Origin of the sequence: Streptomyces sp. 11-1-2 (assembly GCF_003595545.1) — a bacterium.
GTDB classification, from domain to species: Bacteria; Actinomycetota; Actinomycetes; order Streptomycetales; family Streptomycetaceae; genus Streptomyces; species Streptomyces hygroscopicus_B.
Genome location: NZ_CP022545.1, coordinates 3,448,761 through 3,505,258, shown reverse-complemented (window position 1 = coordinate 3,505,258; position 56,498 = coordinate 3,448,761). Strand labels below are relative to the sequence as shown.

53 protein-coding genes and 2 riboswitches (2 of these 55 cut by a window edge) are annotated in these 56,498 nt (G+C 72.4%); of the genes, 30 read left to right on the top strand and 23 right to left on the bottom strand.

Annotated elements, in window-relative coordinates; all coding sequences use genetic code 11:
* The 3 genes from CGL27_RS14805 to CGL27_RS14795 all read left to right on the top strand — a co-directional run.
* Positions 1–52: the 3' portion of a cytochrome bc complex cytochrome b subunit gene (locus CGL27_RS14805; RefSeq protein ID WP_078640975.1), read on the top strand. The gene continues 1,589 nt to the left of window position 1, outside the view; the window shows 52 of its 1,641 coding nt (coding positions 1,590–1,641); the start codon falls outside the window, past its left edge; its stop codon occupies positions 50–52.
* Between the two features lie 167 nt (positions 53–219).
* Entirely contained in the window at positions 220–1,293 is a 1,074-nt protein-coding gene (gene trpD, locus CGL27_RS14800; protein WP_078640974.1) for an anthranilate phosphoribosyltransferase, read from the top strand.
* 95 nt (positions 1,294–1,388) lie between these two features.
* Positions 1,389–1,507: riboswitch (SAM riboswitch) on the top strand.
* 194 nt (positions 1,508–1,701) lie between these two features.
* A complete protein-coding gene (locus CGL27_RS14795; RefSeq protein WP_119987240.1) occupies positions 1,702–3,102 on the top strand; it encodes an aminotransferase class V-fold PLP-dependent enzyme in 1,401 nt (466 codons plus the stop codon).
* 92 nt (positions 3,103–3,194) lie between these two features.
* Here CGL27_RS14795 and CGL27_RS14790 read toward each other — a convergent pair whose 3' ends face one another.
* Both CGL27_RS14790 and CGL27_RS14785 read right to left on the bottom strand, forming a co-directional pair.
* Positions 3,195–3,476, bottom strand: a complete 282-nt coding sequence (locus tag CGL27_RS14790) for an Lrp/AsnC ligand binding domain-containing protein (RefSeq protein WP_014060065.1) — start codon at positions 3,474–3,476, stop codon at positions 3,195–3,197.
* A 237-nt stretch (positions 3,477–3,713) separates the two neighbouring features.
* Complete coding sequence (locus CGL27_RS14785) at positions 3,714–4,430, bottom strand: rhomboid family intramembrane serine protease (RefSeq protein WP_119987237.1); 717 nt, start codon at positions 4,428–4,430, stop codon at positions 3,714–3,716.
* Positions 4,431–4,583: 153 nt separating this feature from the next.
* On the opposite strand from CGL27_RS14785, the gene CGL27_RS14780 reads away from it, so the two are divergent.
* The 6 genes from CGL27_RS14780 (at position 4,584) to CGL27_RS14755 (ending at position 11,486) form a co-directional block, all read left to right on the top strand.
* Positions 4,584–4,829 carry a hypothetical protein gene (locus CGL27_RS14780; protein ID WP_078640971.1) on the top strand — a complete coding sequence of 82 codons (246 nt, stop codon included), beginning with the start codon at positions 4,584–4,586 and terminating at the stop codon, positions 4,827–4,829.
* 20 nt (positions 4,830–4,849) lie between these two features.
* A complete protein-coding gene (locus tag CGL27_RS14775) occupies positions 4,850–6,208 on the top strand; it encodes an NYN domain-containing protein (RefSeq protein WP_205587919.1) in 1,359 nt (452 codons plus the stop codon).
* A 368-nt stretch (positions 6,209–6,576) separates the two neighbouring features.
* Positions 6,577–7,602 (top strand): C40 family peptidase, encoded by a 1,026-nt coding sequence (locus CGL27_RS14770; protein ID WP_078640969.1) that lies wholly within the window; start codon positions 6,577–6,579, stop codon positions 7,600–7,602.
* Positions 7,603–7,833: 231 nt separating this feature from the next.
* Entirely contained in the window at positions 7,834–8,964 is a 1,131-nt protein-coding gene (locus CGL27_RS14765) for an NlpC/P60 family protein (protein ID WP_119987231.1), read from the top strand.
* Positions 8,965–8,995: 31 nt separating this feature from the next.
* Positions 8,996–10,270: a hypothetical protein gene (locus CGL27_RS14760; RefSeq protein ID WP_240450497.1), complete on the top strand. Its 1,275-nt coding sequence runs from the start codon at positions 8,996–8,998 to the stop codon at positions 10,268–10,270.
* Between the two features lie 73 nt (positions 10,271–10,343).
* Positions 10,344–11,486 carry a glycosyltransferase family 4 protein gene (locus CGL27_RS14755; RefSeq protein ID WP_119987225.1) on the top strand — a complete coding sequence of 381 codons (1,143 nt, stop codon included), beginning with the start codon at positions 10,344–10,346 and terminating at the stop codon, positions 11,484–11,486.
* An 87-nt stretch (positions 11,487–11,573) separates the two neighbouring features.
* On the opposite strand, the gene CGL27_RS14750 is transcribed toward CGL27_RS14755, so the two are convergent.
* Positions 11,574–13,370, bottom strand: a complete 1,797-nt coding sequence (locus CGL27_RS14750; protein ID WP_119987222.1) for an AMP-dependent synthetase/ligase — start codon at positions 13,368–13,370, stop codon at positions 11,574–11,576.
* Positions 13,371–13,622: 252 nt separating this feature from the next.
* Here CGL27_RS14750 and CGL27_RS14745 point away from each other — a divergent pair, with 252 nt between their 5' ends.
* The 6 genes from CGL27_RS14745 (at position 13,623) to CGL27_RS14720 (ending at position 18,829) form a co-directional block, all read left to right on the top strand.
* Positions 13,623–14,384, top strand: coding sequence for a metallophosphoesterase (locus tag CGL27_RS14745; protein ID WP_119987219.1), 762 nt, complete (start codon positions 13,623–13,625; stop codon positions 14,382–14,384).
* Positions 14,385–14,450: 66 nt separating this feature from the next.
* Complete coding sequence (locus tag CGL27_RS14740; protein WP_014060055.1) at positions 14,451–14,891, top strand: SRPBCC family protein; 441 nt, start codon at positions 14,451–14,453, stop codon at positions 14,889–14,891.
* A gap of 129 nt (positions 14,892–15,020) precedes the next feature.
* Positions 15,021–16,328: an ArsA-related P-loop ATPase gene (locus tag CGL27_RS14735; protein WP_119987216.1), complete on the top strand. Its 1,308-nt coding sequence runs from the start codon at positions 15,021–15,023 to the stop codon at positions 16,326–16,328.
* A gap of 165 nt (positions 16,329–16,493) precedes the next feature.
* Complete coding sequence (locus CGL27_RS14730; RefSeq protein ID WP_119987212.1) at positions 16,494–16,967, top strand: DUF5304 family protein; 474 nt, start codon at positions 16,494–16,496, stop codon at positions 16,965–16,967.
* Between the two features lie 57 nt (positions 16,968–17,024).
* A complete protein-coding gene (locus CGL27_RS14725) occupies positions 17,025–17,966 on the top strand; it encodes an ROK family glucokinase (protein WP_078640961.1) in 942 nt (313 codons plus the stop codon).
* Between the two features lie 23 nt (positions 17,967–17,989).
* Positions 17,990–18,829: an endonuclease/exonuclease/phosphatase family protein gene (locus CGL27_RS14720; RefSeq protein WP_119987209.1), complete on the top strand. Its 840-nt coding sequence runs from the start codon at positions 17,990–17,992 to the stop codon at positions 18,827–18,829.
* A gap of 100 nt (positions 18,830–18,929) precedes the next feature.
* On the opposite strand, the gene CGL27_RS14715 is transcribed toward CGL27_RS14720, so the two are convergent.
* Positions 18,930–19,562, bottom strand: a complete 633-nt coding sequence (locus CGL27_RS14715) for a hypothetical protein (protein WP_119987206.1) — start codon at positions 19,560–19,562, stop codon at positions 18,930–18,932.
* Complete coding sequence (locus CGL27_RS14710; protein ID WP_205587694.1) at positions 19,555–20,376, bottom strand: alpha/beta fold hydrolase; 822 nt, start codon at positions 20,374–20,376, stop codon at positions 19,555–19,557. The genes CGL27_RS14715 and CGL27_RS14710 overlap by 8 nt, the downstream gene beginning before the upstream one ends.
* Positions 20,377–20,502: 126 nt before the next feature.
* Here CGL27_RS14710 and CGL27_RS14705 point away from each other — a divergent pair, with 126 nt between their 5' ends.
* From CGL27_RS14705 to CGL27_RS14690, 4 genes are all read left to right on the top strand, one after another.
* Complete coding sequence (locus tag CGL27_RS14705) at positions 20,503–21,228, top strand: lysophospholipid acyltransferase family protein (protein ID WP_119987203.1); 726 nt, start codon at positions 20,503–20,505, stop codon at positions 21,226–21,228.
* 27 nt (positions 21,229–21,255) lie between these two features.
* Entirely contained in the window at positions 21,256–22,542 is a 1,287-nt protein-coding gene (locus tag CGL27_RS14700) for a DUF5931 domain-containing protein (protein WP_276147852.1), read from the top strand.
* The gene (locus tag CGL27_RS14695) at positions 22,539–23,219 is read left to right on the top strand and encodes a response regulator transcription factor (protein ID WP_078640956.1); all 681 of its coding nucleotides are present in this window, start codon (positions 22,539–22,541) and stop codon (positions 23,217–23,219) included. The genes CGL27_RS14700 and CGL27_RS14695 overlap by 4 nt, the downstream gene beginning before the upstream one ends.
* Positions 23,220–23,398: 179 nt before the next feature.
* On the top strand, positions 23,399–24,427 hold the full coding sequence (locus CGL27_RS14690; RefSeq protein ID WP_119987201.1) for a 6-phosphofructokinase: 1,029 nt from the start codon (positions 23,399–23,401) through the stop codon (positions 24,425–24,427).
* A gap of 147 nt (positions 24,428–24,574) precedes the next feature.
* On the opposite strand, the gene CGL27_RS14680 is transcribed toward CGL27_RS14690, so the two are convergent.
* Both CGL27_RS14680 and CGL27_RS14670 read right to left on the bottom strand, forming a co-directional pair.
* On the bottom strand, positions 24,575–26,530 hold the full coding sequence (locus CGL27_RS14680) for an anthranilate synthase family protein (RefSeq protein ID WP_119987198.1): 1,956 nt from the start codon (positions 26,528–26,530) through the stop codon (positions 24,575–24,577).
* A 168-nt stretch (positions 26,531–26,698) separates the two neighbouring features.
* Positions 26,699–27,271, bottom strand: coding sequence for a flagellar hook-length control protein (locus CGL27_RS14670; protein WP_119987196.1), 573 nt, complete (start codon positions 27,269–27,271; stop codon positions 26,699–26,701).
* Positions 27,272–27,533: 262 nt separating this feature from the next.
* On the opposite strand from CGL27_RS14670, the gene CGL27_RS14665 reads away from it, so the two are divergent.
* Positions 27,534–28,883, top strand: coding sequence for a 3-deoxy-7-phosphoheptulonate synthase class II (locus CGL27_RS14665; RefSeq protein ID WP_119994387.1), 1,350 nt, complete (start codon positions 27,534–27,536; stop codon positions 28,881–28,883).
* 138 nt (positions 28,884–29,021) lie between these two features.
* Positions 29,022–29,294 (top strand): (2Fe-2S)-binding protein, encoded by a 273-nt coding sequence (locus CGL27_RS14660; protein ID WP_119987193.1) that lies wholly within the window; start codon positions 29,022–29,024, stop codon positions 29,292–29,294.
* A gap of 43 nt (positions 29,295–29,337) precedes the next feature.
* Here the strand turns inward: CGL27_RS14660 and bfr are convergent, their stop codons facing one another.
* Positions 29,338–29,853: a bacterioferritin gene (gene bfr / locus CGL27_RS14655; protein WP_119987188.1), complete on the bottom strand. Its 516-nt coding sequence runs from the start codon at positions 29,851–29,853 to the stop codon at positions 29,338–29,340.
* Positions 29,854–30,011: 158 nt separating this feature from the next.
* Between bfr and CGL27_RS14650 the strand changes: the two genes are divergently transcribed.
* Positions 30,012–30,635, top strand: a complete 624-nt coding sequence (locus tag CGL27_RS14650; RefSeq protein ID WP_119987185.1) for a sulfite oxidase-like oxidoreductase — start codon at positions 30,012–30,014, stop codon at positions 30,633–30,635.
* Between the two features lie 25 nt (positions 30,636–30,660).
* On the opposite strand, the gene CGL27_RS14645 is transcribed toward CGL27_RS14650, so the two are convergent.
* The 7 genes from CGL27_RS14645 to thiO all read right to left on the bottom strand — a co-directional run bounded on the left by CGL27_RS14645 (position 30,661) and on the right by thiO (position 37,631).
* Positions 30,661–31,170, bottom strand: coding sequence for a DUF4396 domain-containing protein (locus CGL27_RS14645; protein WP_119987181.1), 510 nt, complete (start codon positions 31,168–31,170; stop codon positions 30,661–30,663).
* Positions 31,171–31,252: 82 nt separating this feature from the next.
* Complete coding sequence (locus tag CGL27_RS14640) at positions 31,253–32,131, bottom strand: deoxyribonuclease IV (RefSeq protein ID WP_119987178.1); 879 nt, start codon at positions 32,129–32,131, stop codon at positions 31,253–31,255.
* A gap of 131 nt (positions 32,132–32,262) precedes the next feature.
* A complete protein-coding gene (gene pknB, locus CGL27_RS14635) occupies positions 32,263–34,203 on the bottom strand; it encodes a Stk1 family PASTA domain-containing Ser/Thr kinase (protein ID WP_119987176.1) in 1,941 nt (646 codons plus the stop codon).
* 87 nt (positions 34,204–34,290) lie between these two features.
* Positions 34,291–34,749: an SRPBCC domain-containing protein gene (locus CGL27_RS14630; protein ID WP_078647352.1), complete on the bottom strand. Its 459-nt coding sequence runs from the start codon at positions 34,747–34,749 to the stop codon at positions 34,291–34,293.
* A gap of 611 nt (positions 34,750–35,360) precedes the next feature.
* A complete protein-coding gene (locus CGL27_RS14625) occupies positions 35,361–36,251 on the bottom strand; it encodes a thiazole synthase (RefSeq protein WP_119987173.1) in 891 nt (296 codons plus the stop codon).
* Positions 36,252–36,258: 7 nt separating this feature from the next.
* A complete protein-coding gene (thiS, locus tag CGL27_RS14620) occupies positions 36,259–36,459 on the bottom strand; it encodes a sulfur carrier protein ThiS (RefSeq protein WP_014060033.1) in 201 nt (66 codons plus the stop codon).
* On the bottom strand, positions 36,456–37,631 hold the full coding sequence (thiO, locus tag CGL27_RS14615; RefSeq protein WP_119987170.1) for a glycine oxidase ThiO: 1,176 nt from the start codon (positions 37,629–37,631) through the stop codon (positions 36,456–36,458). The genes thiS and thiO overlap by 4 nt, the downstream gene beginning before the upstream one ends.
* A gap of 57 nt (positions 37,632–37,688) precedes the next feature.
* A riboswitch (TPP riboswitch) is annotated at positions 37,689–37,802 on the bottom strand.
* Positions 37,803–38,009: 207 nt separating this feature from the next.
* On the opposite strand from thiO, the gene CGL27_RS14610 reads away from it, so the two are divergent.
* From CGL27_RS14610 to CGL27_RS14590, 5 genes are all read left to right on the top strand, one after another.
* Positions 38,010–39,191, top strand: a complete 1,182-nt coding sequence (locus CGL27_RS14610) for an FAD-dependent oxidoreductase (RefSeq protein ID WP_237299847.1) — start codon at positions 38,010–38,012, stop codon at positions 39,189–39,191.
* A 102-nt stretch (positions 39,192–39,293) separates the two neighbouring features.
* The gene (locus CGL27_RS14605; RefSeq protein ID WP_119987167.1) at positions 39,294–39,659 is read left to right on the top strand and encodes an Rv2175c family DNA-binding protein; all 366 of its coding nucleotides are present in this window, start codon (positions 39,294–39,296) and stop codon (positions 39,657–39,659) included.
* Positions 39,660–39,870: 211 nt separating this feature from the next.
* On the top strand, positions 39,871–40,524 hold the full coding sequence (gene thiE / locus CGL27_RS14600) for a thiamine phosphate synthase (protein WP_119987164.1): 654 nt from the start codon (positions 39,871–39,873) through the stop codon (positions 40,522–40,524).
* 173 nt (positions 40,525–40,697) lie between these two features.
* Positions 40,698–41,615 (top strand): methylenetetrahydrofolate reductase [NAD(P)H], encoded by a 918-nt coding sequence (metF, locus tag CGL27_RS14595; protein WP_078640943.1) that lies wholly within the window; start codon positions 40,698–40,700, stop codon positions 41,613–41,615.
* A gap of 46 nt (positions 41,616–41,661) precedes the next feature.
* A complete protein-coding gene (locus CGL27_RS14590) occupies positions 41,662–42,666 on the top strand; it encodes a hypothetical protein (RefSeq protein ID WP_119987161.1) in 1,005 nt (334 codons plus the stop codon).
* 87 nt (positions 42,667–42,753) lie between these two features.
* On the opposite strand, the gene CGL27_RS14585 is transcribed toward CGL27_RS14590, so the two are convergent.
* The 4 genes from CGL27_RS14585 to CGL27_RS14570 all read right to left on the bottom strand — a co-directional run bounded on the left by CGL27_RS14585 (position 42,754) and on the right by CGL27_RS14570 (position 48,269).
* Positions 42,754–44,310 carry an NAD(P)/FAD-dependent oxidoreductase gene (locus tag CGL27_RS14585; RefSeq protein WP_119987158.1) on the bottom strand — a complete coding sequence of 519 codons (1,557 nt, stop codon included), beginning with the start codon at positions 44,308–44,310 and terminating at the stop codon, positions 42,754–42,756.
* 413 nt (positions 44,311–44,723) lie between these two features.
* On the bottom strand, positions 44,724–45,344 hold the full coding sequence (locus CGL27_RS14580; protein WP_078640940.1) for a TetR/AcrR family transcriptional regulator: 621 nt from the start codon (positions 45,342–45,344) through the stop codon (positions 44,724–44,726).
* A 35-nt stretch (positions 45,345–45,379) separates the two neighbouring features.
* The gene (locus CGL27_RS14575; protein WP_119987155.1) at positions 45,380–47,464 is read right to left on the bottom strand and encodes a YhgE/Pip domain-containing protein; all 2,085 of its coding nucleotides are present in this window, start codon (positions 47,462–47,464) and stop codon (positions 45,380–45,382) included.
* Positions 47,436–48,269, bottom strand: coding sequence for an ATP-binding cassette domain-containing protein (locus CGL27_RS14570; RefSeq protein WP_119987152.1), 834 nt, complete (start codon positions 48,267–48,269; stop codon positions 47,436–47,438). Before CGL27_RS14570 ends, CGL27_RS14575 begins: the two co-directional genes overlap by 29 nt.
* 191 nt (positions 48,270–48,460) lie before the next feature.
* On the opposite strand from CGL27_RS14570, the gene CGL27_RS14565 reads away from it, so the two are divergent.
* From CGL27_RS14565 to CGL27_RS14555, 3 genes are all read left to right on the top strand, one after another.
* Positions 48,461–48,994, top strand: coding sequence for an SAV_6107 family HEPN domain-containing protein (locus CGL27_RS14565; protein ID WP_119987149.1), 534 nt, complete (start codon positions 48,461–48,463; stop codon positions 48,992–48,994).
* Positions 48,995–49,274: 280 nt separating this feature from the next.
* Positions 49,275–50,057, top strand: a complete 783-nt coding sequence (locus CGL27_RS14560) for a methyltransferase (protein WP_119987146.1) — start codon at positions 49,275–49,277, stop codon at positions 50,055–50,057.
* Positions 50,058–50,328: 271 nt separating this feature from the next.
* Positions 50,329–50,721, top strand: a complete 393-nt coding sequence (locus tag CGL27_RS14555) for a DUF3040 domain-containing protein (RefSeq protein WP_078640935.1) — start codon at positions 50,329–50,331, stop codon at positions 50,719–50,721.
* Positions 50,722–51,028: 307 nt separating this feature from the next.
* On the opposite strand, the gene CGL27_RS14550 is transcribed toward CGL27_RS14555, so the two are convergent.
* From CGL27_RS14550 to CGL27_RS14535, 4 genes are all read right to left on the bottom strand, one after another.
* Positions 51,029–53,458 carry a DUF3488 and transglutaminase-like domain-containing protein gene (locus tag CGL27_RS14550; protein WP_119987144.1) on the bottom strand — a complete coding sequence of 810 codons (2,430 nt, stop codon included), beginning with the start codon at positions 53,456–53,458 and terminating at the stop codon, positions 51,029–51,031.
* Positions 53,455–54,843 (bottom strand): DUF58 domain-containing protein, encoded by a 1,389-nt coding sequence (locus CGL27_RS14545; protein WP_205587693.1) that lies wholly within the window; start codon positions 54,841–54,843, stop codon positions 53,455–53,457. Before CGL27_RS14545 ends, CGL27_RS14550 begins: the two co-directional genes overlap by 4 nt.
* The gene (locus tag CGL27_RS14540) at positions 54,843–55,898 is read right to left on the bottom strand and encodes a MoxR family ATPase (protein ID WP_119987138.1); all 1,056 of its coding nucleotides are present in this window, start codon (positions 55,896–55,898) and stop codon (positions 54,843–54,845) included. Before CGL27_RS14540 ends, CGL27_RS14545 begins: the two co-directional genes overlap by 1 nt.
* 220 nt (positions 55,899–56,118) lie before the next feature.
* A protein-coding gene (locus CGL27_RS14535; protein WP_078640931.1) for a carbonic anhydrase crosses the window boundary here: on the bottom strand, positions 56,119–56,498 show its 3' portion. 175 nt of this gene lie beyond the right edge of the window; only the last 380 of its 555 coding nucleotides appear in the window; its start codon lies off the right edge, out of view — the gene reads right to left on this strand; the stop codon is at positions 56,119–56,121.

Here is a 56,498-nt window from a genome sequence, read left to right as displayed (position 1 = left end):
GCCGACCCGCGAGGAGTACCACGAGATCACCAGCGGCCACGGCCACCACTGATCTCCGCCGTACCGCTCTCGCACGTCAGCTGACGCCACAGACCAGGGCCCCGGCCCGGACCACACGGTCCGGCCGGGGCCCTGGTCGTGCTGCCGATAGGCTGGCGGCGGGCCTGCTGACGTGCGCGGCCCCTTCCCTGCCCACCCCCACGGATCCAGGAGCGGACCATGGACGTTGTGACCCCCGCCGGAGGCGACAGCACCGCGACGGCCCGCACCTGGCCGGACGTACTGAGCTCGCTGATCGCCGGCCGGGACCTCGATGCCGACGACACCGCCTGGGCCATGGACCGGATCATGCGGGGCGAGGCCACCGACGCCCAGATCGCCGGTTTCGCGATCGCGCTGCGCGCCAAGGGCGAGACGGTCTCCGAGGTGGCCGGGCTGGTGCGGGCCATGTACGAACACGCCAAGGTGATCGAGGTGCCCGGGGCGACCGTGGACATCGTCGGCACCGGCGGCGACCGCGCCAGGACCGTCAATATCTCCACCATGTCCGCGCTGGTCGTCGCCGGTACCGGCGCGCGGGTCGTCAAGCACGGCAACCGCGCCTCGTCCTCCGCCAGCGGCGCCTCCGACGTGCTGGAGAAGCTCGGCGTCAACCTGGACATCACCCCGGAGCGGGTGGTCGAGGTCGCGGAGGAGGCGGGGATCACCTTCTGCTTCGCGGTGAAGTTCCACCCGTCGCTGCGGCATGTCGCCTCGGCCCGCCGCGAGCTGGGCGTCGCCACCCCGTTCAACCTGCTCGGCCCGCTGACCAATCCGGCGCGGGTGAAGTGCCAGGCGACCGGGGTCGCGGACGCCCGGATGGCGCCCATCATCGCCGGGGTGCTGGCCGAGCGGGGCTCCTCCGCGCTGGTCGTCCGCGGCGACGACGGGCTGGACGAGCTCACCGTGACCACGACCTCCCAGGTGTGGGAGGTCCGGGGCGGCGCCGTGCGCCAGGAGACCCTCGACCCGCGGGACGTGGGCATCGAGCGGGCCCCCATGGAGGCCCTGCGCGGTGCGGACGCCTCGTACAACGCCGATGTGGCCCGCCGGCTGCTGGCGGGCGAGCGGGGCCCGGTTCGGGACGCGGTGCTGCTGAACTCGGCGTCGGCGCTGGTGGCGCTCGAGCCGGAGCCGGGGGACAAGCCCCTGGCGGAGCGGATCGCGGCGGGTGTCGCGCGGGCCGCCGAGTCCATCGACTCGGGCGCGGCGCGCGACGCCCTGGAGCGGTGGGTACGGGCCACCCACGCTTAGGCGTTGCCCTTACGGCGCCCATGTTCTGTCCGTGCCCTGTCCGGGATGCGGACAGGGTATGGGCGCCGTCGTACGGCATGGCATACTCCTGACCAGGTCACGAGTGACAGCGACTACGGCCCCGGCCCGCTGTCCGGCAACCCTCCGTCCGTGGCGGGGTGCCCCGGGTGATGACCAGGCCGCCAGGCAGCGAGGCCGGCGGCAAGCGCGGACCCCTCGCACTAGGGGTCCTGGTGGTCGAGGGAGTTCTTCCGTGATGCAGCGAATGCGCTAGGGCCGAGCGGCCCGTTTCTCCTCCTGTGCTCCGCGCGGTGTGGCCGTGCGTCGAGCGACTTTCCGCGCCCTGACGGCCCGCCTACCGCCGTCTTTGTGCGCGTCACGCCTTCGACCCTCCCGGGAGACTTCGCCATGTCCGCGCGCCCTGCTGCCACCGCTTCCGCTTCCGCCGCCTCCGCCGATTCCTCCGTCGCCGCCTGTGAGCCGCTGCCCGTGCTGGGCAGCGATGTCCTGGTGCCCCTGGTCACCGGGGGCGAGGTGACCTACGCGGCGCTCGACTACGCCGCCAGCGCCCCCGCGCTGCGGCGGGTCTGGGACGACATCGCCGCCTACGCGCCCTACTACGGCAGCGTGCACCGCGGGGCGGGCTACCTCTCGCAGCTCTCCACAGACCTCTTCGAGAACAGCCGTAAGGACGTCGCCGCCTTCCTCGGCTGCCGCGAGGACGACCAGGTCGTCTTCACCCGCTCCACCACCGATTCGCTCAACCTTCTGGCCGCCGTGGCGCCGCGGGGCACCGAGGTCTTCGTCTTCGAGACCGAGCACCACGCCTCGCTGCTGCCGTGGGAGCAGCGGGACGACGTCACCGTCCGCTACCTCAGCGCCCCGCGCTCCCCGCGGCAGGCGGTGGAGACGCTGGAGCAGGCGCTCGCGGGGCGCGCCGAGGGCCCGGCGCTGGTCTGCGTGACCGGCGCGTCCAATGTGACCGGTGAGCTGTGGCCGGTGCGGGAGCTGGCCGCGGCCGCGCACGCACACGGCGCCCGTATCGTCCTGGACGCCGCGCAGCTCGCCCCCCACCACCCCGTGGACATCGCGGAGGCGGACGTCGACTGGGTGGCCTTCTCCGGGCACAAGCTGTATGCCCCCTTCGGCGCCGGTGTGCTGGCCGGGCGCGCGGACTGGCTGCTGGCGGCCCGGCCGTATCTGGCGGGCGGTGGTGCCAGCCGTAAGGTGACGCGCAGGGACGACGGGGGCGTCGACGTCGAGTGGCACACCACCGCCGCCCGGCACGAGGCGGGCTCGCCGAACGTCATCGGCGTCTACGCGATCGCGTCGGCGTGCAGGGCGCTGGCCGAGGCCGGTTTCGAGGGCCTGGTCGCCCGTGAGCGGGAGCTGATCGAGAAGGTGCGGGCGGGGCTGGCCGAGGTGCCCGAGGTGCGGGTGCTCTCGCTGTTCGGCGACGACGCCCCCCGGGTCGGCGTGCTGTCGTTCGTGGTGGAGGGATGGAACAGCTCCCACTTCGCGGCGGCGCTCTCCGCGGAGTACGGCATCGGCGTACGCGACGGGCTCTTCTGCGCGCATCCGCTGGTCCGCACCCTGCTGGACAGCGAGCCCGACGAGCCGGGCGAATGCGGCGCGCCGGAGGCCGCGCCGGGGGAGCGCTCGCTGAACGCGATCCGGGTCAGCTTCGGGGCGGGCACCCCGGACGAGCATGTCGAGCGGTTCGTGGGCGCCGTGAAGGAGCTGGTGCGCGAGGGTGCCCGGTGGAGCTACCGCACCGAGGACGGCCGCTGCGTCCCGGACCGCGGCTGAGCCCCTGGGCCCGGGGCGGCGGGGCTGAGGGAGCCGCTGGGTCCCGGGGCCCGGGGCCGGGGCCCCGGGGCCGAGGCGCCGAGGGCGTGGCGCTAGCCGTCGAGGCCGATCGCGAACGCCGCCTCGAGGTCGTGCTGCGAGTACGTCCGGAAGGCGATGTGCGTCTCGGTCGAGGCCACCCCCGGCAGCTTGCTGATCTGGCCGGTGATGATGTCCGCGAGGTCGTCGTGCCGGGCCACCCGCACCATGGCGATCAGATCGTGTGCGCCGGTGACCGAGTAGACCTCGCTCACGTTCTCCAGCGCGGCGATCTTCTCGGCGGTCTCCGGAATCCGGTCCACGCTGGTCTTGATGAGCACGATCGAAGTGATCACGGCTGGCTTTCTCCCTCACTGGCCCTGGCTGCGCCGCCCACTCTAAGGGGTCTTGAGCAAGCCCGGGCGGCGTCGCGGGGCGATGGGCGGCGCCTGGCCGCACCCCGCTCGTCGCGCGCAGCACCTCCCTCAGCTACCGCTGGGCGGTGCCCCCCGCGCTCTCCTCACGGGGCACGCCCATGCTTGCCCCTCGCCCCTCCCCCTCGGCCCTGGCGGGCCTGGGCGGTCCCCCCTCCTTCACCCACCCGGACTTGCCCAAGACCGCTTAGCCCTCCGCCCGAACCGCCCCCACGCGTAGAGAAAGCCGAGCGTGAAGCCCACGAGATGGGCGAGATAGGCGACGCCGGGGCGGTCGTCGGCCTGCCGGGCGGCCAGCCACTGGAGGGCCACCCAGAAGATCAGCACCGCCCAGGCAGGAAAGCGCAGCGGCAGAAAGAACAGAAACGGAAAGAGACTGGTCACCCTGGCCCGGGGAAACAGCCACAGGAAGGCGCCGAGTACCCCGGAAATGGACCCGGAGGCGCCCACCAGGGTCTGGGCGGAGTCGGCGTGCGCGGCGGCGTAGCCGAGCAGCGCCAGATAGCCCGTGACGAGGTAGAAGACGGCGAACTGGACTCGTCCCATCCGCTCCTCGGTCATCGCCCCGAAGACGTAGAGAAACAGCATGTTGCCGAGCAGATGCAGCCAGTTTCCGTGCACGAACAGCGCGGTCAGCGGGGCGAGCGGCTGATCGGGGGCGCCGCTCCACAGGGCGCTGGGCACCACTCCCCAGCGCTCGAAGTACGTGGACTGGGCCTCCACCAGCCGCCCGCCCGTGCCATAGCCGGGGTTGAGCCCCGAGGCCGGTCCGATGACGAAGAGCAGGCAGCAGCTGACGATCAGGCCGTATGTCACCCACGGGCGGCCGGGCCCCGCCATCCAGGGGCGGTCGCGCCCCGACGACGTCTCGATCATGGTCAGATCATTCCGTACCGGGCGCAACCTGCACAGAGCGCCCCGCCGCGCTCCTGCCCGGGACGCGGGCGGGACGGGCCCGGCGCGGGGCAAGGCTCAGGCCGTAGGGTTACAGGACGCCGCCGACGAGCCGAGAAGCGAGGACCCGCAATCATGGCCGTGCCCCTGCCGACCGCCCAGACCCGCTGGCGTTGCACACTGTGCGGCAACCTCACCCGGTTCGATGTGACCCGCTCGACCAGAGCCGTGGAGTATGTGCATCTCGACTTGGCCGGGGAACCCGGTGTCGAGGAACGCGAGGTGCTCAGTGAGACCATTGAGTCAGTGCGCTGTCGCTGGTGCAACGCGGTCGACCAGGTTGAACTCGTGGACCGCCCCGGCACCGGCCCGAGCGCCTGAGAACGGAGCGATGACAGGTGGTGGAGCGGACCGGTGACCCCGGGGCGGCCGGTGATGCCGAGAGCGTCACCGAGGCGCTGGACCGCCCGCTGCCGGAAGGAGTGCGGCGGCGGGTGGTGGCGCTGGTCGCGGACACCTTCGGCGGCCTGACGGTCACCGAGCTGCCCACCCAGCTGCGGCAGTACGCCCGTTTCACCCCGACCCGCCGCGCCAAGTTCGCGGGCAACGCGATGGCCGCCGCGGTGGAGAGCGACCCCGTCTTCCGGCAGCGGATCGCGGGACGGCTGCGGGAGACCCAGCGGGAGCTGGCCGACGCCATCGAGGGCGGATCGCCGCCCGCCGCGGCCGATCCGGTGGATGTGGCGGCGGTGGCCTATGTGCTGCGGCCGGTGGGCTGGGTCAAGCTGGTCGAGGCGGCGGGCGAGGAGGCCCAGCGGGCCTCCGCCGAGCGGGCCGGTGAGGAGGCGGCGCGCGAGCTGCAGCGGCTGCGCGACGAACTCGCCGAGGCCAAGGCGGCCACCCGGCACGAGACGGAGCGGACGCGCACCGAGTTGGAGGCCGCCCGCAAGGAGAACGACGGGCTGCAGCGCAAGCTGCGCAGCGCGCAGAGCGATGTGCGGCGGGGCGCGGCCGCGGTGCGCAAGGCCGAGGCCGAGCTGGAGTCCGTACGGGCGGAGGCGGCGGCCCGTCAGGCCACCGCGGACAGCGAGGCACGGCGGCTGCGGGCCCGACTCGCGGAGGCGGAGTCGGCGCTGGAGGCCAGCCGGCGGGCGGTGCGCGAGGGGCGCAGCGTGGAGGACATGCGGCTGCGGCTGCTGCTGGACACGGTGCTGGACGCGGCCCAGGGGCTGCGGCGCGAACTGGCCCTGCCGCCCGCGTCGATGCGCCCGGCGGACATGGTGGACGCCGTGGAGCCGGGGAAGATGACACCGAAGGACATAGCGACCAGGGCGCTGTCGGAGATGGACCCGGCCCTGCTGGACCAGCTGCTCGCGCTGCCGCAGGCGCATCTGGTGGTGGACGGCTACAACGTCACCAAGACCGGCTATCCCACGATGCCGTTGGAGAAGCAGCGGCTGCGGCTGCTGGGCGGTCTCGCGGTGCTCGCGGCCCAGACGGGCGCGGAGATGACCTGTGTCTTCGACGGGGCCGAGCTGGCCGCGCCGGTGCTGCTCGCGCCGCCGCGCGGGGTGCGGGTGCTGTTCAGCAAGCCGGGGGTGACGGCGGACGAGTTGATCCGCCAGATCGTGCGGGCGGAGCCGCCGGGCCGGCCGGTGGTGGTGGTGTCCACCGACCGTGAGGTGGCCGACGGGGTGGCGCGCGCCGGAGCGCGCCCCGTGGCATCCGCGTTGCTGCTGAAGCGACTTGCCCGTACCTGAGGGGTCGTAGCCCGTATCTCCGTTATTCCCGTATCCCCGGATTCAGGGTTTCTGGGCTTCTGTGGCTCCGGGCCCGAACTCCCTTCAGAGGTCGGCCTCGAACCCGTCTGATGTCAGCGGAGCGTCAATCGACCATCACTGCCCGTGTGACATTCGTAAAAGATGCGCTTCCGGAGCGACTTTTTTGCCGTTGGGATTTGAACGGATCACGGCGGGGTCACTAAGGTCGGCTCGAACCTTCGCGCGGTTGATCACCCATCCGGGGTGACAGCGAAGGTACCGCCGAGTCCGCGCCCTGTCGCGGAGCCGGGGCTTCACAACCCCACCAACTCCCGGTAGGCGGCTGGAGGAAGAAGGAGCTCGCCTTCGTGGCGTCCCACCGTCGACCCAAGCAGCCGAGCCGCACTCGGGTAACCGTCCTTACCGCGACCGCGGCAGCCGCCGTCGCTCTCACTTCCCAGGCCGCCCAGGCCGCTCCGAAGCAGGACAAGAAGGACGTCAAGGAGCAGGTCGACAAGCTCTACGAAGAGGCGGAGCAGGCGACCGAGAAGTACAACGGCGCCAAGGAAAAGCAGCAGAAGCTGGAGAAGCAGGTCGGCGATCTGCAGGACAAGGTGGCGCGCGGCCAGGAGGACCTGAACAAGCTGCGCAACGGCCTGGGTTCGATGGCCACCGCCCAGTACCGCTCCGGCGGCATCGACCCCTCGGTGCAGCTTCTCCTCTCCTCCGACCCGGACACCTACCTCGAGAAGGCGTCCACCCTCAGCCAGCTGAGCGGCAAGCAGGCCGAGTCCCTGCGGAAGATCGCCGACAAGCAGCGCACCCTCAAGCAGCAGCGCGAGGAGGCGTCCACCAAGCTGCAGGACCTGGCGGACACCCGTAAGGCGCTCGGCAAGAAGAAGGACGAGATCCAGGGCAAGCTGTCCAAGGCCCGGAACCTCCTCAACACCCTGACCGCCAAGGAGCGCGCCAAGATAGCGGCCCAGGACGCGGAGCGCGCCAACCGCTCCAGCAGCCGGGTCGACCTGGGCAACGAGGTACCGGAGTCGGGGCGTGCCGCCGCCGCGCTCGCCGCCGCCAAGACGAAGATCGGCCTCCCGTACGTCTGGGGCGCGACCGGTCCGTCCTCCTTCGACTGCTCCGGACTCACCGGCTGGGCCTACCAGCAGGCCGGGGTGCAGCTCCCGCGCATCTCCCAGGACCAGGCGAACGCCGGCAGCCGCATCGGCCGCGGTGAGCTCAAGCCGGGCGACCTGGTGCTCTTCTACGGCGACCTGCACCACATAGGTCTCTACGCGGGCAACGGCCAGGTGCTGCACGCGCCCAAGCCCGGTGCCGGTGTGCGCTACGAGTCGATGGACAACATGCCGTTCCAGTTCGGCGTCCGGGTCTGATCCGGAAGGTCTGATCAGGAACTGGGAAACGGGTCTCAAACCGCCCCAAGAGCCATCCTTTCGGGCGAATCTCCAGCACGCTCGCTGATCCCCCGCCCCGCCGGTGACCTGCGTCACTCGGCGGGGCGTCAGTTTCTCCGCACACCACGGCCGTTGGACCGTGGGTAGCCCCACGGCTACTGTCTGCCCGCAGTTCTCAGCCCGACACTGCGGAAGGGAGTGCGGCTACCCATGGCGTCCTGTCGTCGCGTCGCGAAACTCGGGTCCGGCCGGGCCGCCGTCTGGACCGCCGCCTCGGCGGCCGCGGTGGCCTCCGCCGCCGCGCTGTCCGCTGTGGCGGCCGGTGCCGAACCGCATGACCCGGCGGGCCGTCCGGCCGCCCGGTCCGCCGGCGACCGCATCGCCACGCTCTACGCCCAGGCGGAGCGGGCCACCGAGCGCTACAACGCGGCGAAGACGCGCACCCAGGCCCTGCGCCGCGAGGTCGACCGGATCCAGGACCGGGTCGCCCGGGGCCAAGGGCGGGTCAACCGCATGCGGATGGCGCTCGGCGCCCTCGCGGGTGGGCAGTACCGCACCGGCGGGATCGACCCGGGCCTCGCCCTGCTCCTCTCCGGCGACCCGGCCCAGTACCTCGACAGGGCCGCCACCCTGGAGCGGATCACCAGCCGCCAGGCCGCACGGCTACGGGTGGTGCAGAGCGCCCAGCGCACACTGCGGCAGGAGCGCGCGGAGGCCGCGGCCAAGCTGGTGAAGCTGGAGCACAGCCGCCGGGTCGTGGCCCGCCACAAGCGGGCGGTCCAGCACCGGCTGGCCACCGCGCGGCGGCTGGTGAACGCGCTGCCGCCCAGGGAGCGGGAGACCTATGGGCAGCACCGCGCCTCGCGGGCGGGCGGACGGGAGCCCGGCGCCCTCGCAGGGCTGCCGCCGGGCACCCTCTCCGGTTCCGGTATCGGAACCGGAGCCGGTGAGCTCCCCGGTGGCCGCATCGGCGGGCGGCATGCCGCGCCGTTCTCGGGGCGGGCCGCCGCGGCGTTCGGCGCGGCACGGGCGGCCCTCGGGCTGCCGTACGCATGGGGCCACGCCGGTCCCACCGCCTTCGACTGCTCCGGGCTGACCCAATGGGCCTACGCCCACGCCGGAGTGGCCATTCCGCGCACCTCACAGGCCCAGGCGCACGCCGGGCAGCCGGTGCCGCTGTCCCAGGCCCGCCCCGGCGATCTGGTGGTCTACCGCTCCGACGCCAGCCATGTCGCCATGTACGCGGGCAACGGACAGGTGATCCACGCCCCCTACCCCGGGGCGCGGGTCCGCTACGACCCCGTGGGCATGTTGCCGATCTCTTCCATCACTCGCGTCTGAAGCCGGCGCGCGGGCTCGTACGATCTAAGACGTGGCGGGTCGGTGGAGATCGGGCGGATGGCGGGCGCTGTTGTGCCTGCCGCTGGTGGGCACGTTCACCCTGACCGCGCTGGGCGGCTGCGCCCCCGCCCCCGCGCCCGACGACCCCGAGGGGCGCGACGGCCGGGCCGTGCAGCGCCTGCTGGACCAGCGGGCCGCGGCGGTCCGGGAGCGGGACGCGGACGCCTTCCTCGCCACCGTGGACCGCGGCTCCGCCCGCTATGTGGCCGAGCAGCGGCGGGTGTTCCGGCAGATGTCCGCCGTACCGCTGCGCTCCTGGACCTACCGGCTGGTGCGCACCGGCGGTTTCACCCCCGCGCCGGTCGGCGGGCGCAGCCTCGCCGCGCAGGTCGAACTCCGGTACCGGCTGACGGGATACGACACCGCGCCGGTCGTCTCCGCCCAGTACCTGACCCTCGCCCGGCGCGACGGGCGGTGGTACGTCGCCTCCGACGACGGCGTGGTGGACGGCAAGCGCGGTACGGAACAGCTCTGGGACCAGGGCACGGTCGACGTCGTCCGCGGCGCCCACAGCCTCGTCCTTGGCGTCGGCCAGGACCGGCGGGTGCTGCGCGCGGTCGCCGGTATCGCGGACCGGGCGGTGCCCGTCCTCGGCCGGGTCTGGCCCCATGAGTGGGCCGGACGCGTCGTGGTCGAGGTCCCCGACTCCCTGGGCCGGATGGCGGCCCTGCTCGGCGCCTCCGCGGACGGCTACCGCGGGATCGCCGCCGTCACCACGGGCGAGGTCGGCGGGGCCGGTGACGAGGCGCCCGCCGACCGGGTGATCGTCAACCCCGAGGCGTACCAGGTCCTCGGCGACTTCGGCCGGCGCGTCGTGGTCACCCATGAGACGGCCCATGTCGCCACCCGCACCGCCACCAGCGCCTCCACTCCGCTGTGGCTCTCCGAGGGCTTCGCCGACTGGGTGGGCTACCGCACCCCCGGCCGCACCCCCCGCCAGGTCGCCCCCGAACTCACCGACGCCGTCGTCGCCGGGCGGCTGCCCACCTCGCTGCCGCGCGACGACGACTTCCGCTTCGGCAGCGACCCCGACCGCCTCTCCCGCGCCTATGAACAGGGCTGGCTCGCCTGCCGCCTGATCGCGGACCGGTGGGGCGAGCGGAAGCTGGTCGACTTCTACCGCGCGGTGGGCCGGGCGCCCGAGCGCTCGGGGGCCGTGGAGTCGGCGCTGCGGAAGGTGCTGGGGGTGAGCCTGACGGAGTTCACGGCGCTGTGGCAGAAGTACGTGGCGACCGAGCTGGGCTGAGGGCCGCCCGCCCTGGTCCCGGCCCGGGTGGGCCGGAGCGGGCGCGCCGCGGCACCCGGTACTGTCGGCCACGATGGACAAGACCCTGCTCGTGACCAACGACTTTCCGCCCCGCCCCGGCGGCATCCAGGCGTTTCTGCACAACATCGCGCTGCGCCTCGACCCGGACCGGATCGTCGTCTACGCCTCCACCTGGAAGCGCGGCCAGGAGGGCGCCGAGGCCACCGCCCGCTTCGACGCCGAGCAGCCGTACCAGGTCGTCCGGGACCGGACGGCCATGCTGCTGCCCACCCCGAGGGTCACCCGCCGCGCGACCGCGCTGCTGCGGGAGCACGGCTGCACCGCGGTGTGGTTCGGCGCCGCCGCGCCGCTGGGGCTGATGGCCCCCGCGCTGCGCGCGGCGGGGGCGCGGCGGCTGGTGGCCACGACCCACGGCCACGAGGCGGCCTGGGCGCAGTTGCCCGCCGCGCGGCGGCTGCTGCGGCGGATCGGCGGGTCCACGGACACCATCACCTATCTCGGTGAGTACACCCGCTCCCGTATCGCCGCCGCGCTCGACCCCCGGGACGCCGCCCGGATGGTGCAACTGCCGCCCGGTGTGGACGAGAAGACCTTCCACCCCGGCTCGGGCGGCGACGAGATCCGGGCCCGCCTCGGCCTCGCCGAGCGGCCCGTCGTGGTGTGCGTCTCCCGGCTGGTGCCGCGCAAGGGGCAGGACACGCTGATCCGGGCCATGCCGCGGATCCTGAAGCGGGTGCCGGACGCCGTGCTGCTGATCGTCGGCGGCGGGCCGTACGCGAAGGACCTGCGCCGGCTCGCGGAGACCGAGGGCGTGGCCGACTCCGTACGGTTCACCGGCCCCGTGCCCTGGGAGGAGCTGCCCGCCCACTACGGCGCGGGCGACGTCTTCGCCATGCCCTGCCGCACCCGCCGCGGCGGGCTGGACGTCGAGGGCCTCGGCATCGTCTATCTGGAGGCGTCCGCGACCGGGCTGCCGGTCGTCGCCGGGGACTCGGGCGGGGCGCCGGACGCGGTGCTGGACGGGGAGACCGGGTGGGTCGTACGGGGCGACTCCGCCGAGCAGAGCGCCGAGCGCGTCGTGACCCTGCTGGAGGACGCCGAGCTGCGCCGCCGCATGGGCGAGCGGGGCCGCGCCTGGGTGGAGGAGCGCTGGCGCTGGGATCTGCTGGCCGACCGTCTGAAGTCACTGCTGTGACGGGCGCCGACGTCGGGCCGTGACGGTCCCTGAGGTCGCTGTTGTGACGGTCCGGGCCCGGGGCATCGCCCCGGGGCCCCGCCGTCGTCAGCCGCGGTAGATGGCCTCGATCTCGGACGCGAAGTCCTTCGCCACCACGTTCCGCTTCAGCTTCAGCGAGGGCGTCACATGCCCGGAGTCCTCGGTGAACTGCGTCGCCAGGACGCGGAACTTGCGCACCGACTCCGCCTTGGACACCGCCGCGTTGCCGTCCTCCACCGCCTGCTGGATCTCGGCCAGCAGCTCCGGGTCCTCGCGCAGCTCGGCCACCGTCACACCCTCGGGCTTGCCGTGCTCGGCCGCCCAGCGCGGCAGGAACTCCTCGTCCACCGTGATCAGCGCGCCCACGAAGGGACGGCCGTCGCCGACGACCATGCACTCGGCGACCAGGGCATGGGCGCGGATCCGGTCCTCGATCACCGCCGGGGCGACGTTCTTGCCGCCCGCGGTGACGATGATCTCCTTCTTGCGGCCGGTGATGGTGAGGTAGCCGTCCTCGTCGAGCGTGCCCACGTCCCCGGTGTGGAACCAGCCGTCCGACAGCGCGTCGGCCGTGGCCGTCTCGTTGTTCCAGTACTCGGTGAAGAGGTGCTCGCCGTGCAGCAGCACCTCGCCGTCGTCGGCGATGCGCACCACCGTGCCCGGCATCGGCTGCCCGACCGAGCCGATCTTCTGCCGGTCCCAGGGGTTGAAGGTGGTCGCCGCGCAGGACTCCGTCAGGCCGTACCCCTCCAGCACCGTGAAGCCGATGCCCCGGTAGAAGTGGCCCAGCCGCGCGCCCAGCGGGGCACCGCCGGAGATGGCGTGGGTGGCCCGGCCGCCCAGAACGGCCCGCAGCTTGCTGTAGACCAGCCGGTCGAAGACCTTGTGCTTGAACCGGAGCCCGAAGGACGGCCCGCCCGGGGCGTCCAGCGCCTGGCTGTACTCGATGGCGGTGTCGGCCGCCTTGTCGAAGATCTTGCCCTTGCCCTCGGACTGGGCCTTCGCCCGCGCCGAGTTGTAGACCTTCTCGAAGACGCGCGGCACGCCCAGCACCAAGGTGGGCCGGAACGCGGCGAGTTCGTCGGTCAGGGACTTCACATCCGGCACATGGCCGAGCTTGATCGGCGCCAGCACCGCCGCGATCTCCACCAGCCGCCCGAAGACATGGGCCTCGGGGAGGAACAGCAGCACCGACGATTCACCGGTGTTGAAGATCGGCTTGAGCCGCGCCACCGCGTTGCCGCATTCGGCGAAGAAGCTGCGGTGCGAGAGCACACAGCCCTTGGGGCGGCCCGTGGTGCCCGAGGTGTACACGATGGTGGCGGGGGAGTCGGCGTTGGCGATCGAGGAGCGCTCGTCCACCTTCTCCTCGGGCACGTCCGCGCCCAGCTTCCGCAGCGTCTCGATGGCGTCGCCCTCGATCCGCCAGACATGCTTCAGGGTGGGCAGGCTGTCCCGGATGGCCTCGACGGCGGCCTCGTGGACTCCGGTCTCGACCAGCGCGGCCATCGCGCCCGAATCGCTGAGGATCCACTGGATCTGCTCCGGTGAACTCGTCTCGTACACCGGCACGGTGATCCCGCCGGCGCTCCAGATGGCGAAGTCCAGCAGCGTCCATTCGTAGCGGGTCCGCGACATCAGGCCGACCCGGTCGCCCGGCTCGACCCCGGCCGCGATCAGGCCCTTGGCGGCGGCCCGCACTTCGGCCAGGAACGCGGTCGCGGTCACGTCCTCCCATTGGCCGTCGACCTTGCGGCCGACCACGGCGACATCGGGATGCTGTGCGGCATTGCGGCGGATGAGATCCGTCAGATTGCCGTCGGCCGGAACCTCGTACAGGGCCGGAAGGCTGAACTCGCGCAAGACTGCTGCTCCTCATGGGGCGCCGGCGCCGCTACAGGGCATGGGGGGTGGTGGACGGCCCGGACGTTACCCATCGGTACGCTTCCGGGATAGGGGTTCCTGCCCAGATGTTTGATGCGTCACACACCGCCTTCATGCTGCCCGCACACTAGTCGACGGACACCGCGGCCGCTAAGGAACCGCAGGTGGACGCGGGTCGCTGCAGGCAGAACACCTTACGGGCGCGGGCCCTTTCGTCTTAGGGTGACATGCATGCGAGTCCACGTGGTGAGTGACGTGCACGGCAACAGTGAGGACCTCGAGAAGGCCGGTGACGGGGCGGATGCCCTGATCTGTCTCGGCGACCTCGTGCTCTTCCTCGACTACGCCGATCACACCCGTGGCATCTTTCCCGATCTCTTCGGGGTCGAGAACGCCGACCGCCTCGTCGAGCTGCGCACCGCCCGCCGGTTCGAGGAGGCCCGGGTGTTCGGCGACCGGCTGTGGGCCGGGATCGACCGCCACGCGGCGATAGAGTCCGCGATCCGCCGCCAGTACGCCGAGCTCTTCGCCGCGTTCCCCACTCCGACGTACGCCACCTACGGAAATGTCGACATGCCGTCACTGTGGCCGGAGTACGCCCAGTCCGGTACCACCGTCCTCGACGGCGAGCGCGCCGAGATCGGCGGGCTGGTCTTCGGTTTCGTGGGCGGCGGGCTGCGCACCCCGATGCGCACCCCCTACGAGGTCGACGACGAGACCTACGCGGCGAAGATCGCGGCGCTCGGCGAGGTGGATGTGCTCTGTACCCACATCCCGCCGGAGGTGCCCGACCTCTGCTACGACACCGTCGCCCGCCGCTTCGAGCGCGGCAGCACCGCCCTGCTGGAGGCGATCCACACCGTCCGTCCCAAGTACGCCCTCTTCGGCCATGTTCATCAGCCGCTCGTCCGCCGTATGCGAATCGGCGCCACCGAGTGCGTCAATGTCGGACACTTCGCCTCTTCCGGCACCCCCTGGGCCCTGGAGTGGTGACGCGCGCGCGGTAGCCTTCAGCGGCAGAGAGCTCATGCGGCGGACCGGTACGGAGGAGCCACGGCGATGGCGGAACACACCAGCTCGAGCATCACGATCGAGGCGGCCCCGGCCGACGTGATGGAGGTGATCGCCGACTTCGACCGTTACCCGGAGTGGTCCGGTGAGGTGAAGGAGGCCGACATCCTCACCAAGGACGACCGGGGGCGCGCCGAGCAGGTGCGGATGCTGCTCGACGCCGGGGCGATCAAGGACGACTACACCCTCCAGTACAGCTGGACCGGAGACGACCAGGTCAACTGGTCCCTGGTCAAGTCCCAGATGCTGCGCACCCTTGACGGCTCCTACCGGCTGTCGGCGCGCGACGGCGGCAAGAGCACCGAGGTGACGTACCAGCTCACGGTCGACGTCAAGATCCCCATGCTGGGCATGATCAAGCGCAAGGCCGAGAAGGTCATCATCGACCGCGCGCTCGCGGGCCTGAAGAAGCGCGTCGAGAGCGCCTGACCCGGGCGGACCACCCCCCCGGCCCCGACGGTGCCCGGGGTGGTCCGCGGCGCGGGGTACGCTCCGGCCGGGCGGATCATCCAACCCGCGCCGCGCATCTGACGCACCACCCTGCCGGAGGCTCCCTTCATGCGTACGGTCCTCGTCACCGGTACCGGCGGCGCGGGCCGCACCACCGTGGCCGCCGCGACCGCCCTCGCCGCCGCCCGTGAGGGGCAGCGGACGCTGCTGCTCACCGCCGACCCGGACGGCACCCCCGAGGCGCTGCTCGGCATCCGCGCGCTGCGGTCCGCCCCCGGGCGGTCGGCGGACCGGCTGCCGTGGTCCGTACCCGTCGAGCTCGCCCCCGGGGTGTGGGCCGCGCGGATCATCACGGACGAGTGGTTCCGTAGTGAGCTCACCGCCCTGCAGGACCGCGGCCACGGCCTGCTCGACCTGCTCGGCGCGACCCCGCTGGACGGCGAGGAGCTGACCCCCCTCCCCGGGGTGGAGTCCCTCGCGCTGCTGCGCGCCCTGCGCGCCGCCCAGACCGCCCCGCCCGGCACCGGCTGGGACGTCCTCGTCGTCGACATGCCGCCCGCGCCGGACACCGTCGCGCTGCTCGCGCTGCCCGAGCAGCTACGGCGCTATCTGCGGCGGCTGCTGCCCGCCGAGCGGCAGGCGGCCCGTGCGCTGCGGCCGATGCTCGCCCAGCTCGCGGGGGTGCCGATGCCCGCGCAGAAGCTGTACGAGACGGCCGAGCGCTGGGAGCGGGAACTGGCCGCCGTCCAGGGGGTGATCGAGTCCGAGGCCACGACGGTACGGCTGGTCGTGGAGCCCGGGCCGCTCGCCGACCGGGCGCTGCGCACCGCCCGCGCCGGTCTGGCGCTGCACGGCTGCCGGGTGGAGGCGGTGATCGCGAACCGGCTGCTGCCCACCGGGACCTCCGACCCCTGGCTCGCCGCGCTCTCCGGCCAGCAGCAGGACGCGCTCAAGGAGCTGTACGAGCAGTGGGCGCCCGCCGTCCCGGTCCGTGAGCTGCCGCATCTGGGCCGCGATCCGCACGGCGTCGGCGACCCGCGGGGCGCGGAGCCGCGGCCCGGTACGGACGGTGTGGACGCTCAGCGCGCCCCGGCCGGGCTCGCCGCGCTCGCCGGGGCCGTCGGGGCCCCCGGGGCGCGGCCCGACCGGCCCGCCCCCGACCCCTGGACCGTCGAGGACCGGCTGGCCGACGACGGGGTGCTGCTGTGGCGGCTGCCGCTGCCCGGTGCCGACCGCGACGGGCTCGGGCTGGTGCGCCGGGGCGACGAACTGATCGTCAGCGTCGGCCCGTTCCACCGGATGCTGCCGCTGCCGTCCGCCCTGCGCCGCTGCACCGTCTCCGGCGCCGGGCTGCGCGACGGATGGCTCCAGGTCCGCTTCACCCCCGACCCCGACCTGTGGCCGAAGCGGCTCTGAACCCGGCTCCGGCCGTGGCGGTCCGGGGCCCCGGCTCCGGCGGGTCCCCGGCTCCGGTCCTGGCCGGTCCCGGGCTCTGACCCCGCCCCCCTCCTTCCGGTAACGTCGGTCACAAGCCCGGATGAACAGGCCGGGCAGCCAGCATCCCCGCCGCAGGAGTTCGCCATGAGCGATGCCACCGAGCGCCCCGCAGAGCCCCCGCTCACCGATGTACCGGTCACCGAGCTGGACCCCGACGCCTGGGAGCGGGCGTGTGCCGAGGACCTCGCCGCCGAGCGGGCCAGACGGCGGACCCGGCAGACCGCCGAGGAGCCGGGGAGTGTCGCCGAGGAGTTCCTCAAGCTGGCCGACGCGCTCGCCGACAAGGTCGCCGGGCTCCAGGCGCCGATCGCCGGGACGGCGGTTCAGGGGGCCGTACAACAATTGATCGAACAGGCGAAGGCCGCCGCGGAACCGGTCATAGAGCGCAATCCCGATGTTTTCGAACACCTCGCCAGCGCCGGTTCCGAGCTGCTCGCCGCCTATCGCGCCGCCGTGACCGGCCAGGAGCGGCGCTGGACCCAGGGCGCCGAGGGCAGCTCCAAGGATCGCGGCGAGGAATCGGAGAGTTCGAGTAGTGAACACATCGACCTCGACTGAGCGCCACCTCCGGTACCGTTAGCGTCGGCGGGGTTCGACCAAATAACTGAGGGACTCATGGGACTCACCATCGGCGTCGACATCGGCGGTACGAAGATCGCGGCCGGCGTGGTCGACGAAGAGGGCTCGATTCTCGAGACGAGCCAGGTTTCGACCCCGCAGACTCCCGAGGGAGTCGTCGACGCCATCGCGGACGCGGTGCGCATCGTCAGCGAGGGACACGAGATCGAGGCCGTCGGCATCGGCGCGGCCGGATATGTGGACGACAAGCGCGCCACCGTCCTCTTCGCGCCCAACATCAACTGGCGGCACGAGGCGCTCAAGGACAAGGTCGAGCAGCGCGTCGGCCTGCCCGTCGTGGTGGAGAACGACGCCAACGCCGCCGCCTGGGGCGAATACCGCTTCGGCGCCGGGGTCGGCCATGACGACGTCGTATGCATCACGCTCGGCACCGGCCTCGGCGGCGGCATCATCATCGGCGGCAAGCTGCACCGCGGGCGCTTCGGCGTCGCCGCCGAGTTCGGCCACATAAGGGTCGTCCCCGACGGTCTGCTGTGCGGCTGCGGCAGCCAGGGCTGCTGGGAGCAGTACGCCTCCGGCCGTGCGCTGGTCCGCTACGCCAGGCAGCGCGCCGCCGCCACCCCGGAGAACGCCACGGTCCTCCTCGGCCTCGGCGACGGCACCTCCGAGGGCATCGAGGGCAAGCACATCAGCGACGCCGCTCGCCAGGGCGACCCGGTGGCCATCGACTCCTTCCGCGAGCTGGCCCGCTGGGCCGGGGCCGGGCTGGCCGACCTCGCCTCGCTCTTCGACCCCTCGGCGTTCATCGTCGGCGGCGGGGTCTCCGACGAGGGCGATCTGGTCCTGGAGCCGATCCGCAAGTCCTTCCGGCGCTGGCTGGTCGGCAATCAGTGGCGTCCGCACGCCCAGGTGCTCGCCGCCCAGCTCGGCGGCAAGGCCGGGCTCGTCGGCGCCGCCGACCTCGCCCGCCAGGGCTGAGAGGCGAGGGGGGAACCGTCATCGTGCCGCTCGCGGACCTGCCCGGATCCACCACCGGCCCGGACGCGGCCGTGGTGCGGGTGCTCAGCTACAACATCCGCTCGATGCGTGACGACCGCGAGGCGCTGGCCCGGGTGATCCGGGCCTGCACCCCCGATGTCGTCTGCGTCCAGGAGGCGCCGCGCTTCTTCCGCTGGCGCAAGGCCGCCGCCTGGCTGGCCCGGGAGACCGACCTCGTCTACACCACGGGCGGGGCCACCGCCGCCGGCCCGATGATCCTCACCTCGCTGCGCGCCCATGTGGAGCACGCCGAGGACACCCTGCTGCCCCGCGTCCCCGGGCTGCACCGGCGCGGTTTCGCGACCGCCGTGCTGCGCTTCGGCGGCGGCCACCGCGACACCGGCGCCCCGGAGAGCGACCCCGGCGCCCGGGAGAGCGGCGACGGCGCCCGGGAGAGCGCCGACGGCGTCCGGCTCGGTGTGGTCAGCTGCCATCTGAGCCTCGCGGAGGCCGAGCGCTACGAGCAGGCCGGGCTGCTGCTGGATCATCTGGCCGCGCTGGACGTCCCGTACGCCATCGCGGCCGGAGACATCAACGACCGGCCGGACGGCCTCGCCTTCCGCCGGATCGCGGGGAAGCTGCGGGACGGCTGGGCCACCGAGCCCTGGGGGAGCGAGGCCACCTCGAACCCCAAGGACCCGCATCAGCGCATCGACGCCGTCTTCGCCTCCGAGGGCGTCGAGATCATCGGCTGTGGGGTCCCGGCCGGGCTGCCCGGCATCACCGACACGGACCTTCTGGCGGCCACGGACCACCTTCCGGTCCTGGCCGCGCTCCGGCTGCCCCGCGTCGCCACGGCCTGAGGCCGATCGCCCCCGGGCGGAGCCGGAGCCGGGACGCCCGGCTCCGGAGCGCCGGGGTCGGACGACGGCAGCCCGGGGCCGGACGACGGCAGCCCCGGAGTCAGACGACGGCGCCGCGCCCCGGGTCCTCGTCCTCTTCCTCGTCGTCGTCCTTCATCCGCATCACCAGCGTGACGAAGCCGCCCAGGAAACCCCCGACGCCCAGTGTCGCGATCCACCAGACCATCTCCACCTGGAACAGCACCACACCGAGCAGCAGCAGCGGCCCGCCCAGCACGCCCAGCCAGGCGAAGCGGGAGGTGGTGTCGGACTCGGGGAGCGGGGGCGGCTCGGGCGGGACGAAATGGCCCTCGTCGGTCTCGTCGAAGTCGTCCTCGGACGGCTCCTCGGGCTCCCAGTCGCGGGGGCCCACGCCCGGGGCGTAGACGATGAAGCCGCCCACCGGCTTGCCGGTCTTGTCGGTCTTGGTCAGCCCGGCCGTCGCCGCCCCGCCGACGGCCTCGCCGTCACCGGGTCCGTCGGGGTCGGTGTCGGTAATGGTGTCGCCGTCCGCCGCGGACGGGCGGTCCTGGTCCCGCTCCCGCTCCTCGTCGAGGTTCTCGGCGGCGGGCCATCGCTCGGCGCCCGGAGGGTCGTGCGGCTCCTCCCCGTACGCGGCGACGATGGCGGCGAAGGCGGCGTCGTCATCGCGCCGCGCGTCCGCCTCGTTCTCATTCGAGTCGCGCTCAGCCACTGGCCGCCGCCCCCTCCTTCCCGCTTCCCTTCCCGAGGTCGGTCCGGGTGTCGGTGTCTTCACCCATACCCGCCGTCAGCCGGGTGATGAACGTGTCCGTCTCCTCGAAGATGAACTCGGCGTCATGGTCCAGGGTCGCCACGTGGAAGCTGCGCTCCAGCAGCCGCTCGGTGACGTCCCGCGAGGACACCTGACTCAGGATGCGCTCGGAGTCGGCCGGCGGCACCACATGGTCCTGGGGGCTGTGCATCACCAGCAGCGGCTGGGTCACCTGGGGCAGTTCGGCGTCGACCACCCGGTAGAGGCGGCGCATCGAGTGCACGGCGTGCAGCGGCATCCGGTCGTAGCCCGACTCCCGCGCCCCCGGCTTGGCGATATCGCTCGCGATGCCCTTCACCGAAGGCACCAGATGACGCAGCACCGGAAGGGCCACGGCCAGCGGATCGTGGATGCGGTTGGCCGGATTCACCAGGGCGAGGCCGCTGATGGCCGCGCCGTGCTGGGCGGCCAGCCGCAGCGCGAGCGCCCCGCCCATCGACAGACCGCAGACGAACACCCGCTCGCAGCGCCGGATCAGCGACCGCAGCTCGCGGTCCACCTCCGCGTACCAGTCCTGCCAGCCGGTGACCGCGAGGTCCTGCCAGCGGGTGCCATGGCCGGGAAGCAGCGGCAGTGAGACGGTCAGACCACGGGCCGCGAGATGGTCGGCCCAGGGCCGCACGGACTGCGGGGAACCGGTGAAGCCGTGACAGACGAGGACGCCGATCTCTCCGCCGTCATGGCGGAACGGCTCGGCTCCGGGCAGGAGCGGCACCACGGATCTCCGTTCACTGGGGAAGCGGGTATCGAGGTCCTCAGCGTACGCGGCGCGCCGCATACGGGGTAGGCAGGTTAAGGTCTCCTCGTCGGATACAGGAGGTCCCGGTTGTTCTACGGCGCTATGAAGCTGTCGGTGGGTGGCGCGTTGAAGCTCACCTTCCGGCCCTGGGTCGAGGGGTTGGAGAACGTCCCCTCCGAGGGGCCGGCCATCCTCGCGAGCAACCACCTCTCCTTCTCCGATTCCTTCTTCCTGCCCGCGATGCTCGACCGGAAGGTCACCTTCATCGCCAAACAGGAGTACTTCACCACCCCCGGGGTCAAGGGGCGGCTCACGGCGGCCTTCTTCAAGGGCGTCGGCCAACTCCCGGTGGACCGCTCGGGTTCGCGCGGCGCCGGTGAGGCCGCCATCAAGGCGGGCATCGAGGTGATCAAGCGGGGTGAGCTCTTCGGCATCTACCCCGAGGGCACCCGCTCGCCCGACGGACGGCTCTACCGGGGCAAGCCGGGCGGCCTGGCCCGGGTCGCGCTCGCGACCGGTGCGCCGGTGCTCCCCGTGGCGATGATCGACACCGAGAAGATCCAGCCCCCCGGCAAGGTCATGCCCAAGCTGATGCGGCCCGGTATCCGGATCGGCAAGCCGCTGGACTTCAGCCGCTACCACGGCATGGACGGCGACCGCTTCATCCTGCGCTCGGTGACCGACGAGGTCATGTACGAGATCATGAAGCTCTCCGGCCAGGAGTACGTGGACGTCTACGCGACCGCCGCCAAGCGGCAGATCGCGGATGCCGAGGCGGCCCGTAAGACGGCCGAGAAGGAGAAGGACAAACACAAGTCCGGCGCCTAGCCGCGCCGCACCGGGGGGTGGGGGACGTTGACGGAGCGGTCCAGAGGTGAGCGCGCCGGGGGCGAGCGCGTGGTGCGGATGTCCGTCGAGCAGCCGCTGTGGCAGGCGCTGACCGCCTACCGGGTGCTCACCCTGCTCTACGCGCTCGGCCTGTGCGTCTACTCCTTCGACGACTACGACCACCCGCTCGGCGCCGTCGTCTATCTGGCGGTGCTCACGCTGTGGACGGCGCTCACCTTCCGGATGGTCTCCTCGGCCGAGCGCTGCACCCGGCAGTTCCTCGTCGGCGACCTCGGCATCGCGGTGACCGGCATTCTGCTCACCCCGCTCGTGGACAGCCACGACCGGATCGTCGAGGGCACGCCCACCCTGCCCTCCATATGGACGATGGGCGCGGTCCTCGGCTTCGCGATCAAGGGCGGCTGGCGCTGGGGCGCCTCGGCCTCCACCGTGGTCTGCGCCGCCAATGTGATCGAGCGCGGCGGATTCGCCCAGGACACCGTCCATATGCTGATGCTGGTGTGGGTGGCGAGCGTGGCCATCGGCTACGTCGTCGAGGTGGCCCGCGCCAGTGAGCGCACCCTCGCGCGGGCGCTGCGCATCGAGGCGGCGACCCGGGAGCGGGAGCGGCTGGCCCGCGACATCCACGACAGCGTCCTCCAGGTGCTCGCCATGGTGCAGCGGCGCGGCGCCGCGATCGGCGGCGAGGCGGCCGAACTGGGCCGGATGGCGGGGGAGCAGGAGATCGCGCTGCGCACCCTGGTCTCCACCGGTCTGGTGACCCCGCCGCGCGGGGCGGACGCCGCACCTGACCAGGGCGCCCTGACGGACACGGCGGGATCGACGGCCGAGCCCTGTCCGCCCGACCCCGAGCGCTCCGACGGCGGACCCTGCGATCTGCGGGCCCTGCTGGCACCGCACGCGGGATCCCGGGTCACCTTCTCCGAACCGGGCGCCCCGGTGCTCCTCCCGGCGGGCGTCGCCGGGGAGTTGGCCGCCGCGGTCGGCGCCGCCCTGGACAACGTACGGGTCCACGCCGGGGAGGACGCCCACGCCTGGATCCTGCTGGAGGACGAGCCGGAGGCGGTGATGGTGACCGTACGGGACGACGGCCCCGGCATCCCCGAGGGGCGGCTGGCGGACGCGGAGGCGGAGGGCCGCCTGGGGGTGGCCCTGTCGATCCGGGGGCGGCTGCGCGACCTCGGCGGCACGGCCGCGTGGATCTCGGCGTCGGGGCAGGGCACCGAGGTGGAGTTGACGGTTCCGAAGTCGCCGGTGAAGAAGGCGAAGGCAAAGGGGGAAGCGGCACGATGACCGCTCAGCACGACGGCCGCCCGATGACGGTGATGGTGGTCGACGATCATCCGATGTGGCGCGACGCGGTGGCCCGGGACCTGGCCGAGGCCGGGTTCGACGTGGTGGCCACGGCCGGGGACGGACCGCAGGCGGTCCGCCGGGCCAAGGCCGCCGGGCCCGACGTCCTGGTGCTCGACCTCAACCTGCCCGGGCTGCCGGGGGTCGAGGTGTGCAAGGAGGTCCTCGCCGACCGCCCCGAGCTGCGGGTGCTGGTGCTCTCCGCGAGCGGTGAGCACGGGGACGTCCTGGAGGCGGTCAAGTCCGGGGCCACCGGCTATCTGCTGAAGTCGGCCAGCACCGAGGAACTGCTGGACGCGGTGCGCCGTACGGCGGCCGGCGACCCGGTATTCACCCCCGGCCTCGCGGGCCTGGTGCTCGGCGAGTACCGGCGGCTCGCGGGCGAGCCCGCCTCCACCGCCGCCGACCAGCCGGCCGTTCCGCAGCTCACCGAGCGTGAGACGGAGGTGCTGCGGCTGGTGGCCAAGGGGCTGTCGTACAAGCAGATCGCCGAGCGGCTGGTCATCTCGCATCGCACGGTGCAGAACCACGTCCAGAACACCCTCGGCAAACTCCAGCTGCACAACCGCGTGGAGCTGGTCCGCTACGCCATCGAGCGCGGTCTGGACGACGCCTGAGGCCGTCCGGTTGAGGCAGTGACACCGCCCCACCCCTCGTACGGGTGAAGTTCAAAACCAACTCCCTTGATCCGCGCGGGAATCGACTGACGCCCCATCCCATGTGACCTGGATCACCGTTAGCGTGGCTCTCCGTACCGGGCCCAATCACGGGATTCCATGGGAGAAGGGAAGAAACGATGCGGGTCGGAGTGCTGACCGGCGGCGGTGACTGCCCCGGGCTCAACGCGGTCATCCGCGCCGTCGTGCGCAAGGGCGTACAGGAATACGGCTATGACTTCATCGGCTTCCGGGATGGCTGGCGCGGCCCTCTCGAGAACGACACCGTTCCCCTCGACATCCGCGCGGTGCGCGGCATCCTGCCGCGCGGCGGCACCATCCTCGGCTCCTCCCGCACCAACCCCCTCAAGAGCGAGGACGGCATCCGGCGGGTCAAGGAGACCCTGGTCAAGGAGGAGGTCGACGCGCTGATCGCGATCGGTGGCGAGGACACCCTCGGCGTCGCCGCCCGGCTCTCCGGCAACTACGGGATCCGCTGCGTCGGCGTCCCCAAGACCATCGACAACGACCTGTCCGCCACCGACTACACCTTCGGCTTCGACACCGCCGTCAACATCGCGACCGAGGCCATCGACCGGCTCCACACCACCGCCGAATCGCATATGCGCGTGCTCGTCGTCGAGGTGATGGGCCGTCACGCCGGATGGATCGCCCTGCACTCGGGGCTCGCCGGTGGCGCCAATGTCATCCTCCTCCCCGAACAGCGCTTCGACGTCGACCAGGTCTGTGCCTGGGTCGAATCCCGCTTCAAGATCCGCTACGCCCCGATCGTGGTCATCGCCGAGGGCGCGATGCCCAAGGACGGCGACGCGGTCCTCAAGGACGACTCGACGGACTCCTTCGGCCATGTCCGGCTCTCCGGGGTCGGCGAATGGCTGGCCAAGGAGATCGAGAAGCGCACCGGCAAGGAGGCCCGCACCACCGTCCTCGGCCATGTCCAGCGCGGAGGCACGCCCAGCGCCTTCGACCGCTGGCTGGCCACCCGCTTCGGGCTGCACGCCATCGACGCGGTACGGGACGAGGACTTCGGGAAGATGGTGGCGCTGCGCGGCACCGACATCGTCCGGGTTCCGCTTGCCGAGGCGACCGCACGGCTCAAGACCGTCGATCCCTCGCTCTACGCCGAGGCCGAGGTCTTCTTCGGCTGAGGCCGTCTGGGTGCAGTACGGCGATGGGCCGGGCGCGTCTCCCGCGCCCGGCCCATCGTCACGCCCATCGTCACGCCCATCGTCACGCCCATCGTCACGCCCATCGTCACGCCCATCGTCACGCCGCCCGTTGGGCCGGTGGGCACTTCAGACCAGCACGGCCGCCAGCAGCTCCGCCACCAGCGCCGCCCCGTCCCGCGACAGCACCGACTCCGGGTGGAACTGCACACCGGCGAAGCCCGGTCCGCGCAGCGCGTGCACTTCGCCGGTCACCGGATCCCGGCTCAGCTCCACGCGGTGCATCGCCAGCTCCGCCTCCGCCGCCTCGTCGCAGCGCGCCGTGAAGGTGTTGTAGAAGCCGACGGTCTCCTCGCGCCCGAAGAAGTCGATCCGCTCCTGTGCACCCTGGAACGGGACGTCCTTGCGCACGATCTCCAGCCCCAGCTCGGCCGCGATCAGCTCGTTCCCCAGGCACACCCCCAGCAGCCCGTGCCGGTGCCCGGTCACCAGCTCGGCGGTCAGCGCCCGCAGGAACCGCATCTTGGGGTCGGCCGCGTCGCCGGGGTCGCCCGGCCCCGGACCGAGCACCACGGGCCCCTGATGCGCCAGCGCCGCCTCCCGCACCCCCGGCTCGTCGTACCGCCGCACGGTCACGGTGAGCCCCGAGGTGCGCAGGAGATGCGCGAGCATCGCGGTGAACGTGTCCTCGGCGTCGATCACCAGGGCATGCCCGGACAGCCCCCCGGCCAGGGGCTCGTCCGCCGACGACGGGGTCTGCTGCATCCGCAGCCAGAACGGCGCCAGGTCCGCCCGCCGCGCGTCCAGCGCCGCCCGCACCCGCGGATCGTCCGCGAGCCGGGGCCGCGGGCCCTGCCCCTCCGGCCGTACGGGCGCCGGCCGCACGCCCAGCGCGGTCAGCACCCCGGCCGCCTTGGCGTGCGTCTCGGCCACTTCGCCGCGCGGGTCCGAGTGGCGGACGAGCGTCGCGCCGACCGCCACCTTCAGCGATCCCCCGGGGTCGATGTCGGCGGTGCGGATCAGGATCGGCGAGTCCAGGGTCTGGGCGCCGCCGCCGTCCCGTCCGATCAGCGCGAGCGCCCCGGCGTAGTAGCCGCGCCCGGCCCCGTCCGGCCCGAGGGGCTCATAGCGCTCGATCACCCGGCAGGCGTTCTGCACCGGCGAACCGGTGACCGTCGCGGCGAACATCGTCTCGCGGAGCACCTCCCGGACGTCGAGCGAGGAGCGGCCGCGCAGCTCGTACTCGGTGTGCGCGAGATGCGCCATCTCCCTGAGCCGGGGCCCGATCACCGTCCCGCCCATGTCGCCGACGGTGCACATCATCTTCAGCTCCTCGTCCACGACCATGGACAGCTCCTCCACCTCCTTACGGTCGTGCAGGAAGTCCAGCAGCCCCTCCGCGCTCGCCCCGCTCTCGGGATAGCGGTACGTCCCGCTGATCGGATTCATCACGACGGTTCCCCCGGACATCCGCACATGCACCTCGGGGCTGGCCCCCACCAGCGTCCGCCCGTCCGCCAGCCGCACCACATACGTCCAGTAGGCGCCCCGCTCACCGGCCAGCAGCCGCCGGAAGAGCGCGAGCGCGTCGCTGCTGCCGAAGCCCGGGATCTCGCCCCGGAACGTCCGCCGGATGACGAAGTTGGCGCCCTCGCCGGTGCCGATCTCGTCCTCGAGGACCCGGCTCACGATGGACGCGTACGCGTCGTCGTCCACGTCGAACGCCCCGCCCTCGACCCGCACCCGGTGCGCGGGCAGCGCCTCCAGCGCCTCGGCGAGCGGCAGCTCGTAAGTCTCCCGCGGGCGCAGCACGGCCAGCGGCGTCCCGTCGTCGCGCACCTCGAACCCCCGCTCGCGGATCTGCCGGAACGGCACCAGCGCGAGGGCGTCCGCCACCGGCGCGCCATCCGTCGGCGCTCCGGTCGGCAGCGGGATGTCGGTCAGCCGCTCCACCTCGCCGACCGGGCCGAGCAGCACCTCGACGGTGTCGGGTGCCCGGCCCGGGGTGCGTCGGTGCAGCAGGGCGAAGGGCGGCGCGTCGTCGGCGAGCAGCCGGGCGACGACGGCCTCAGCGGTGTGGTGCATGGCGGATGGTTCCTTCCGGAATGAGGAACGACCCGCGGAAACGCCGAAGGCCGCCCCTCGGGCGGCCTTCGCGAGATCTTGGGAGTGCGCGATTCAGCGGGCCGCCGGATGAGCGGTCCACCACCAGGTCATGGTCAGTCGCGCGAACATGTCGGGAACCTTACCGGATCAGTTCCAGGGATTGGCGGGCTGATCGTCGATCGCGGTCCAGAAGCGGGTGCCGTCCGGGACATAGCCGTACGCCCAGAAGGACCAGCCGCCGCTGAGCTCCAGATCGCTGCCGTAGCGGCCGTCGTGGAACTCGGCCATCCGCCACCCCGAGCCGTAGTACTGGGCGCACTGGGCGTCCGCGACGGCCCGGCTGGTGAGCGTCTTGCCCAGTACGGGCGGGGTCGCGGCGACGGTGCCGCGCGACCAGCCGGCGTAGAAGTCCGGGGTGATCCCGGCGGGCACGGCGCTGCCGTTCACTCTCAAGCACAGTAAGGGCAGCGTCGCGGTGGCGGCGGTGTCGCCGTTGTAGGCGTCGGTCGAGGCGTCGGCCCCCACCCGGACCGTGCCGTCGCCCTTGGCGAGCACGGTCCAGGTCATCCCGGACGGGATGGCCGAGGGCGCCGCCTGGGCGGAGGAGGCGGCGAACGGCAGCAGGACGAGCGAGACGGCGGCCGCGAGGGCGGTGGCGCCGCCGCGGAGCCAGGTCCTCAGGCGGTGCGGGGTCTCCGGGGTCTGCGGGGTGTTCCTCATAGCTGTCACTCCTTCGGGTGTTCGCACCGGCCCGGAGTGGACCGGCCTCGAACAGCGTCCGAGGAGGGCACGCTTCCATCACGCTTTCTTCACGGCATGGCCGTAATCCGCCGCAGGATGCCCGAACGCACGTTCTTGCGTCCCGGCTTCCGGATGTGCCGGGGCGAGGGCGGGGGCGGGGCGCGTCCATGACGTGGTGGAAGGTGTCTCACCCTGTGGGCAACAGGCTGGACGGCCGTGGAGACCCCGTAACCTTGTGCGGGTGACCGTGAACGCTGAAACCCACGCCGGTGGCCACACCTGGCAGTCTCTTCCCGCGGCGCAGCAGCCCGATTGGCCGGACCGAGCGGCTCTGCGCGATGTGATCGCTGAGCTTGAGTCCTATCCGCCGCTCGTCTTCGCGGGCGAGTGCGACGCGCTGCGGCACCGCCTGGAGGCCGTGGCGCGGGGCGAGGCGTTTCTGCTGCAGGGCGGGGACTGCGCCGAGGCATTCGACGGCGTGGGCGCCGACCAGATCCGTAACAAGCTGAAGACGCTCCTGCAGATGGGCGCCGTGCTGACCTACGCCGGGTCCGTCCCGGTGGTGAAGGTGGGCCGGATCGCCGGGCAGTACAGCAAGCCGCGCTCGAAGCCGACCGAGACCCGCGACGGGGTGACCCTGCCCACATACCGTGGCGACTCCGTCAATGGATTCGAGTTCACCCCCGAGGCGCGGATCCCCGATCCGCAGCGGCTGAAGCGGATGTACCAGGCGTCGGCCTCGACGCTGAACCTGGTGCGTGCCTTCACCACCGGTGGCTACGCCGACCTGCGCCAGGTGCACGCCTGGAATCAGGACTTCGTGAAGTCGTCGCCGTCGGGTCAGCGCTACGAGGCGCTGGCGCGCGAGATCGACCGGGCCCTGGCCTTCATGAACGCCTGCGGGGTGGACCCGGAGGAGTTCAAGACCGTCGAGTTCTTCTCCTCGCACGAGGCGCTGATCCTGGACTACGAGTCGGCGCTGACCCGCACCGACTCCCGCACCGGTGAGCTGTACGACGTGTCCGGGCACATGGTCTGGATCGGTGAGCGCACCCGGCAGCTGGATGGCGCGCATATCGAGTTCGCCTCGAAGGTCCGCAACCCGGTGGGCGTGAAGCTGGGCCCGACGACCACGCCGGAAGAGGCGCTGTCGCTGATCGAGCGGATCGACCCGGACCGCGAGCCGGGCCGGCTGACCTTCATCACCCGGATGGGCGCGGACACGGTCCGCGACAAGCTGCCCAATCTGGTGGAGAAGGTGACCGCCTCCGGTGCGCAGGTCGTCTGGGTCTGCGACCCGATGCACGGCAACACCTTCGAGGCGGCCTCCGGGCACAAGACCCGCCGCTTCGACGATGTGCTGGACGAGGTCAAGGGCTTCTTCGAGGTCCACAAGGAGCTCGGCACCCATCCGGGCGGCATCCATGTGGAGCTGACCGGCGACGACGTCACCGAGTGCGTGGGCGGCGGCGACGAGATCTTCGTCGACGATCTGCACCAGCGCTACGAGACGGCGTGCGACCCGCGGCTCAACCGCAGCCAGTCGCTGGACCTGGCGTTCCTGGTGGCGGAGATGTACCGGGACCAGTGAGGGTCATCCGGTAGAGATCATAAAGACGCAGGTGGGGCGCGGATCACAACGATCCGCGCCCCTTGTCCGTTGTGGGGCTCCGGTGCGGCAGGTAAGGTAAGGGTTACCTCACTGATCAACGCCATCGCTGGAGAGCCCGTGTACGTCTGCTCATGCTTCGGCATCACCGAGCAGCAGGTGCGTCAGCACGCGGAAACGGGTGCGTGCACCCCGCGCCAGATCGCCGGTGCCTGCAAGGCGGGCACGGACTGCGGATCGTGCGTGCGGAAGATCCAGGCGTTGCTGGGCCGCGGCGCGTGCCCCCGGCGCGAGGCGCTGGACCCGGTCGTGCTGACGACGGCCACGGTGACGACGACCGCGGCGACGGCTGCCGCTGCCGTCCCGGCGCCGACGGCGGCCGAGGCGGCCTGACCGGCGGCCCGGCCCGGTCGCTCCGGGCTCAGTGGCTCCGGGCTCAGTGGCCCTTTCCGGAGTAGTGGCCCCCGCCGTGATCGTCGCTGGGCTGCTCGATCTGCTGGGCGATGTAGAGGGCCTCACCGAGCTTTTCGATCAGCTCGAGCTGCGTGTCGAGATAGTCGATGTGGAGTTCCTCGTCGGCGAGGATGTACTCGAAGAGATTGGCCGAGGTGATGTCGCCCTTGGACCGCATCAGCTCGATGCCCCGCTTGAGGCGATCGATCGCCTCGACCTCCACCTGCCGGTCGGCCTGGAACATCTCGGTCGCCGTCTGCCCCACCCGGACATGGAAGAGCCGCTGGTAATTGGGCAGGCCATCCAGGAGGAGGATCCGGTCGGTGAGAAGCTCCGCATGCTTCATCTCATCGAAAGACTCCGACCGGGTGTATTTGGCAAGCCGAGTCCAGCCAAAGTGGTCCTGCATCTTTGAGTGCAGAAAGTACTGATTGATCGCGGTCAGCTCGCCGGTCAGCTGCTCGTTGAGGAACTCGAGGACCTCGGGGTCACCCTGCATCGGAGGGGCTCCTTCCAATCCGATCGGGAACGGCAGGTTCCGCGCATCGTCGCATCGCGCCTGTTGAGGCGTCCAGTAAGTGCACGCTTAGTACGAGTTGTGCCCGCCTCTGACGCCCTGGTCACGACCACCCCCGGCGGTCTGAGACCATGGAGCCCATGGGTCAGTCGGAAAGCCGCGAGGGGGAGCTCGCGAAGCTGCCCCCTGGGCAGCGACTGCAGCGCGGTTGGCCGGTTACGCACTATGGGCCGGTCCCGAAGTTCAGGCCGGAGCGATGGGAGTTCCGGGTCTTCGGCGCCACGGCGGACGGCGATAAACACTGCTGGACGCATGAAGAGTTTTCGGCGCTGCCGTACTCGACGGTCGTGGCAGATCTGCACTGCGTCACCAAATTCAGCATGCTCGGCGCCGAATGGGGCGGGGTTTCCGCGCTGGAGATCATGGGGCTCGCGCCGCCGGCGCCCGATGTCACCCACGTGATGGTGTGGGCGGAATACGGCTTCAGCTCAAATCTGCGCCTGACGGACTTCATGGCGGAGACCACGATTTTCGCGACGCACAAGGACGGGGAGCCGCTCACCGCCGAGCACGGTTTTCCGGCGCGGCTGGTGGTGCCCCATCTCTATGCCTGGAAGGGCCCGAAATGGGTGCGCGGGGTGGAGTACATGACCGCCGACCGCCGTGGCTTCTGGGAGGAGCGTGGCTACCACAACGTCGGCGACCCGTGGGCGGAGCAGCGCTACACCTACCAGGAGGAGCCGGGCGACGGCCCGGAGTTCTAGTCGACGGCGTCGCCGTGTTTCGCGGTCAGTGGTGCTGGTGGACCACCGCATGCCCCTTGCCCCGCGCGATCATCCACTTGTTGACCGGCGTGGTGAGCAGGAACGCCACCACGAACGACAGGGCCAGGCTGAGCCAGAAGAGCGCGTCCGACAGCGTCGCGTCCATCGCGCCGGGGAAGAGGGCGATCGTTCCGTTGTCGGCCAGCTCCATGATCGTGATCGATACGGTGTCGGCCGCCAGGGCCACCCGCAGCGCGCTGCGCACATCGAGCCCCGCCCGCAGTACGCCCCGCATGGTCAGGGAGTAGCCGAAGACGAAGGCGAGCGCGATCGCCAGGATCATGGTCGGGACGTTGTGCCAGGCCAGGGCCGTACCGATGGCCATGCCCGCGATCTCGCCGATGGCACAGCCGGTGAGGCAGTGCAGGGTGGCCTGGGCGGCCATCGGCCAACTCGTCGCGCCCTTACGGTGCTCATGGTGTCCATGGCGCTCGTAAGGTCCGCTCCGCGTGTGCTCATGCTGCCGCATGTCCATACCCCCAGCGGTGATTCGGTGATCGGTCGATCCCGTTCAACGCTATACCCCCTAGGGGTATTCCTCCATGCGTCAGCTTTTCTCAGCTGACCCCGGCGCGCAGCTCCTTCAGCCGGGCCACATCCGCCGCATGCCCCTCCGTACCGTCCGGTCCGCCCGGCGTCTCGACCACCAGCGGCACCCCGTCCGTCGCGGGGTGGCTGAACAGCTCGCGGAACGGCTCCGCCCCGATATGCCCGGCGCCGATGTTGGCGTGCCGGTCCTTGTGGGCGCCGACCACGTCCTTGGAGTCATTGGCGTGGATCAGCTTGAGCCGCCCCTCGCCGACGACGGCCACCAACTCGTCCAGGGTCTGCTTCATACCGCCCGGGGCGGCGAGGTCATGGCCCGCCGCGAACACATGGCAGGTGTCCAGGCAGACACCGAGCCGGGGATGCCGGTCGAGCGCCTCGACGTACGGGCCCAGGTCCTCCACCAGCGCGCACAGCGAGGTGCCCTGCCCGGCGGTCGGCTCCAGCAGCAGCCAGGGATCGTCGTCCCGGGTCAGCTCGTCCAGCAGCGGCAGCATCCGCTCCCGCACCTGCGCGATCGCGGTGGCCCGCGCGCGTCCCCCGGTCGCCGAGCCGGTGTGGACGACGACGCCGAGCGCACCGATCTCCCGGCCGCGCCGGAGCGAATGACGCAGGGACTCCACGGAGCGGTCGGCCGTGGCCTCGGTGTGCGAACCGAAGTTGATCAAGTAGGGGGCGTGGACGTAGGCCGGTATGGACCGCTCGGCGCAGGCGGCGCGGAACGCCTCGTCCTGGGCGGGCGTACCGGCCGGGGTGGCCCAGCCGCGCGGATTGGCGACGAAGACCTGGACGCTCTCGGCGCCGATGTCGGCGGCGTGCGCCAGACCGACGGTGGCGAGGCCACCGGCCACACGGACATGGCCACCGATGGGATTGCGATGCGTACTCACATACCCAAGGTTCCCAGGTGCGGAGGGCCCGTGTGATCGGGCCTGTCCCCACTGCCGGAGGGCGCCGCTACGAGATCCTGGGCGATGAGAAGCTGCTCGACTTCTGGCCGGAGCGGTCAGCTTCGGCTGCCCTAGAACACGCCGCCCTTGATCTTGATGGTGATCGTGCTCCCCTTGGGCGCCTCGTCCCCGCCGTCCACCGACTGGTCCTGCACCTTGTCCCCGGGGAACAGCAACGCCTTCTCGACGTCCACCTTGAAGCCGGCGTCCTCGAGCTGCGCCTTGGCGTCGTCGGCCGTCATACCCGTGACGTCCGGCACCTCGATCATCTGCACGCCCTTGGAGACGGTCAGCGTGACCGTATCGCCCTTGGCGCCCTGTTCGTCTCCGTTTCCCGAGGGGGACTGCTCGGCGACCGAGCCCTTGTCCTCCTCCGAGAACACCTGCCGGTCGGCGATCTTCACCTTGAAGCCCGCGTCCTCCAGCTCGGACCGGGCCTCGTCGACCGAATCGCCCACCACGTCCGGGATGTCGACCGGCTGGCCCTTGCTGACCACGATCGACACCGGCGTCTCGGGGCGACGCACGGAGCCGGAGACCGGGCTGGTGGAGAGGACCGAGTCCTGGGCCGTCTCACTGCTGAAACGGCGGATGACCTTGCCGATCGTCAGCCCCTGGTCCGCGATCTTCCGCTTGGCCTCGGCCAGTGGCATGCCCACCACATTGGGCACCTCGGCCCGCGGCGGCCCCTGGGAGACCCGGATGGTCACGGTGCCGGTGTCGCGGACGCGCTCGCCCGGGCCGGGCTTGGAGTCGATGACCTTGCCCTTGGGGATGACATCGCTGAACTCGTTGACGACCTTCACATCGAGACCGGCGCCGTGCAGCTTCTTCTCCGCCTCCGCCTGGGTCTTCCGCAGCACCGGCGGGACCTCGGTGAACTGGCCGGCGCTGATGTACCAGACACCGGCGGCGAGGGCGATCGCCAGCACCACCGCGGCGGCGATCGTCATGATCCCGCGGCGCGACATCCCGCCCCGGCCGCGTCGGCCATGCCCCTGCTGCCGGGGCGGTTCCGGCGGCAGCTCCAGACGGCTCGTGTGGTTGAGCAGCTCCTGCTCGTCGTCGAGGGCCGCCGCCGGGCGCGGAATCACCGTCGTACGGTTCTCGGCGCCGGCCGAGGTGTCCTCCCTGGCCTGCGGGGGCACCGCGTCCAGCTGGTCGTCGGTCAGCGCCGCCCGCACCGCGCGGGTCGCGCTCAGCAGCGCGACGGCGTCGACGGGACGCCCCTCGGTCGCGCGCGCGGTGGCCGAGGCGACCAGCGCGTCCAGCTCCGGGGCGACCCCGGGCGCGAGGGCGGACGGCGGCGGGACGTCCTCGTTCAGATGCTGGTAGAGGACCTGCGCCGGGGTGCTGCCGCCGTGCGGCTTGGAGCCGGTCAGCATCTCGTACAGCACCACACCGCAGGCGTAGACATCGGCGCGGGGGTCGGCCGTGCCGTGCTCGATCTGCTCGGGCGCGAGATAGGACACGGTGCCGAGGACGGTGCCGGTGGAGGCGCTGGTGTTGGTGTCCACCGCCCGGACCAGGCCGAAGTCGGCGACCTTGACCCGGCCGTCGTCCCCGATCAGCACGTTCTCGGGCTTCATGTCGCGGTGGACGAAACCGGCGCGGTGGGCCGCCCCGAGCGCGGCCAGCACCGGCTCCAGGATGTCCAGCGCGGCGCGCGGATGCAGCGCCCCGCGCCCGCGGAGCACATCGCGCAGGGTGCAGCCCGCGACGTATTCCATGGCCAGATAGACATGGCCGCCGTCCGCTCCCTGGTCGTAGACGGCGACCACATTGGCGTGCGCGAGTCTCGCGACGGACTTCGCCTCACGGATGAAGCGGTCGACGAAGGCGGCGTCGGAGGCGAGGCTCTGGTGCATCACCTTCAGGGCGAGCACACGGTCCAGCCGGGTGTCGACGGCCCGGTAGACCGTCGCCATCCCGCCAACGGCGATCCGCGCCTCAACGCGGTAGCGGCCGTCGAGCTCCTGCCCGACGAGGGGGTCCTGGAGGGTCGTATCCACGGGGGAAGTCTACGAGGCATCGATATGAGCCATGACCGCCCGCCCCAGGTGGGGCGGGTACTGCAGCGGAACGGTGACACCGGCGGGTCAGTTGTGCGACGCGGCGGCGATCGCGGCCAGCTCCTCGAGCGCGGAGGTCCAGGACAGCATGGCGTACTCGGCGTGCTTGGCCTTGGCCTCGTCGGGGACGGCCAGGGCGCGGATACCGCTCTCCGCCAGCCGCAGCCGGGTGCCCCGCCCCTCGGGGGAGAGCGCGAACTCCACCAGGGTCGCCTCCCCGGGATCCGAGGGCGCGTGATCGGGTTCCAGGGCCAGCCGGAAGCGGAAGAGCGTGTCGGGGACCGCCCGCTCGACCTGACCGTGGAACTCTCCGTGTTCGTCCCACCGGAACCGGAGCCTCCCGCCGGGGTGCGGATCGATCTCGCAGCCGCCGGGGGCGTACCAGACGCGGATGTGCTCGGGCGTCGTCAGCACCCGCCACACCCGGTCGATCGGCGCCGGTACGTACACCTCGCGCTCGATCCGGTCGTCCACGGTCACGGTCACGGCGACCACCTCCGCGCTGTGCGCTGCTCCCTCAATCCACAGTAGAGGGCCGCGCCGGGCCCGGACAGCGGCGGGCCGGACACTGGGGCGCTGGGCGGGGGCATGGCTGGACACCGGGTCCGGGCGGGGGGAGTGGCCGAGCGCCGGGTGCGGGCGGGGCTAGCCGGATGTAGTGCCCGGGCGGGGGTCTGGCTGGATGCCGGGTTCGGGCGGGGGAGCGGCCGAGCGCCGGGTCCGGGCGGGGGGCTAGCCGGACGCCGGGCTTGGGCGGGGCTCTGGCTGGACGCCGGGTCCGCGCGGGGCTGGCCGAACGCCCTGCCCGGACGGGGGACCGGCCGAATGCCTTGCCCCGACGGCGGCTGGCCGAGCGCCGGGTGCGGGCGGGGGCTAGCCGGGTGTCGTGCCCGGACGCCGGGCTTGGGCGGGGGTCTGGCGGAGCGCTGGGCCTGGACGGGCTCTGGCCGGACGCCGGGTCTGGCCGAGCGCCGGGTTCGGGCGGGGCTAGCCGGGTGTCGTGCCCGGACGGGGGTCTGGCCGAGCGCCGGGCTTGGGCGGGGTCTGGCCGAGCGCCGGGCCGGGACAGGGGCCCGAGCGCCGGGCCGGGACAGGGGCTAGCCGAATGCCGGGCGCTCGGGGTCCAGGGCCGCCAGGCCCTCGGTCGGGCTCGACGCCTCGGCGAAGTGGCGGCGCGGGATCCGGCCCGCCCGGTGCGCCAGCCAGCCCGCCTCCACCGCGTGCCGCATCGCCCCCGCCATCAGCTCCGGCTCCTGGGCCCGGGTGACGGCCGAGGCGAGCATCACCGCCGCGCACCCGAGCTCCATGGCCAGCGCGGCGTCCGACGCCGTCCCCGCGCCCGCGTCCAGGATCACCGGCACGGTGGCGCGCTCGGTGATCAGCTGGAAGTTGTGTGGATTGCGGATGCCGAGACCGGAGCCGATCGGGGAGCCGAGCGGCATGATCGCGGCGCAGCCGACGTCCTCCAGCTTCCGGGCCAGGATCGGGTCGTCATTGGTGTACGGGAGGACCGTGAACCCGTCGTCGACCAGCGTCTCGGCGGCGTCCAGCAGCTCGATCGGATCGGGGAGCAGGGTGCGCTCGTCGGCGACCACCTCCAGCTTGACCCAGTCCGTGCCCAGGGCCTCCCGGGCGAGGCGGGCGGTGAGCACGGCCTCACCGGCGGTGAAACACCCGGCGGTGTTGGGCAGCGGGCGGATGCCGTGCCGGTTCAGAACGGAGAGCACCGACCCCTGCACCGTGGGGTCGAGCCGCCGCATCGCGACGGTTGTCAGCTCGGTGCCGGAGGCCAGCAGCGAGCGTTCCAGGATCTCCAGGCTGGGAGCGCCGCCGGTGCCCATGATCAGGCGGGACCCGAAGTCGGTCCCGGCGATGGTGAGCGGGTCGGGGGTGGTGAGGGGCGCGCGGCCCGGCGCGTTCGGGGCGGTGGTGACGGGTGTGGCGGCAGTAGCGGTCGTGGCGGCAGTAGCGGCCGTGGTGGGAGCCATGGGTGGATCAGCCTCCTTGGACCGCGGTGAGGACCTCGACGCGATCACCGTCGCCGAGCGGGGTCGCGGGCCATTGGGTGCGTGGGACGACCGTCTCGTTGACGGCGGCGGCGACGCCCGAGGGCGCCTGGGTGAGGGTCGCGACAAGCCGGTCGAGGGTGGTCCCGTCCGGGACCTCGCGGGGCTCGCCGTTGACGGAGACGGTCATGGGTGCTGCTCCTGTGCTGGGGAGGGGGTGGCTGAGGGGGCCGCGAAGCGCCGCGGGGTGAACGGCCGGGCCTCCGGCGGGAGTTCTCCGCTCGTCAGCGCCTCGGCCATGACATCGCCGGTGATCGGGGTGAGCAGGACGCCGTTGCGGTGGTGGCCGGTGGCCAGCAGCAGCCCCGGCAGCGCGGTCGGGCCGAGCATCGGGGCGTTGTCGGGGGAGCCGGGGCGCAGCCCGGCACATGTCTCCACCAGCGGCAGTTCGGTGATGCCGGGCACCACCTCATGGGCGTCCCGCAGGAGTTCGTACACCCCGCCGGCGGTGACCGTGGTGTCCCAGCCCAGCTCCTCGCTGGTCGCGCCGATGACCAGCTCGCCGTTCTCGCGTGGCACCAGGTAGACCGGCCCGCCGCGCACCACGGCCCGTACGGTCCGGGAGAGGAACGGCGCGTACCGCTCGGGCACCGACAGCCGCAGCACCTGCCCCTTGACGGGTCGTACGGGCGGCAGGACGTCGTCGGGGACGCCCGCGAGCCGTCCGCTGAGGCTGCCGGCGGCCAGGACGGTCCGCTCGGCGGCCAGGCGCGTGCCCCCGGTCAGCTCGATCCCGGTGGCGCGGTCGCCGTCCAGCAACAGCCGCTCCGCGCGGGCGCGGTGGAAGACGGCCCCGGCCCGCTCGCACGCGGTGAGCAGGGCCGCCGTCAGCCGCCGCGGGTCCACCTGGTTGTCGCCGGAGACGCGCAGCCCGCCGTGTACGCCCGGCGCGAGCATCGGTTCCAGACGGCGGCATTCACGCCCCGTCAGCCATTCGGACTCCAGCCCGAGCCCCTGCTGGAACGTGTGGAGCTCGCGCAGCTGGGCACGGTCGTCGGCGTCGAACGCCACGGCGAGTGTGCCGCAAGGGCGGTGGCCCACGTCCTGGCCGCTCGCCTCCTCCAGCTCGGCCACGAAGTCCGGATAGCGGCGCGCCGAGGCCAAGTTGAGCCCGAGCAGGGTCTGCTCACCGTAATGAAGCTCGGTGACGGCGGCCAGCATCCCCGCCGCCACCCAGGCGGCTCCGCCGCCGGGCGCCGGGTCGGCGAGGGCGGTGCGCAGCCCCCGCTGGGCCGCCCGCCAGGCCGTGACCAGGCCGATGATGCCGCCCCCGATGACGAGGGCGTCGTACGGTCCGCCCACGGATGGTCGGCGGCCAAGCCCAGAGGTGTGTGGTCCGTCGTCGTGACCTGGTGCGTGCGTGGACACGCTGCCCCTCCCTTCGCCGGCATGACCCGGATCAGGTTCGTACGGTCGGAGGCCGTTCCAGCCTCCCTCTCAGCCCGGTACGTCCGGGCTCCCGCGAGTGCTCTGCCCCGCCACCCTAGTACGGGCCCGAATCGCCCGAAAGCCCGACCACCCACCAGCCCCCGCCACCCCTCCCCTCTGTGCCCGAGATCTCCCCTCGCCCTCTGCGGTCCGCCCCACCAGCCGCAATACAGTGATCGTGTGAGCGATGAGACGACGACGAAGCCGTCCTCGAGCGGCGGCGAACAGCGGGTGGTGATCGTCGGAGCGGGCATGGCGGGGGTGCAGACCGCCGTCGCGCTACGCGAACAGGGCTGGACGGGGGAGATCGTCCTGCTGGGCGCGGAGACCCACCAGCCCTACGACCGGCCGCCGCTGTCCAAGGCCGTGCTGCTCGGCAAGGCCGAGGGGTCGACGCTCGACGTGGACTTCGCCGGGCTCGGCATCACGCTGCGGCTCGGCGTCCAGGTCACCGGGCTCCGCACGGACAAGCGGCTCGTCGAGACCGCGACCGGGCAGCTCCCGTACGACGTCCTGGTGATCGCCACCGGCGCCGAGCCGGTCCCGCTGCCGGGCAGCGAGGGCGTGCCAGGCGTCCATCTGCTGCGCACCCTGGACGACGCGGTGCGGCTGCGCCCGGTGCTCGCCCGGCAGCGCGAGATCGCGGTCGTGGGGGCGGGCTGGATCGGCGCGGAGTTCGCCACGGCGGCGCGCGAGGCGGGCTGCGCCGTGACGGTCGTCGAGGCCGCGGACCGGCCGCTGGCGGGCGCCCTCCCGGCCGAGGTCGCGGCCCCCATGGCGGCCTGGTACGAGGACTACGGCGCCCGGCTGGTGACCGGCGCCCGGGTGGCCTCCGTGGACGAGAGCGGGCTGGTGCTCGGCGACGGCACCCGGCTGCGGGCGGGCGCGGTGGTCGTCGGGATCGGGGCCCGGCCGGCCACGGACTGGCTGGCGGGCTCGGGCGTGGAGCTGGCCGAGGACCGCTCCGTAGCCGCCGACGACCGGCTGAGCACCTCGGCGCCGGACGTCTACGCGGTCGGCGACTGCGCCTCCTTCCCGTCCGCCCGCTACGGCACCCGGCTGCTGGTGCACCACTGGGACAACGCGCTGCAGGGGCCGCGCACCGTCGCCGCCAATGTGGTGGGGAGCCGGACGGTCGCCCACTTCCCCGGCGCGGTCTACGACCCGGTGCCGTATTTCTGGTCCGAGCAGTTCGGGCGCTTCGTGCAGTACGCCGGGCACCACTCGGAGGCCGATGAACTGGTCTGGCGCGGCGATCCGGCCGGTGCCGCCTGGTCGGTGTGCTGGCTGCGAGAGGGCGCCCTGGTCGCCCTGCTGGCCGTCGGCCGTCCGCGCGATCTGGCCCAGGGGCGCAAGCTGATCGAGCGCGGCGCCCGGCTGGACCGGACGCGGGCTGAGGACCCGTCGGTGCCGCTGAAGTCGGCCGTCTGCTGACCGGCCGGCAGACTGCTGGCCGGGGCGTCCGGGGCGGGGCGGGCGGCCCGCGCGGCGGGCGCCCGGCTACCCACTGTCAGTCCCAGATGGCAGGCTTGTTCCGTGACCGAGATTGACGCAAAGATCGATGCTCTCGTCCCCGCCTGGCTCACCCTCCCCGACGTCGCCGAGCGACTCGGTGTCGAGGTGACGCGCGTCCGGCAGCTGGTCAAGGAGGGCCAGCTGATCGCGGTGCGCCGTGGCGAGAACAGGGTGCTTCAGGTGCCCGAGGAGTTCATCGCCGACGGAAAGGTCGTCAAGGGCCTCGTGGGGACCTTGACGCTGTTGAAGGACGACGGCTTCAGCGATGAAGAGATGCTGGAGTGGCTCTTCACCCCCGACCCGAGCCTGCCCGGCACCCCGGCACGGGCCCTGAGCGAGAATCGCGGTACGGAAGTGAAGCGGCGCGCGCAGGCGCTCGCCGTCTGACGCCGCTCCCGTCCAGCTTTCGGCGGCCTTCCGTACGGGCTCGTACAGAGCCCGTACGGGGCGTGTACAGGGCTGATCGCTCTCGCGTTTTTGTCGCCGTAGTCGCATGTAGTCGCACGTAATCGCACGTAATCGCGTGTTGTCGCACACGGCGTACGGGTCGGGCTCGCGCACGGCCCGTACGCCGCCGACCCTCCGGGGGTACCGAACCATGTCCACCACCGCCACCGCGCATGAGCAGCTGGCCGACGCCCGCCTCTATCTGTGCACCGACGCACGGAAGCGCCAGGGCGACCTGCCGGAGTTCCTGGACGCCGTCCTGGCGGCGGGCGTGGACATCGTCCAGCTGCGGGAGAAGGAGATGGAGGCGGCCGAGGAGCTGGAGCACCTCCAGGTCCTCGCGGATGCCTGCCGTCGCCATGGAAAGCTGCTCGCCGTCAACGACCGCGCCGATGTCGCGCATGCCATCGGCTCGGATGTGCTCCATCTGGGCCAGGGCGATCTGCCGGTGCCCGCGGCGCGCGCGATCCTCGGCGCGGACGTGCTGATCGGGCGCTCCACGCATGCGGAGGCGGAGGTGGACGCGGCGGCCGTCCAGCCCGGTGTGGACTACTTCTGCACCGGCCCCTGCTGGCCCACCCCCACCAAGCCGGGCCGCCCCGCCCCCGGGCTGTCCCTGGTGCGCCACGCCGCGGCGCTGGGCACCGAGCGGCCGTGGTTCGCCATCGGCGGAATCGACGCGTCCAACCTGGATCAGGTCCTGGAGGCGGGCGCCCGCCACATCGTCGTGGTCCGGGCCATCACCGCTGCCGACGACCCGGCGGCGGCGACGGCGGAGCTGGCCAAGCGGGTGCGCGCGGCCTGACCGGGGCCCGGCCCCGGCTTTTCACCCGGCTTTCACCCGGTTTTCATCCGACTCGGCTCGTCCGCCGGTCGAGGGCGCGCCGAGCTGTCCGCACTGCGGACAGAAGGCTGGCAAAACCCCCAAATCTCCGCGGCCGGGTGGGCGTAGCCGAGCCGGGTGGATAGCCTGCACGTATGGCCCTAGGCACCGCTTCCACCAGGACCGATCGCGCCCGGACCGTGCGCGATCTGCTCGCGTCGGGCGAGCAGTCGTATTCCTTCGAATTCTTCGCCCCCAAGACGGCGAAGGGCGAGCAGACCCTGTGGAACGCCATCCGCAGGCTGGAAGCCGTCTCGCCCACCTTCGTCTCCGTGACCTACGGAGCAGGCGGTTCCTCCCGTGAGGGCACCGTGCGCGTCACCGAGCGCATCGCGACGGACACCACGCTCACCCCCGTCGCCCATCTGACCGCCGTCAACCACTCCCGGGCCGAACTGCGCAACATCATCGGGCAGTACGCCGACGCCGGGATCCGGAACATGCTGGCCCTGCGCGGCGACCCGCCGGGCGACCCCACGGGGGAGTGGATCCGGCACCCCGACGGCCTCGACTACGCCGTCGAGCTGGTCCGGCTGATCAAGGAGTCCGGGGACTTCTGCGTCGGCGTGGCCGCGTTCCCCGAGATGCACCCCCGCTCGGCGGACTGGGACACCGACATCCGTCACTTCATCGACAAGTGCCGTGCGGGCGCCGACTTCGCCATCACGCAGATGTTCTTCTACCCCGAGGACTATCTGCGGCTGCGCGACCGGGTCGCGGCGGCGGGCTGTACGACACCGATCATCCCTGAGATCATGCCCCTCACGAACGTCAAGCAGATCGAGCGGTTCGCACAGCTCAGCAATGCCGCGTTCCCGCCCGAACTGGCTGAACGGATCCTGGCGGTGAAAGACGACCCGGCGGCTGTACGCTCGATCGGAATCGACTACGCCACAGAGGTGTGCGCGCGGTTGATGGCCGAGGAGATCCCCGGGCTGCACTTCATCACCCTGAACCACTCCCCGGCGACGCTGGAAATCTACGAGAATCTGGGACTGCATCAGCGGTCCTGATCCTGATGACGGCAGCCGACGGGCGGCCGCATTGAGAGGGGCGGGCATGGGCTGGACGGTCCTCTACATCGCATTCGGCGTCGTCGCGCTGTGGCTGCTGGGGGAGGTCCTCCTGCAGTACAAGGCACGGCTGCGCTGGCGGCTGCTGGCCTTCGTCGGCTTTCTGGGCGTGGTCGTCGGCGTGCTGATCCCGTCGGTTCCGGTGATCGGGGTGGGGGCGATCGCCTTCGCCATAGGCCAGACGTATGTGACGCTCTCCTTCCGGCGCGGTTTCGCCGCGGGCTGGGCGCTGAGCGGCGGGCTGCCCGGACTGCTCGGCCGCGAGGAGCGCAGCCCCCGGCCGGACGACTCGGACAAGGAGCCGATCCTCGAGGTGTCCGACCTGGAGGCGGTCCCGGCGGCGCAGCCGGAGCCGCCCACGTACCAGCCGCAGCCGCTGCCCGACGACACTGGCGAGTACGGCGTCTACGAGGAGCCGTCGGCTTTCACCCCGGCCGCGGGGGCGTACAGCGGCGAGGCGGCCGGTGGCTACAGCGCGTACGAGACGTACGGCGGCTACGGCTCGCAGCAGGACCACAGCCAGGGGCACGGCCAGAACTACGGCCAGGACGTCTACGCGGACCAGATGGGCCAGGGCGGGCAGTACGGCTACGGGAACGAGGCGTACGCGGCCTACGGCCAGGACCCGTACGGCGGCGCCCAGCCCCAGGACCAGCCTCAGCCCCAGGCCCAGTCCTATGAGCAGCAGGCATACGACCAGCAGGCTTACGGCCAGCAGCAGTACGCCGACCAGTACGCGGCCTACGGCCAGCAGGATCCGTACGGCGGCGGGGCCTACGGCGGCGACCACTGGGCGGCCGACGCCTCCTACCCCTCGCCGGACCCGGCATACGACGTGATGCAGTCCGGCGGGCCCTGGGTGCCGCAGCAGCGCGAAGGCGACGCCGCGCCCGCGGCGGACCAGCAGGGGTACCCGTACCAGCAGCAGCAACAGGGCCAGGCCCAGGGCCAGGGCTATCCCCAGGGCTTCGACGAGCAGTACCGCTACTGAGTCGGCAGCGCTACTGAGCCCCGCTGCCAGGTGAGCCCGCTCCCCGGGAGCGGGCTCGCGTGTTTCCTGGGAGCCTTGGGAGCCGCTCTACTGGGAGCCGCGCCAGTCCTCGCCCTCGACGATCAGCCCGGCCACCAGCGCGCCCGACATTCCGGCGTGGGCGAGCCCGCCGCCCGGATGGGCCCAGCCGCCCGCCAGATACAGGCCCGGGAGCCGGGTGACATTGGCGGGCCGCAGAAACGCGCCGTCCGCCCCGGCGAGCACCGGGCCCGGCACGGCGCCGCCCCTGGCGCCCGTCTCCGCCTCGGTGTCGGCGGGTGTGCGGACCTCATGCCACAGCATCCGGTCCCGCAGCCCCGGTATCGCGGCCTCGGCGGCCGTGATCAGCCGCTGGGCGTCCTGCTCCGCCGCCGTGCCGTCCGTCCAGTCCACCGGGCCGTGCGGGGCGACGACGGCGGTAAGGGTGACGGCCTCGTGCTCCTCGTCCGGGCGCACCGTGGGGTCGTCCGGGCGCAGCACGGTCACCGTGGGGTGGGGGCAGGGCTCGCGGAGCCCGTGGCCGTCGCCGAAGACGGCGGCCAACTCCGCATCCCGGTCCGGGGCGTGGACCACCGTGCGGTGCGCGGTGTCCGCGGGACGGGTGCCGCGCAGCGCCAGAAGGACGGTCAGCCGCCCCGGCGTGCCGCCGCCCGCGCCGGGCTCCGGCCGCACATCCCCCTCCCGCCAGGGCGCCTGCCCGCCGAGCAGCGGGGGCAGCAGCGCGGGGTCGATGCCCGAGACCACCGCGTCGGCCTCCGCGACGGTGCCGTCGGCCAGCTCCACGCCCGCCGCACGGCCGTCCTTCTCCACGATGCCGGTGACTTGGGCGTCGAAGTGGAACTCGACCTTCCGTTGACGGCAGCGCTCATGGAGGGCATCGGCGAGCGCCCGCATGCCCCCGCGCACATACCAGGCGCCGAACGTCTGCTCGATATAGGGCAGCACGGTGGCCGCGGCGGGGGCGGAGCGCGGGTCGAGGCCGTGCGCCAGCGCATGGCTCTCCAGGAGGGCCACGGCGCGCGGATCCTTCAGCTCACGGCGGGCCACTCCGGCGAGCGTGGGCGGGCCGTCGGCACCGCCCCGGCCGAACAGGCCGCCTAGCCGCCCGCGCCGCACGGGGGCGGCCGGATAGGGATCGCGGCCCAGGACCCGCCAGTCGGCGCGCAGCGGCTCCTCCAGGAGCGGCCTGCGGGTGGCGTCCCACACCTCGCGCGCCCGGTTGACCAGATCGCTCCAGCGCTCGCCCGCGCCCGCGCCGAAGGCGCCGTCCAGTGCCTGGAACACCCCGGCCCGTGAGGCATTGGGCAGCCGGACATCCGTGCCATCGGTGAAGAGATGCCGGCTCGCCGGGTCGACCTGGCTGAGCTCGACGCTCTGCTCCAGGGTCTGCTTGCCGGTCTTCACGAACAGATCCCGGTAGACGGCGGGCAGGTGCAGCAGCCCTGGGCCGGTGTCGAAGCGGAACCCGTCCCGCGCGAAGCGGCCGACCCCGCCGCCATGGGCCCGCCCGCGCTCGTACACCACCACCCGGTGGCCCGCCACGGCCAGCCGGGCCGCCGCCGCCATGGCGCCCATCCCGGAGCCGATCACCACAATCCGTGCCATGACCGCGACTTTATCCGCCCCCACCGACAGCCGGGGCAGCACACCTGGGGACGAGTGCGCAGACCTGAGTACGCGTACTCAGCCGGGGAGATGAGTAGTCGCGCGGATGGGCCGCCACCTGCTCGGACGAGAGAGTGGTGCATACGGAAGGGCCGCGCGCCGGACCGCCGGCACGGGGCGGCGGAACGGCGCGGCGGCCCGGACGAAAGGTGGGAGTCACCGGGAGTCTCCGGGACCAGGAGCCTCCAACGGGGGAAGTACGGGGGAGTTACGGGGGGAGGCGCTGTTCCGGTCAGCTCGATGAAAGTCGATCTGCCGGAACAGCGCCTTCTACGTGTCCCCGGAGGAGCTGATCCGTCCGCCACACCGGGCCATCCGGAGGCTACGGTCGGCCATCCGGAGGCCGCGGCCGGCTATCCGGAGGCCACGGTCCCGCCCACGCGGCCCTGCAGCAGCCGCGACAGCGCCGCGTGCACATCCTCCAGCGACCGCTCGGGTTGATAGGACTGCCAGTCCAGCGCGGCCACCAGCACCATCCCGAACAGCGCCGACGCCGTCAGCGGGATGTCGATGTCCCCGCTGAACTCGTGCCCGGCCACCCCGGCCCGCAGCTCGGCCTCGATCACCGCTATGGCCCGCTGCCTGACCATCATCAAGGTGGACTGCCAGGCGCGGTTGGTGCGCCACAGCTCGGCCACGTACAGCTGGGTCAGCGACGGATAGCGGGAGATGAAGTCCAGCCCGGCCCGGACCATGGCGTCCAGCGCGTCCACATGACTGCCGCCGCGCTCCGCGTTCTCGTCGGCGGCGCTCTGTAGGGATGCGGTCAGCAGCTCGATGCCGTGCTGCAGCAGCTCCTCGAAGAGCACGGTCTTGCTGGCGAAGTTGTAGTAGACCGTGCCCTTGGCCACCCCGGCCCGCTCGGCGATCTCGTCCACGGTGGTGGAGGAGAAGCCCTGTTCGGCGATGAGGGTGACCGCTGCCTCGAAGAGTTTCTGGCGTGTGGCCTGGCGGCGCGTGCTGCTGCTGTCCATAGCGCCGATTCTGCCCGTTGTTGATGTTATGCCGCTCACAGGCTCAGCTCCGGATGCAGCCGGTCCACCGACCACACCTGCCTGCGCCGCGCGGACCACGCGGTGAGCGCCAGGGCAGCCACGCTGAATCCGAGGAGTACCCCGCAGGCCAGCCAGACCGGGCCGAGCCCGCCGCCGGTGATGAGCCGGCGCAGCCCGTCCACCACGTAGGTCATGGGCAGGAAGGGATGGATGGCGTTGAAGAAGCGCGGGCTGGTCTGCACCGGATAGGTGCCGCCCGCCGAGGTCAGCTGGAGCATCAGCAGGGCCAGCACCAGGATCCGGCCGGCCGGTCCGAAGCGGGCGTTCAGCCACTGCACGATCGCCGCGAAACAGGCCGTCACCAGCATCAGGAAGCCGAGCGTGCCCGCGGCCCGCGCCATCTGCAGGCCGATCGCCCAGTGCAACACCGCCATCAGGGCCAGCGTCTGGAACACCCCGATCACGGCGACCGGCAGCCAGCCCGCGAACGCGATCCGCCAGGCGGAGGCGCCCACCGCGAGCGCGCGCCTGTTGAGCGGCTGGATCAGCATGTAGGCCACCATCGCGCCGACCCAGAGGGAGAGCGGGATGAAGTACGGGGCGAAACCGGTGCCGTAGTTGGGCGCCTTGTGCAGCGCCTGGTTGACCAGCCGGACCGGATCCGCCATCACCTCGGTCCGGGCGTCCCGGTCCTGCTTGCCGTAGTCGGGGATCTTGCCGGCGCCGTCGTGCAGCCCGCCGGAGAGCTTGCCGGAGCCGTCGACGAGCCGGAACATCCCGCCGCCCAGGGTGTTCGCGCCGCCGCGCGCCTTACCGACGCCGCTGTCGAGGTCGGAGGCGCCGGTCTTGGCGGTGCTCAGCCCGGTGTGCAGGGTTCCGGCGCCCTTGGCGACCTTCTGCGCACCGGAGTTGAGGGCGTTGACCTTCCGTACGGCGGTGTCGAGGTCGGTGCCCAGGTGCGGGGCGTTCTGCGCGAGCCACAGCGCCTGGTCGTGCAGATCGTCCAGATGACCGCCGAGGGCGTCGAGTTGGGTGGTGTGGTCCCGCACCAGCTTGTTGACGTCCTCGGCCACATCGGCGGCGGTGTCGGCCGCCGCCACCGACTTCTTGAGCGCGGGACAGTCCGGGTCGGCGGGCACCGCCCCCTCGCAGCGGGTCCGGTAGTCGGCGGCGAGGACGTCGGACGCCTTACGGGCCTTGGTGGCCGCCGCGGAGGTCGTCTCGGGCAGGGTGTCGAGGCTGTCGGACGCCTTCTGGGAGGCGTCGGCGACCAGTTGGGAGACGTCCCCGATCTCCTTGCCGTGCTCCTTGAGGAACGGGCGTACCTTGGCCGCCACGTCGTTGACCTTGTCGGACAGCGACCGGGTGCCGTCGGCGACGCCGCCCGCGCCGGTCTTGAGCGTCCCGGAGCCCTGATAGAGCGTGCCGAGCCCGGACTTCAGATCGCGGCTGCCCTTCTTGGCCTTGGCCAGGCCCTTGGCGAGGTCGTCCGCGCCCTTCTTGGCCTTGCCGATGCCCTTACCGAGCTTGTCGGCGCTCTTGGCGGCCTTCTCCGTCTCGCCGTGGATATCGGCGAAGGAGATGAAGATGTTGTCGTAGAAGCCGCGGGACGCCTTGGTGGAGGCCGCGGCGCGCACCTCGGAGAAGACCGAGCGGGAGATCTGGCCGACGATGTAGTTGTTGGCGTCGTTGGTGCACACCTTGAGGGCGCCGGTCTCCGGGGACTTGCCGGAGCTGGTGGCGATCTGCCGGCTGAAGTCCGAGGGCACGGTGAGCGACAGGTAGTACGTGCCGTTCGCGACGCCCTTACGGGCCTCGGCGGCGCTCGTGCGGTGCCAGTCGAAGGTCTTGCTGTCGAGCAGCTTGCCGCTGATGTCGTCGCCCGCGGTGAGGCGCTCGCCCTTCACGGTGGCGCCGTTGTCCGAGTTGACGAGGGCCACCGGGATCTTGTCGAGCTTGCCGTACGGGTCCCAGAAGGACCACAGGTACAGCGCGCCGTAGAGCAGCGGCAGCAGGAGCAGGGCGGCGAGCGCCGCCCGTGGCAGCTTTCCCCTCCCGAACCGCTTCAGCTCAAGCGCGGCGAGTTTCGGCGAGCGCATCCGCCGCCCCCTTCTCGTTCTCGTCGTGTCCGGCCTCGTGGGCGGCGGGAGTGTCGGAGGCGTCCCCGTCGGCCTGCTGGCTCTTTTCGGCCGGGCTCTTCCGCGCGGTCCGGACCACGACCGCGTCGGCCGGGGCCTGGCTGCACACCGCGAGGACCGTGGTGCCGCCCTCCGCGACCTCCCGCAGCAGCGCCCAGGCGCGCTCGCGTTCGGCGTCCGAGAGCTTCATGTCGGCGTCGTCGACGGCCAGCAGCCGCGGCCGGGCGATGAGCGCGAGCGCGATCGACAGCCGCAGCGCCTCCAGCCGCTCCAGGTCCCGTACGGCCGTACGCGGCCCCTTGGGCAGCGTGTCGAGGTCCAGCCCGGCGGCCGTGAGGGCCGCGTCGATCCCGGCCCGGGACGCGGCGGCCCGCTCACGGCGCGGGCGCAGCAGCCCGCGTGGGGAGTCCGCGAACCGGCGCCGCAGCAGGGCCCGCTCCCGCAGATGCTCGGCGACCGTGAGCACCGGATCGAGCTCGATGACGCCCGGTACGTGCGCGAGCGCGCTGATCCGGCGTATGCGCGCCATCTGTTGGGGAACCCGGAAGCCCCCGACCACGCCGTGTCCCTCGGTGGGGCGCATCCGGCCGGTGAGCGTGAGCAGCAGGGAGGTGCGGCCCGAGCCGGACGGGCCCTCGATCGCGATCAGCGCACCGGAGTCGGCGGCGATGTCGGCACCGCGGAACGCCCAGCCGTGCGACCCCCTGACGCCGAGCCCCTCGGCCGTCACCGCCGCCCCGGTATCCGCTTCTGGGGTGCCCCCCACACAGATCACTTCCTTGATTTTTGAACTGACTGGTCAGTGCAAAAACAGTATGGAGTATGGCAGGGCGAGGCGTGGTGTCGGGGTCGTTCGCGCTGGTCAGAGCCGATTGTCAGTGGTGTGCCCCACGATGGCCCCATACGGCGGTCGCTCTACCACACGACCGGCCGCCACGCGACGACAGGAGGTTCGTCATGGCCAGTACCGCCGCAGCGCGCCGGCACCGTGCCGCCGCCCCTGCCCCTTCGTTGACCGGCCCCGCGACCGATGTCCACCCCGTGCTGCGCCGCGCGTCCGCCCCGCCCGCCGCGGCCGGTCTGCTCACCCAGGCCCATCAGGGCCTGGAGGAGGCCGCCGCGCTCGAAACCGCCAACGAGCGCTTTGCGACCGCACATCTGGCCGCCCTGCGCACGGCCGCCGCCGTGCTCGCCGTGCGCGGCCGCCCCGAGCCCACCGTGCGCCGCCGCGCCCGGATCCGCAGCGCCTGGGAGGTCCTGCCGGAGGTCGCTCCCGAACTGGCCGAGTGGAGCGCGCTGTTCGCCTCCGGCGCCGAGCGCCGGGCCCGCGCCGAGGCGGGGATACAGGGCGCCGCGAGCCGGCGGGACGCGGACGATCTGCTGCGTGCCACCGCGATGTTCCTGCGGCTGGTGGAGCGCATGCTGATGTTGCAGCCGACCCTGCCCCACCAGGCCCCGCCGGGCGACGAGCCGGGCCCGTCGGGAGCCTGAGGGATGGCCCGGTGACCGCCCCGGCCCGGCCCGGTGACCGCCCCGGCCCGGCCCGGTGACCGCCCCGGCCCGGCCCGGTATCCGCTCGGGCGATGGCCGCTGTCCGCCGGGTACCGCTCGGGTGTCGGCCGCTGTCCGTCCGGTATCCGCTGGGGGCCGGTGGGCCGGCGGCCTCGGCGCACCCCGCCCCATGGAGGCAATAGGCTGGGACCGCCGACGTCAGTAAGCCGTCGTCACCGCCTCCGGGTGGTGGCGGCACCGCGCCGAGGAGCCACCCGCCGTGTCAGACCCGCAGCGCCCCCGTGCGTCCCTCCGTACCGCCGTGGTCTGGGAGGTCCTGAAAGACGCCCTGGAACGGCGGGCCAAGGTCACGGGCCGGGAGGCGGCCGAGGGCGGGGCCGTGCACGGCGCGCTGGACGTCCTGGACACCGGCGGCGGCAGCGGCAATTTCGCCGTCCCCGTGGCCGGCCTCGGCCACCGCGTCACCGTGGTCGACCCGAGTCCGAACGCCCTGTTCGCGCTGGAGCGGCGGGCCGCCGAGGCCGGGGTGGCCGACCGGGTGCGCGGAGTCCAGGGCGATGTCCACGGGCTGTTCGACGTGGTCGAGCGGGGCGGTTACGACGTGGTGCTCTGCCATGGCGTCCTGGAGTACGTGGACGACCCCGGCGAGGGCCTGCGGAACGCGGCGGCGGCCCTGCGCCCCGCCGGAACCCTCAGCGTGCTCGCGGCGGGCCTCGGCGGCGCCGTGCTGGCCCGCGCCCTGGCCGGCCACTTCACCGAGGCCCGGCAAGCGCTTACCGACCCCGAGGGCCGCTGGGGCTCCGGAGACCCGATGCCGCGCCGCTTCACCGCCGACCAGCTCTCCGAGCTGGTGGAGGCGGCCGGTCTGGAGATCGCCGCGGTGCACGGGGTGCGGGTCTTCGCCGATCTGGTCCCCGGAGTGCTCGTGGACACCGAGCCCGGGGCGCTGGACGCCCTGTTGCAGCTGGAGGAGGCCGCCGCCGGGCTGCCCGCCTTCCGCTCCGTCGCCACTCAGCTGCACGTTCTCGCCGAGCGGGACTGAGCGGCACCTCCCGCCCCACCGGACGACGGGCGGTGCAGGTGGAGTCGGCCACAGGAGACCCGCTTGGCCGTCCGGCCCCGTATGATCGGGGTACACCGTCCGGCATGGCCAATCGGCGGGAGGGGAATGGACGTCTCAGCGTCAACTTTCGCCACGCCCGTGGGGGTGGGCGAATTGGCGTTGAGGGGCGGGTTTCACGGGGGCGATTCCCTGCCTATCCTGAAAGGGTCGCACCCGGTCGCCCCCCGCGACCGACGAGTAGGAGGACTCCGTGCCGCTCTCGGAGCACGAGCAGCGCATGCTCGAGCAAATGGAGCGAGCGTTGTACGCCGAAGATCCCAAGTTCGCGACAGCGCTTGAGGGAAGCGGCCTGCGCACGTACACCCGGCGACGGGTCTACCAGGCGGTCGCGGGTTTTCTGGTGGGCATCGCGCTCCTCATGGTCGGAGTGATCGTTCCCCAGATCTGGATCAGCGTGGTGGGCTTCCTGATCATGCTGGGATGTGCGGTGCTCGCGGTGACCGGCTGGCGCAAGGCTCCCAAACCCGGCGAGGCGCAGGGCGGCGGCGGGGCGGCTCCCCGCCGTCAGGGCCGTCAGCGCCGTTCGATGATGGCGCGTATCGAGGAGCGGTGGCAGCGTCGCCGCGATGAGCAGGGCCACTGAGAAATAATTCTTGAATGAGTGGTTGAGGGGCGGTCGCCGACTGGCGACCGCCCCTCAACCGTGTGGTAGCCCTTCCGCGTCGTAGCCCTTCAGTCGTGCCCAGCCCCGCAACCGCGTCCTGGGCCCGCAACCGGGGCCTGGCCCTTGGGGCCTGGCCCTGGCTCCGCGCAGGGCCCTGAAGCGAGCTCGGGCGGCCCTGAGCCCCGTGGCGTGCCCGAATGGCCTGAGCCCCCGCACGCGCCGCAGGGGCTCAGTCGCGGGGGCTCAGGCCGGGCCTCAGCCGTAAGGGCTCAGGGCCACCCCGAGGTCAGCTCCCCTGGCCGCGCGGGGGCCGGAGCTGGGAGGCCCAGCGGGCCCAGCGGGGGGCTCCCCACCGCTGGACCAGCGCGGACCAGCGCTGTCCCCACGCCCACACCAGCTGAGCCGCGGACCGCGGCGCCAGCAGCGCCCGCAGCCGCTCCCGCCGCCCCGCCTTGGCCCGGAATCCGGCCAGCACCTGCCGGACGTCGTCCGCGACGCCTGCGAACGGGCGTGGCTGCGGTGCGTACAGCACCTGCTCGACCGCCTCGGCCACCCGCTGCGCCGCCCGGGCCGAATCGTCGTCGAGGTCGGCGATCCGCACCATGCGGGCCACCGCTCTGCGCGAGGTCAGCGAGTCGTCCGGCAGCACGCCGAAGTCCCAGGCCGAATCGGTGAGTTCACGCCATGCGGCGAGGATCCGGTCGGCCGCGTCCTGCTCGGTGCGCCCGCCCGAGCCGCCCAGTCTGCGGGTCCGTACCCGCCGCCGCCACAGCATGGGCAGCAGGGGCACCACGGCCAGCAGCACCGCCAGCGAACTCCAACTCGTGACCTTGGTCGCCGACCAGCTCCCGCCCGAAGCGCCGTTGTCCGGCTGCTGGGCCGCGGCACCTCCACAGGTGCCCAGCTTCTTCATCTCCGGGGTGCAACTGTCGGAGGCGGTCGGGGCGGCCGTCGGCTCGGAGGTCGTGCTGGGCTCGCTCGTCGGCTCGTCGGACGGGGTGCCCGAGGGCGTCTGCTCCATCGTGTAGTCGGGCTGGGTGCCACGGCTCGGGGTGGGCTCGAAACGGGTCCAGCCCACGCCCTCGAAGTACAGCTCGGGCCAGGCGTGCGCGTCCTTAAGGCCCACCGACACCGAGCCGTCCCCCTGGGCGGTGCCGGGGGTGAACCCGACCGCAACCCGCGCCGGAATGCCCAGCGTCCGGGCCATCGCCGCCATCGAGAAGGAGAAGTGGACGCAGAAGCCCTCCTTCTGCTTCAGGAACCGGACGATGGCGGCCGAGCCGCTGCCGGACTGCACCTCGGTGTCGTAACGGAATCCTCCGTTCACGGCGAACCAGTCCTGGAGCTTGACCGCCTTCTCGTACGCGTTCGCCGCGCCGGCGGTCACCTCCCGTGCCGTACTGGCCACCACGGATGGCAGCGAGTCCGGCACCTCGGTGTACTCCTTCCGCAGCCGCGAGGGCGGTGCCGGTGCGGCCGCGAGCTGCTCGGCCGTCGGCTCCACCAGCAGGCTGGTGACCCGGTAGCGCGCGCCCCGGGTGGTCTGGCCGCGGTCGCCGACCAGCGTGCGGCCCTCCGGCTCATAGCGCCAGCGCCCGTCGATCTCGACCCTGGACGCGGGGTAGGGGAGGGGCAGCCAGTTCTGCGCGTACCAGTCGGCGGCCGAGATCGAGGTGTCGATCGAGGAGACCCGGACCGAGGGGCCGAGCCCGGCGGGCGACGGAAGCTGCCCGGGCACATCGGTGACATGCCGCTCGGACGACTTCCACGAGGTGCCGTCGAACCGGTCCAGTGCCACGATCCGCAGATACAGGTCCTGCGTGGTCTGCGAGGAGGTGCGATAGCGCAGCACCTCCTTGTTCTCCGGCTGATTCAGGCTGTCCTGCAGCGACACCAGCGGATTGACCGCCGAGATCGTGCCGCCGCCGCTGCCGGACCCGCCACCGCTGCCCTGCCGGTCCAGCGGCCCGCCGTCCAGGGACGGCAGCGCCGCGGGCACCACCAGCGCGATGCCGAGCGCCAGCACGCCGATCCTGCGGCCGGTGCGGACCGGGGCGAGCGCCGGGGCTCCTCCGGCCCCGGCCAGGCCCGAGGGCGGCATACCCGCCGGATGCGGGGCACCGCCGCTGAACACCCTGCCCCACTGGGACAGCCGGTCCCGGCCCTCGGCCAGGAGCAGCAGCAGATAGCCGGCCGCCGCCAGCAGGAACCACAGCCAGTCGCTCCCGGCGTCGGACAGCCCGGCCGCGACCGAGTACAGCGCGAGCAGCGGCAGTCCGGCGGGGGCCGCGCTGCGGTACGTCACCGCGAGCGCGTCGACCACCAGGCCGATCGCCAGCACCCCGGCCACCAGCATCAGCCGGATGCCATCGGTGAGCGGCGCGGGGATCGCGTACTGCCCCACGTCGTCGGCGCCGTCGCGCAGCAGCAGTGCGAACTCGTGGAGGGCCTGCGGGCTCGGCAGCACCCCGCCCAGCGCCTGCTCGTGCGCGAAGGCCAGGGTGAGCAGCAGCAGCGTCACCACGGCCTGCGCGGCCACCGTCAGCGGGCGGGCCAGCGGCACCCGGCGGGCCGCCACGCCCGTCCCGCTCTGGACCGCCAGCAACAGAGCGGCCTGCAACAGCCAGCTCGCCGGGTCCACCAGCGGCAGCAGCGCACAGGCCGCCGCCACCGTGGCCAGCGCCGCACATATCGCGAGCCGAACGCTCCCACTCATGCCCAGCTCCCTGTCATACCGCCGACTGCGGGACCTCCCGCGTCCGCCCGGGTGGCGCCCTGGGCGTCGGCCTGCCGCCACAGCTGTGTCAGCGAGGCCCCCGGGCCGACCGGCAGCGCCGTCCACCCCGCCTCGCGGAGCTGCCGCAGCCGCTCCTCCAGCTCCCGTGTGCCCCCGAACTCCGCCCCGCGCGACCAGGCCGCGCTGTCCAGCACGAACGCCACCGCGGCCGTGGTGCGGTGCCGCATCCGGGCGGCCGTCGCCGCCTGTTCCTCGTCCAGATCGCCCAGGAAGGCCACCAGCAGCCCCTCACCGCCGCCGCGCAGCACCTCGAAGGCGGGCGAAAGCCCTTCGCCGTCGGAGTGGTCCACCACGGCGAGGGTGTCCAGCATCAGCCCGGCGGTCTCCGCCGAGTCATGGGTGGAGCCGGTGAAGCCGCCTCCGCCGTCCGGGCCCGGCACCGAGCTTCCGGAGTCGGTCAACAGCCGGACCGCATAGCCCCGTTCCAGCAGATGGACCGCGGTCGAGGCCGCCCCGGAGACCGCCCATTCGAAGGCCGAGTCGGGCCCGGAGCCGTAGTGCGCCGTGCGCCGGGTGTCCAGTAGCACCGTGCAGTGGGCCCGCTGCGGCTGCTCCTCGCGGCGGACCATGAGCTCCCCGTAGCGCGCGGTGGACCGCCAGTGCACCCGGCGCAGATCGTCGCCTATGCGATAGCCGCGCGGGATGACATCGTCCTCACCGGCCAGGGCCAGCGAGCGGTGCCGCCCGTCCCCGTACCCCGCGGCCTCGCCGGTCAGGCGCACCGGGGGCAGCGGCTCGACCCGGGGCACCACCGTGAGCGTGTCGTAGGCGCTGAAGGCACGGGTGAGCTCGCACATCCCGAACGGATCGCTCAGCCGAAGCTGCAGCGGGCCCAGCGGATAGCGGCCGCGCAGATCCGAGCGGACCCGGTAGGACACCTCGCGCCGCCCGCCCGGCTCCACCCGGTCCAGCACGAACCGGGGGCGCGGCCCCAGCACATAGGGCACCCGGTCCTGGAGCATCAGCAGCCCGGTGGGCAGCCGCGAGACATTGTCCATCCGCAGATGCACCCGGGCCTCGGAGCCCGCAGGCACCCGCGCGGGCGCGAGCCGTCTGCTGCCCGCCACCCGGTACCGGGTGCGGTAGACCACGGCGACGCAGACCAGCGGCAGCGCGGCCAGCAGCAGCCCGACCCGCAGCAGATCCGCCTGGCCCAGGACGTAGCTGCACACCGCGGCGGCCACCCCGGCGGCCAGGAAGGAACGGCCGCGGGTGGTGAGACCGGCGAGGGCGGCCCGCAGCCCGCCCGAGTCCTCGCCGGCGCCGGGACCCTCGGGGCCCATGTCCGTCCCCCCTGCGGCCATCACAGCCTCCGCGCGCCCGGCTGCTGCCGGCCGAAGTCGGCCGGGGGCATGGGCGGCATGGGGGGCATCCCGCCACCCGCACCGCGCGAGCCGGAGGTGGGCACCGGGGTGCGCTGCATGATGTCCGTGACGACCTGCTCCGCGGTGCGCCGGTTCAGCTGGGCCTGCGCGGTGGGCAGCAGCCGGTGCGCCAGCACCGCCACGGCGAGGGACTGCACATCGTCCGGCAGTGCGAACTCCCGCCCGGCCAGCGCGGCCGACGCCTTGGCGGCCCGCAGCAGATGCAGCGTGGCCCGGGGCGAGGCGCCCAGCCGCAGATCGGGGTGGCTGCGGGTGGCGGCCACCAGGTCCACCGCGTAACGCCGGACGGCCTCGGCGACATGCACCGAGCGCACCGCCTCGACCAGCTTGACGATCTCGTGGGCGTGCGCGACGGGCTGCAGGTCGTCCAGCGGGGAGACGCCACCGTGGATGTCCAGCATCTGCAGCTCGGCCTGCGGGCTGGGGTATCCGATGGAGACACGGGCCATGAAGCGGTCGCGCTGCGCCTCGGGCAGCGGATAGGTGCCCTCCATCTCGACCGGGTTCTGCGTGGCCACCACCATGAAGGGGTTGGGCAGCTCGTAGCTCTCCCCGTCGATGGTGACCTGGCGCTCCTCCATCGACTCCAGCAGCGCGGACTGGGTCTTGGGCGAGGCGCGGTTGATCTCGTCGCCGATCACGATCTGGGCGAAGATGGCGCCCGGCTTGAACTCGAACTCCTTGCGCTGCTGGTCGAAGATGCTCACGCCGGTGATGTCGGACGGCAACAGGTCCGGGGTGAACTGGATCCGTCGCACGGAGCAGTCGATGGACCGCGCGAGCGCCTTGGCCAGCATGGTCTTGCCCACGCCCGGGACGTCCTCGATCAGCAGATGCCCCTCGGCGAGCAGCACGGTCAGCGAAAGCCGTACGACCTCGGGCTTGCCCTCGATCACACCCTCCACCGACCGGCGGATCCGCTCCGCTGTGGTGGTCAGATCGCTGAGGCTCGCTCGCTCGTCATAGGTCGTCACCCGGCCCTCCTCGGCCCGTTCTCAGGGCCGTTGCCCTCGGAACGGACCGGCCCACCGCAAACGCTGACATCGGTCCCCCGCGTGGTTGCGGGGGACGATGTCACCTATGCATTCTTGCGGTCTCCGCGGCCTCGCGTCACTCGGCTGTGGATAACCCGGGGTTATTTGTCACGCTTGTACGAGTTCGGGTGCTGAATCCCTTCAGTGACGTCAGCATCCCTCACGTGCGCGGCGTGACCTCCCGCAGCAGACCCGTCGTCACATCGAAGATGAAGCCGCGGACGTCGTCGGTGTGCACCAGGAACGGCGAGGTGCGCACCCGCTGCATCGACTGGCGGACATCGGCGTCGAGGTCCTTGAACGCCTCGACCGCCCACGACGGACGCTGGCCCACCTCCTCCTCCAGCTCATGCCGGAAGTCCTCGGTGAGGTTCAGCAGACCGCAGCCGGTGTGATGGATGAGCACGACGCTGCGGGTCCCGAGCGCGCGCTGGCTGATGGTCAGGGACCGGATGATGTCGTCGGTGACCACACCGCCCGCGTTGCGGATGGTGTGGCAGTCACCCAGCTCCAGGCCGAGTGCCTCGTGCAGGTCCAGAC

Excerpts from the sequence above, each read along its gene's own strand:
- trpD (WP_078640974.1), top strand. The coding sequence starts at position 220 with ATGGACGTTGTGACCCCCGCCGGAGGCGACAGCACCGCGACGGCCCGC.
- CGL27_RS14795 (WP_119987240.1), top strand. The coding sequence starts at position 1,702 with ATGTCCGCGCGCCCTGCTGCCACCGCTTCCGCTTCCGCCGCCTCCGCC.
- CGL27_RS14785 (WP_119987237.1), bottom strand. The coding sequence starts at position 4,430 with ATGATCGAGACGTCGTCGGGGCGCGACCGCCCCTGGATGGCGGGGCCC.
- CGL27_RS14780 (WP_078640971.1), top strand. The coding sequence starts at position 4,584 with ATGGCCGTGCCCCTGCCGACCGCCCAGACCCGCTGGCGTTGCACACTG.
- CGL27_RS14765 (WP_119987231.1), top strand. The coding sequence starts at position 7,834 with ATGGCGTCCTGTCGTCGCGTCGCGAAACTCGGGTCCGGCCGGGCCGCC.
- CGL27_RS14755 (WP_119987225.1), top strand. The coding sequence starts at position 10,344 with ATGGACAAGACCCTGCTCGTGACCAACGACTTTCCGCCCCGCCCCGGC.
- CGL27_RS14745 (WP_119987219.1), top strand. The coding sequence starts at position 13,623 with ATGCGAGTCCACGTGGTGAGTGACGTGCACGGCAACAGTGAGGACCTC.
- CGL27_RS14740 (WP_014060055.1), top strand. The coding sequence starts at position 14,451 with ATGGCGGAACACACCAGCTCGAGCATCACGATCGAGGCGGCCCCGGCC.
- CGL27_RS14735 (WP_119987216.1), top strand. The coding sequence starts at position 15,021 with ATGCGTACGGTCCTCGTCACCGGTACCGGCGGCGCGGGCCGCACCACC.
- CGL27_RS14730 (WP_119987212.1), top strand. The coding sequence starts at position 16,494 with ATGAGCGATGCCACCGAGCGCCCCGCAGAGCCCCCGCTCACCGATGTA.
- CGL27_RS14725 (WP_078640961.1), top strand. The coding sequence starts at position 17,025 with ATGGGACTCACCATCGGCGTCGACATCGGCGGTACGAAGATCGCGGCC.
- CGL27_RS14705 (WP_119987203.1), top strand. The coding sequence starts at position 20,503 with ATGAAGCTGTCGGTGGGTGGCGCGTTGAAGCTCACCTTCCGGCCCTGG.
- CGL27_RS14695 (WP_078640956.1), top strand. The coding sequence starts at position 22,539 with ATGACCGCTCAGCACGACGGCCGCCCGATGACGGTGATGGTGGTCGAC.
- CGL27_RS14690 (WP_119987201.1), top strand. The coding sequence starts at position 23,399 with ATGCGGGTCGGAGTGCTGACCGGCGGCGGTGACTGCCCCGGGCTCAAC.
- CGL27_RS14680 (WP_119987198.1), bottom strand. The coding sequence starts at position 26,530 with ATGCACCACACCGCTGAGGCCGTCGTCGCCCGGCTGCTCGCCGACGAC.
- CGL27_RS14670 (WP_119987196.1), bottom strand. The coding sequence starts at position 27,271 with ATGAGGAACACCCCGCAGACCCCGGAGACCCCGCACCGCCTGAGGACC.
- bfr (WP_119987188.1), bottom strand. The coding sequence starts at position 29,853 with ATGCAGGGTGACCCCGAGGTCCTCGAGTTCCTCAACGAGCAGCTGACC.
- CGL27_RS14650 (WP_119987185.1), top strand. The coding sequence starts at position 30,012 with ATGGGTCAGTCGGAAAGCCGCGAGGGGGAGCTCGCGAAGCTGCCCCCT.
- CGL27_RS14645 (WP_119987181.1), bottom strand. The coding sequence starts at position 31,170 with ATGGACATGCGGCAGCATGAGCACACGCGGAGCGGACCTTACGAGCGC.
- CGL27_RS14625 (WP_119987173.1), bottom strand. The coding sequence starts at position 36,251 with ATGGCTCCCACCACGGCCGCTACTGCCGCCACGACCGCTACTGCCGCC.
- thiS (WP_014060033.1), bottom strand. The coding sequence starts at position 36,459 with ATGACCGTCTCCGTCAACGGCGAGCCCCGCGAGGTCCCGGACGGGACC.
- CGL27_RS14610 (WP_237299847.1), top strand. The coding sequence starts at position 38,010 with ATGGCGGGGGTGCAGACCGCCGTCGCGCTACGCGAACAGGGCTGGACG.
- thiE (WP_119987164.1), top strand. The coding sequence starts at position 39,871 with ATGTCCACCACCGCCACCGCGCATGAGCAGCTGGCCGACGCCCGCCTC.
- metF (WP_078640943.1), top strand. The coding sequence starts at position 40,698 with ATGGCCCTAGGCACCGCTTCCACCAGGACCGATCGCGCCCGGACCGTG.
- CGL27_RS14590 (WP_119987161.1), top strand. The coding sequence starts at position 41,662 with ATGGGCTGGACGGTCCTCTACATCGCATTCGGCGTCGTCGCGCTGTGG.
- CGL27_RS14585 (WP_119987158.1), bottom strand. The coding sequence starts at position 44,310 with ATGGCACGGATTGTGGTGATCGGCTCCGGGATGGGCGCCATGGCGGCG.
- CGL27_RS14580 (WP_078640940.1), bottom strand. The coding sequence starts at position 45,344 with ATGGACAGCAGCAGCACGCGCCGCCAGGCCACACGCCAGAAACTCTTC.
- CGL27_RS14575 (WP_119987155.1), bottom strand. The coding sequence starts at position 47,464 with ATGCGCTCGCCGAAACTCGCCGCGCTTGAGCTGAAGCGGTTCGGGAGG.
- CGL27_RS14565 (WP_119987149.1), top strand. The coding sequence starts at position 48,461 with ATGGCCAGTACCGCCGCAGCGCGCCGGCACCGTGCCGCCGCCCCTGCC.
- CGL27_RS14550 (WP_119987144.1), bottom strand. The coding sequence starts at position 53,458 with ATGAGTGGGAGCGTTCGGCTCGCGATATGTGCGGCGCTGGCCACGGTG.
- CGL27_RS14545 (WP_205587693.1), bottom strand. The coding sequence starts at position 54,843 with ATGGCCGCAGGGGGGACGGACATGGGCCCCGAGGGTCCCGGCGCCGGC.